The sequence below is a fragment of the Rhizobacter sp. SG703 genome, assembly GCF_012275445.1.
In the GTDB taxonomy this organism is placed as follows: Bacteria; Pseudomonadota; Gammaproteobacteria; order Burkholderiales; family Burkholderiaceae_C; genus Rhizobacter.
This window is the reverse complement of record NZ_JAAZQK010000012.1, coordinates 1-57,357: the sequence shown is the minus strand read 5'-3', so window position 1 is coordinate 57,357 and position 57,357 is coordinate 1. Positions and strand designations below refer to the sequence as shown.

The window sequence follows — 57,357 nt, the reverse complement described above, 5'->3', positions numbered from 1 at the left end:
CATCATCTCGGTGAACTTGTCCATGCGCGTCGCGGTGGTCGGGCCGGCCGGGCCCATCACTTCGTCGCGCACCGGATCGACCGGGCCGACGTAGTAGATGACGCGGTTCGTGAAGTCGACCGGCAGCTTCTCGCCTTTGGCCAGCATGTCCTGGATGCGCTTGTGCGCGGCATCGCGGCCGGTCAGCATCTTGCCGTTCAGCAGCAGCGTCTCGCCCGGCTTCCAGCTCGCCACCTCTTCGCGCGTCAGCGTGTCGAGGTCGACGCGGCGGCTCTTGTTGTAGTCGGGCGCCCATTTCACGTCGGGCCACAGATCGAGGCTGGGCGCCTCGAGGAAGGCCGGGCCCGACCCGTCGAGCACGAAGTGCGCATGGCGGGTGGCGGCGCAGTTCGGGATCATCGCGACCGGCTTGCTGGCAGCATGCGTCGGGTAGGTGGCGATCTTCACGTCGAGCACGGTGGTCAGGCCGCCCAGGCCCTGCGCGCCGATGCCGAGCGCATTGATCTTGTCGCACAGCTCGATGCGCAGTTCCTCGAGCTTGTTCTGCGGGCCGCGCGCCTTCAGCTCGTACATGTCGATGTCCTGCATCAGCGACTCCTTCGCGAGCAGCATCGCCTTCTCGGCCGTGCCGCCGATGCCGATGCCCAGCATGCCCGGCGGGCACCAGCCGGCGCCCATCGTCGGCACCGTCTTCAGCACCCAGTCGACCAGGCTGTCGCTCGGGTTCATCATCACGAACTTGCTCTTGTTCTCGCTGCCGCCGCCCTTGGCCGCGATCTGGATGTCGACGGTGTTGCCTGGCACCAGGCTCATGTGGATGACGGCCGGCGTGTTGTCCTTGGTGTTCCTGCGCTCGAAGTGCGGGTCGGCCACGATGCTCGCGCGCAGCTTGTTCTCGGGGTCGAGGTAGCCGCGGCGCACGCCCTCGTTGACGGCTTCCTCGACGCCCGACGGGAAGCCCTCGAAGCGCACGTCCATGCCGATCTTCATGAAGACGTTGACGATGCCGGTGTCCTGGCAGATCGGGCGGCGGCCTTCGGCGCACATCTTCGAGTTGGTCAGGATCTGCGCGATCGCGTCTTTTGCGGCCGGGCCCTGCTCGGATTCGTACGCCCGCGCGAGGTGCGCGATGTAGTCGGCCGGGTGGTAGTAGCTGATGTATTGCAATGCGGCGGCGACGCTGTCAACCAGGTCGGTGTAGCGGATCGAGGTCATGTGGCTATCCCGGAAAGTGGGCGGAACTACGGAACAATCCCCGGCGGACGGGCTTGGCTTGAAGCCGCGAATTTTACTGACAGGGGAGAACTCATGCTGAACAGCATCCGGCGCTTCATCGCGTCCGAGTCGGCCGGCGGCGTCGTGCTGGCGCTGGCGGCCGCGATCGCGCTGGTCGTCAGCAACTCGCCGTGGCACGACGCCTACCAGCGTTTCGTCGGCCTGCCCGGCGAGGTTCGCATCGGCGGCGACCTGCTGGTGCTGGCCAAGCCGCTGCTGCTGTGGGTCAACGACCTGTGGATGGCGGTGTTCTTCTTCCTGGTCGGGCTCGAGATCAAGCGCGAACTGCTGGCCGGCGAGCTGGCCTCGGCCCGGCAGGCGCTGCTGCCGGCCGGCGCGGCGGTCGGCGGCATGGCGGTGCCGGCGCTGATCTATGCGCTGATCAACCTGCGCGATCCGGTCGCGCTGCACGGCTGGGCGATCCCGGCGGCCACCGACATCGCGTTCGCGCTCGGCATCCTGATGCTGTTGGGCTCGCGGGTGCCGGCGTCGCTGAAGGTGTTCCTGACCGCGGTGGCGATCATCGACGACCTGGGCGCGATCGTCGTCATCGCGTTCTTCTACACCGCCGACGTGTCGCTCGCGATGCTGGGCGCGGCGCTGGCCGGCGGGGTGGTGCTGTTCCTGATGAACCGCAGCCGGGTCATGAGCGTCGGGCCGTACGTCGTGGTGGGGCTGGTGATCTGGGTGTGCGTGCTGAAGTCGGGCGTGCATGCGACGCTGGCCGGCGTCGCGACGGCGCTGGCCATTCCGCTGCGGGCGGGTGATGAGGGCCACTCACCGCTCGAGACCACCGAGCATGCGCTGCACCCGTGGGTCGCGTTCGCGGTGCTGCCGATGTTCGCGTTCGCGAATGCCGGCGTGTCGCTGCAGGGCGTGAGCTTCTCGACGCTTGGGCAGACGGTGCCGCTGGGCATTGCCGCGGGACTGGTGATCGGCAAGGCGATCGGGGTGTTCGGCGCGTCGTGGCTGCTGATCCGGCTGGCCGGTGCCGAGCTGCCGGCCGGCGCGAGCACGCGGCAGTTCTTCGGCGTCTGCGTGCTGTGCGGCGTCGGCTTCACGATGAGCCTGTTCATCGGCGCACTGGCCTTCGAGGGGCGTGGCGGCGACTACGAGACGCAGGTCAAGCTCGGCGTGCTGTGCGGCTCGCTGATTGCCGGCATCGCAGGTACCTTGCTGTTGCTGCGCAAGGGCTCGTAGCCCGGAAGCCATTCCGGGGACGGCCGTCGAATACCCCGGAATGGCTTCCGGGCTACGGCATCAATGGTTCGCGGGGGCGTGGGGCAGCAGCCGGTCGGTCACCGCGATCGCCATCGCCGACAGCAGGAACGCGCAGTGGATCACCGTCTGAGCGACCAGCACCCGGTCGCTCAGCGCATCGGCGTTGATGAAGGTCTTCAGCAGGTGGATCGACGAGATGCCGATGATGGCGGTCGCGAGCTTCACCTTCAGCACCGACGCGTTGACGTGGCTCAACCATTCGGGCTGGTCGGGGTGGCCTTCGAGGTTCATGCGCGACACGAACGTCTCGTAGCCGCCGACGATCACCATGATCAGCAGGTTGGAGATCATCACCACGTCGATCAGGCCGAGCACGACCAGCATGATCGTGGTTTCGGTCAGCTTGGTGCCCTTGGCGGCATCGCCGCTGACGCCGACCGCACTGAACACTGCCTGCAGCGCCGTCTGGCTGCCGAAGGCTGCCTCGACCAGGTGCACCAGCTCGACCCAGAAGTGGAACACGTACACCGCCTGCGCGACGATCAGCCCGAGGTACAGCGGCAGCTGCAGCCAACGGCTCATGAAGATGAGGTTGGGCAAGGGGCGCAGCTTGCTGTGGCTGTGGTCGGGGATCTGGGCCATAGGGTGTGCAGGGATAGTCCGGTTGCCGGAAATTGTAGTGGGCGCACCATCGGTGAAGACCCCGGGCGCCCTCGTCAGTCGTTCGTAAGAGCAGCTGTCTATGGTGCGTGCAGAATTCGCAAACCGCTGAAGGAGACACGCAATGAGTTCGAGCGAACACAAGGTCTACCCGCCGCCCGTCGCACTGGCCAAGGCGGCCCATGTGTCCGGCATGGCCGCCTACGACAAGCTGTGCGCCGAGGCCGAGGCCGACTACGAAGGGTACTGGGCCCGTCTTGCGCGCGAGATGGTGAGCTGGAAGACGCCGTTCACGAAGACGCTCGACAGCAGCCAGGCGCCGTTCTTCAAGTGGTTCGAGGACGGCACGCTGAACGTCTCGTACAACTGCCTGGACAAGCAGGTCGAGGCCGGTCTCGGCGACAAGACCGCGATCATCTTCGAGGCCGATGACGGCCAGGTGACGCGGGTCAGCTACCGCGACCTGCTCGCGAAGACCTGCCGCATGGCCAACGCGCTGAAGTCGCAGGGCGTCAAGAAGGGCGACCGCGTCGTCATCTACATGTCGATGTCGGTCGAGGGCGTGGTCGCGATGCAGGCCTGCGCGCGCATCGGCGCGACCCATTCGGTGGTGTTCGGCGGCTTCTCGGCGCAGAGCTTGCGCGACCGCATCGAAGACGCCGGCGCGGTGATGGTGATCACCGCCGACGAACAGCTGCGCGGCGGCAAGCAGCTGCCGCTGAAGGCGATCGTCGACGACGCGATCGCGCTCGGCGGCTGCGACAGCATCAAGAGCGTGATCGTCTACCAGCGCACCGGCGGCAAGATTGCGTTCGATGCGTCGCGCGACCGCTGGATGCACGAGCTGACGGCTGCGCAGCCGGCCACCTGCGAGCCCGAATGGGTCGGCGCCGAGCACCCGCTGTTCCTGCTGTACACCTCGGGTTCCACCGGCAAGCCGAAGGGCGTGCAGCATTCGACCGGCGGCTACCTGCTGCATGCGGCGCTGACGACGAAGTGGACCTTCGACCTGAAGCCCGACGACATCTTCTGGTGCACCGCCGACATCGGCTGGGTGACCGGCCACACCTACATCGCCTATGGGCCGCTGGCGCTCGGCGGCACCGAGGTCGTGTTCGAGGGCGTGCCGACCTATCCCGATGCCGGCCGCTTCTGGCGGATGATCCAGGACCACAAGGTCTCGATCTTCTACACCGCACCGACCGCGATCCGCTCGCTGATCAAGGCGGCCGAGAGCAATGCCGCGGTGCACCCGCGCAACTACGACCTGGCGTCGCTGCGCATCCTCGGCTCGGTCGGCGAGCCGATCAACCCGGCCGCGTGGGAGTGGTACCACGAGCACATCGGCGGCGGCCGCTGCCCGATCGTCGACACCTTCTGGCAGACCGAGACCGGCGGCCACATGATCACGCCGCTGCCGGGCGCGACGCCGCTGGTGCCGGGATCCTGCACGCTGCCGTTCCCCGGCATCATCGCGGCCGTCGTCGACGAGACCGGCAAGGACGTGCCGAACGGGCAGGGCGGCATCCTGGTCGTCAAGAAGCCGTGGCCGGCGATGATCCGCACCATCTACGGCGACCCGGAGCGCTTCAGGAAGAGCTACTACCCGGCCGATTTCCAGGGCCGCTACTACCTGGCCGGCGACGGCGCGATCCGCGACGAGAAGACCGGCTACTTCACGATCACCGGCCGCATCGACGACGTGCTGAACGTCAGCGGGCACCGGATGGGCACGATGGAGATCGAGTCGGCGCTGGTCGGCTGCACCGACCTGGTCGCCGAAGCCGCGGTGGTCGGCCGCCCGGACGACACGACCGGCGAGGCGATCTGCGCGTTCGTCGTGCTGAAGCGCCCGCGCCCGACCGGCGACGAGGCCAAGGCGATCGCGAAGCAGCTGCGCGACTGGGTCGGCAAGGAGATCGGCCCGATCGCGAAGCCGAAGGACATCCGCTTCGGCGACAACCTTCCGAAGACGCGCTCCGGCAAGATCATGCGCAGGCTGCTGCGCTCGGTGGCCAAGGGCGAGGCGGTGACGCAGGACACCAGCACGCTGGAGAACCCGGCGATCCTGGAGCAGCTGGGGCAGGCCTATTGAAATGACGAAGGCCCGCATGGGGCCTTCTCCATTCAGCGGACGCGCGAAGCGCCTCGGGGGTGGGTCACTTCAAGCCGAGGATCCAGGTCACGAGTTGCTTGGCTTCGGCATCCGACACCTGAGTGTTCGCCGGCATCGGCACCGCGCCCCAGACGCCGGCGCCGCCCTTGACGACCTTTTGCGACAGCTTGTCGACGGCGTCCTTCTGGCCGGCGTACTTCGCGGCGACGTCCTTGTAGGCCGGGCCGACCAGCTTCTTGTCGATGGCGTGGCAGGCCATGCAGTTCTTCTTCTGCGCCAGTTCCGGGTTGGCGAAAGCCGGTGCGGCCGCCAGGGCAGAGAGGGCAACGATCAGCGAAAGCAGCGACTTCATGATTTCCTTCCGAAGGGGTGGGGAGCCATCCATTACATTTCGATCACTGGACAACTCAACGAATTCTACGTGGCGCGGTTGACCGTGCCTTGCCGTAGGACAAGCCGGAAGGCCGAGGGAAGATCATGTATTTCGTCGTATTGGGCGTGTTGCTGCTGGTGATGAAAATGGCCGAGGTCGGGCCGGCCGCCGACTGGGGCTGGCTCTCGATCCTGTGGCCGTTCGCCGCGGCCATCGCCTGGTGGATCTTTGCGGACTCCACCGGCTACACCAAGCGCAAGGAGATCGAGAAGATGGACGAGCGCGTGGCCAAGCGGCGCAAGGAAAGCCTCGAGAAGCTCGGCATGGACCATCGCGGCCGCCGCAAGAAGCGCAAGGTCTGACCGCCGATGCGCCGCTGGCTGCTCCTGTTCTTCGCCGTGCTGCTGCCGCTGCAGCTGGCGTGGGGGGCTGCGTCGGCGTATTGCCAGCATGAAGGCGCCGCGCCTGGTGGCAGCGTCCAGGCCCGCCACATCGGCCACCACCTGCACGAGCATCAAGACGAGCGCGGGCAGGCGTCCGGCGGCTCGCTGGCCGTCGACACCGACTGCGCCACCTGCCATGCTGCCTGCACCCCGGCCCTCGGACCCGGCGCGCTGCACGGCTCGCCAGCCGTCCGATCGTCCGGCGCCGCCGGACTGTCGTCCGACGCGGCGTTCAGTTCCGCGCCCGCCCGGGCGCCCGACCGCCCTCAGTGGCCCCGTCTCGCCGTCCGGCGAGACGCGTGAACTGACGCCATTCCCCCCGCTTCCGGTCGCGGAGGCGCTCGCGTTTCGCCGAATCCTCAGGTCCTTGCCGATGAGATTCGATGCGAAGAATGTTGATGCCGCTGGTGCTCGCGGCGATGTGGTCGAGCCCGCTCGTTGTCCAGGCCCAGCCTGCGACGCCCTTTCTTGAACTCAGCCTCGACGGCGCCGTCGAACGGGCTGTGTCGCGCAGCCCCGTGCTGCTGGCGGCGCAGCGCGACGTCGACGCCGCCGAGGCCGCGCTGCAGCAAGCCGGCGCGCGCGCCAACCCGACGCTGAACGCCACCGTCGAAGACACCCGGCGCGCGTCGCGCAGCACGACGGCCACGCTCGAATGGCCGATCGAGCTCGGCGGCAAGCGCGCGGCACGGGTTGCGGTGGCCGAACGCTCGCGCGAGCTGGCGCAGGCGGCCTGGGCCGACACCCGCTCGCGGCTGCGCGCCGAAGTCGCCCGCGAGTTCTTCGGCGTGCTGGTGGCGCAGGAACGGCTGGCGCTGAGCGCCGATTCGGTCCGGCTCGCTGCCGCGGCCGCCGATGCCGCCGCCCGGCGCGTCGCCGCCGGCAAGGTGGCGCCGATCGATGAAGCCCGCGCGCGTGTCGACGAGGCGAATGCGCAGCTCGAAGCCGCCCAGGCCGACGTCGCGCTGGCCCAGGCGCGCCGGTCGCTGGCCACCTTGTGGGGCGACGCCGAGCCGGACTTCGCCCGCGTGCAGGGCGACACCGACGCGCTGCCCTCGCGCCCGCCGTTCGGCGAGCTGGTGGTCGAGCTGGACGCCTCGCCCGGCCTGCAGGCGCATCGCATCGAGCTCGACCGGCGGCGCGCGCTGGTCGACCTGGCGCGCAGCCGCGCGGTGCCCGACCTGGGCGTCAGCGTCGGCGCCAAGCGCGACAACGAGCTCGGGCGCACGCTGGCCGTCGTCGGCGTCTCGCTGCCCTTGCCGCTGTTCGACCGCCAGCAGGGCGGCGTGCTCGAAGCCGCGCGCCATGTCGACAAGGCCGAGGCCGAGCAGCAGCAGGCCCGCCTGCAGGCGCTGGCCGCGTTGCAGCAGGCCAGCGGGCAGCTGGCGCTGGCGACCACCACGGTGCGCCGGCTGAAGGACACCGTGCTGCCGGCCGCGCGGCAGGCCCATGACGCCGCGACGCGCGGCTTCGAGGCCGGCAAGTTCGGCTTCCTCGACGTGCTCGACGCGCAGCGTTCGCTGCTGCAGGCACGCGAGCGCCATCTGTCGGCGCTGTCCAGCGCCCACCAGGCCGCCGCGGCGATCGATCGCCTGCTCGGCCGCTGACCCCCAACTCTTGAGAAACACCATGGCAATCACACAACGACAAGGCATTGCGATCGCGGTCATCGTGCTGGCCGGGCTGCTGGGCGGCACGGCCGTGCTGCTGACCGAACGGCATCGCGGCGGCGAAGCGGCAGGCGAAGAGGCGCACGCCGACGAACACCGAAGCGAGCGTCCCGATGTGCTCGCCGGCGCCAGCGCCCACGACCAGCGCGAGGTCAGGATCGACGATGCGCAGCTGAAGGCCGCCGGCATCGCGGTGCAGGCCGCGGGCCCGGCCATGCTGCAGGCCGGCACGCCCTTCCTCGGCGAGATCCGCTTCGACGACGACCGCACTGCGCACATCGTGCCTCGGCTCGCCGGCGTCGCGCAGGCCGTGCCGGCGAGCCTCGGGCAGGTGGTGCAGGCCGGGCAGGTGCTGGCGGTGATCGCGAGCACCGTGCTGTCCGAGCAGCGCAGCGAACTGCTGGGCGCCCGCAAGCGGCAGGCCGCTGCGCGCGTGGCGCACGAGCGCGAGAAGACGCTGTGGGAGCAGAAGGTCTCGGCCTTGCACGACCTCCAGCAGGCGCAGGCGGCGCTGCAGGAGGCCGACATCGCGGTGGAGAACGCGCAGGCGAAGCTGGCCGCCGTCGGCGCCCCGGCCACGGCCACCGATCCGCTGAACCGCCTCGACCTGCGGGCGCCGTTCGCCGGCACCGTGGTCGAGAAGCACCTGGCCGCCGGCGAGGCGGTCAAGGAAGACGCCAGCGTCTTCACCGTCTCCGACCTGCGCAGCGTCTGGGCCGAGTTCGCGGTCGCGCCGAAGGACCTCGCGACGCTGCGCGTCGGCCAGAAGGTGGTGGTGTCGTCGACCGCATTCGAGCGCACCGCCGAAGGCCGCATCGCGTACATCGGGGCCTTGCTCGGCGAGCAGACCCGCAGCGCGCGCGCCCGCGTCGTGCTCGCGAACCCCGACGGCACCTGGCGCCCCGGCCTGTTCGTGACCGTCGCGGCGCTGGGCGCCGCGCAGCAGGTGCCGGTGGCCGTGGCGGCCGATGCGCTGCAGGAGATCGACGGGCAGCCGATGCTCTTCGTCGTGGCCCCGGGCGGCTTCGTCGCGCGGCCGGTCAAGACCGGCCGCCGCGACGGCCGCTGGGTGGAGATCGTCGCCGGCCTGCAGCCCGGCGACCGCCATGCCGCGAGCAACACCTTCATCCTGAAATCGGAGCTCGGCAAGGCCGGCGCCGAGCACGCCCACTGAGGCCGGAGCGATCCATGTTCGAACGCATCATTCACTTCTGCATCGCGCAGCGCTGGCTGGTCATGCTGGCCGTCGCGGGGATGGCGGCCCTCGGCGCCTGGAACTTCACGCGGCTGCCGGTCGACGCGGTGGTCGACATCTCCAACGTGCAGGCGGTCATCAACACCGAGGCGCCCGGCTACTCGCCGCTCGAGACCGAGCAGCGCATCACCTACCCGATCGAGCGCGTGATGGCGGGGCTGCCCGGGCTGCAGCAGACGCGGTCGCTGTCGCGCTACGGCCTGTCGCAGGTGACGGTGATCTTCCGCGAAGGCACCGACATCCATTTCGCCCGCCAGCTCGTCAACCAGCGGCTGCAGGAGGCGCGCGACCAGCTGCCGCGCGGCGTCACGCCGAGCATGGGGCCGATCTCGACCGGCCTCGGCGAGATCTACCTGTGGACGGTGGAGGCGCGCCCCGGCGCGAAGAAGCCCGACGGCACGCCGTACACGCCGACCGACCTGCGCGAGATCCAGGACTGGGTCATCAAGCCGCAGCTGCGCAACGTGGCCGGGGTGGCCGAGGTCAACTCGATCGGCGGCTTCGAGCGGCAGTACGTCGTCGCACCCGACCTGGAGCGGCTCGGCGCCCACGGGCTGGGCCTGGCCGACCTGGTGGCGGCGCTGGAGAAGAACAACGGCAACCAGGGCGCCGGCTACATCGAGCGGCGCGGCGAGCAGGTGCTGGTGCGCGCGCCGGGGCAGGTGCGCTCGATCGACGACATCGGCGACATCCTGGTCGGGCCGGGCGTGCGGGTGCGCGACGTCGCGCAGGTGGAAACGGGCCGCGAGCTGCGCACCGGCGCCGCCACCGAGAACGGCCGGGAGGTGGTGCTCGGCACGGTGTTCATGCTGATGGGCGAGAACAGCCGCAGCGTCTCGCGCGCGGTCGACCGGCAGATGGCGGCCATCAACACCACGCTGCCCGATGGCGTGCGGGCGGTCACCGTCTACGACCGCACGACGCTGGTCGACAAGGCCATCGCGACCGTGCGCAACAACCTGCTCGAAGGCGCGGTGCTGGTGGCCGCGATCCTGTTCGCGTTCCTCGGCAACCTGCGCGCGGCGCTGGTGGTGGCGATGGTGATCCCGCTGGCGATGCTGTTCACCTTCAGCGGCATGGTGGGCCGCGGCATCAGCGCCAACCTGATGAGCCTGGGCGCGCTCGACTTCGGCCTGCTGATCGACGGCGCCATCGTCGGTGCCGAAGGCGCGATCCGCCGGCTCGCGCATGCGCAGGCGAAACACGGGCGCTTGCTGACGCGGGCCGAGCGCTTCCACGAGGTGGCGCTGGCGGCGAAGGAGACGCGCCGGCCGCTGTTGTTCGGCCAGCTGATCATCATGGTGGTCTACCTGCCGATCCTCGCGCTCACCGGCGTCGAGGGAAAGATGTTCCACCCGATGGCCTGGACGGTGCTGCTGGCGCTGCTGGGCGCGATGCTGCTGTCGTTCAGCTTCGTGCCGGCCGCGATGGCCTTGTGCATGGGCGGCCGGGTGGCCGAGCAGGAGAACCGCCTGATGGTGCGGGCGCGCCAGTGGTACGAGCCGGCCTTGCGGGCCGCGATGGCGAATGCGCCGGTGGTGCTGGCGTTCGCCGGGGTGGCGGTGCTGTTCTCGCTGGCGGTGGCGAGCCGGCTCGGCAGCGAGTTCGTGCCCCACCTCGACGAAGGCGACCTCGCGATCCAGGCGCTGCGCATCCCGGGCACCAGCCTGACGCAATCGGTCGAGATGCAGAAGCAGCTCGAGGCCCGGCTGGTGGCTGCCTTTCCGAGATCGAACGTGTCTTCGCGCGCACCGGCACCGCCGAGATCGCGGCCGACCCGATGCCACCGAACATCTCCGACGGCTACATCATGCTGAAGCCGGTCGACCAGTGGCCCGAGCCGCGCAAGACCCGCGAGCAGCTGGTGGCGGCGATCCGCGACGAGGCCGCCCGGCAGCCGGGCAGCCAGCACGAGCTGTCGCAGCCGATCCAGCTGCGCTTCAACGAGCTGATCTCGGGGGTGCGCTCCGATGTCGCCGTCAAGGTGTTCGGCGACGACCAGCAGGTGCTCGACGCGACCGCAGCGCGCCTGGCGGCGGTGCTGCAGGCGGTGCCGGGCGCGACCGACGTGAAGGTGGAGCAGACCGGCGGCCTGCCGATGCTGTCGGTGCAGATCGACCGCGGCCGCGCCGCGCGCTACGGGCTGAACCTCGGCGAGGTGCAGGAGACGGTGGCCGCGGCCATCGGCGGGCGCGAGGCGGGCACGTTCTTCCAGGGCGACCGGCGCTTCGACATCCTGGTGCGGCTGCCGGAGGCGGTGCGGCAGGACATCGACGCGCTGCGCCGGCTGCCGATCGCGCTGCCGGCCTCGTCATCGGGGCCGGCCTACGTGCCGCTGGGCGAGATCGCGTCGCTGGACCTCGCACCGGGGCCGAACCAGGTCTCGCGCGAAGACGGCAAGCGCCGCGTCGTCGTCAGCGCCAACGTCGGCGGGCGCGACCTCGGCAGCTTCGTCGCCGAGGCCCAGGCCGCGCTGGCGGCGGTGAAGGTGCCGGCCGGCTACTGGACGGCCTGGGGCGGCACGTTCGAGCAGCTGGCGTCGGCCACGCAGCGGCTGCAGGTGGTGGTGCCGCTGGCACTGCTGCTGGTGTTCGCGCTGCTGTTCGCGATGTTCGGCAGCGTGCGCGACGGGCTGCTGGTGTTCACCGGCATTCCGTTCGCGCTGACCGGCGGCGTGCTGGCGCTGTGGCTGCGCGGCATGCCGCTGTCGATCTCGGCGGCGGTCGGCTTCATCGCGCTGTGCGGCGTTGCGGTGCTGAACGGGCTGGTGATGCTGTCGCACATCCGCAGCCTGCGCGAGAACGGCATGGGGCTGGACGACGCCATCCGCGACGGCGCGCTGGCGCGCCTGCGGCCGGTGCTGATGACGGCGCTGGTGGCCTCGCTCGGCTTCGTGCCGATGGCGCTGGCCACCGGCACCGGCGCCGAGGTGCAGCGGCCGCTGGCGACGGTGGTGATCGGCGGCATCCTGTCGTCGACCGCCCTCACGCTGCTGGTGCTGCCGGTGCTGTACCGGCTCAGTCGATCTTGTCGAGCACCGCGCCCTGGCTGGCGCTGGCTGCGTTCTTGAAGAACTTGGCCATCACGCCGCGGGTGTAGCGCGGCGGCGGCGGCGTCCATGTGGCGCGCCGCTGTGCCAGCACCGCGTCGCTGACGTTCAGCTGCAGCGTCAGCGTGTGGGCGTCGATCGTGATCGAGTCGCCCTCGTGCACCAGCGCGATGGTGCCGCCGGCATACGCCTCGGGCGCGACGTGGCCGACCACCATGCCCCAGGTGCCGCCGGAGAAGCGGCCGTCGGTGACCAGCCCGACCGATTCGCCGAGGCCCTGGCCGATCAGTGCGCCGGTCGGCGCCAGCATCTCCGGCATGCCCGGGCCGCCCTTCGGGCCGAGGTAGCGCAGCACCATCACGTCGCCGGCGACGATCTGGCGTGCCATGATCGCGGCCAGCGCCGACTGCTCGTCGTCGAACACCCGCGCCGGGCCGGTGATCACCGGGTTCTTCAGGCCGGTGATCTTGGCCACGCAGCCTTCGGGCGACAGGTTGCCCTTCAGGATCGCCAGGTGGCCCTCGGCGTACATCGGGTTGTCGATGGTGCGGATCACGTCCTGGTCGGCGCGCGGCACGTCCGGGATCGCGGCCAGGTTCTCGGCCACCGTCTTGCCGGTGATCGTCATGCAGTCGCCGTGCAGCAGGCCGGCCTTCAGCAGCACCTTCATGACCTGCGGGATGCCGCCGGCGCGGTGCAGGTCGACCGCCAGGTACCTGCCCGAGGGCTTCAGGTCGCACAGCACCGGCACCTTGCGGCGCACGCGCTCGAAGTCGTCGATCGTCCACTCGACGCCGGCCGCATGGGCGATGGCCAGGAAGTGCAGCACCGCATTGGTCGAGCCGCCGGTGGCCATGATCACCGCGACCGCGTTCTCGATCGACTTCTTCGTGACGATGTCGCGCGGCTTCAGGTCGGCCTTCACCGCCTCGACGAGCGCGCGCGCCGCCGCCTTCGCGGTGTTGGCGGTCTCGTCGTGCGGGTTGGCCATCGTGCTGCTGAAGGGCAGGGCCATGCCGAGCGCCTCGAACGACGAGCTCATCGTGTTGGCGGTGTACATGCCGCCGCACGAGCCGCTGCCGGGGATGGCGCGGCGCTCGATCTCGCAGAAGTCTTCCTCGCTCATGTTGCCGGCGCTGAACTGGCCGACCGCCTCGAACACGCTGACGATGTTCAGGTCCTGGCCCTTGTAGCGGCCCGGCAGGATGGTGCCGCCGTAGACGTAGATCGCCGGCACGTTGGCGCGCAGCATGCCCATCATGCCGCCGGGCATGTTCTTGTCGCAGCCGCCGACCACCAGCACGCCGTCCATCCACTGGCCGCCGACGCAGGTCTCGATGCAGTCGGCGATCACCTCGCGCGAGACCAGGCTGTACTTCATGCCTTCGGTGCCCATCGCCATGCCGTCGCTGATGGTCGGCGTGCCGAAGATCTGCGCATTGCCGCCGGCTTCCTCGATGCCGGCCACCGCGGCGTCGGCCAGCTTCTGCAGCCCGGAGTTGCACGGCGTGATCGTCGAATGGCCGTTGGCCACGCCGATCATCGGCTTCTTGAAGTCGCCTTCCTGGTAGCCGAGCGCGTAATACATCGAGCGGTTCGGCGCGCGCGCGACGCCTTCGGTGATGTTCCTCGAACGGCGGTTCACGGGGCTGAGGGGGCTGCTCATCGGGGTGTCTCCTGGCGGAAGCTCGGGGGGAGCGTGAGTATCGATCGCGTGCAGAATGTCGTCCAATATATCCAGCGTGGTGGATTGATATGTCCTGTGTATGAGCGATGGCCATGACTGACGAGTTCCGCGTGCCGGCGATCGAGCTGCGGGCCTGGCGGCAGTTCCTGGTGCTGGCCGAGACGCTGCACTTCGGCCGCGCGGCGCAGCAGCTGAACATGACGCAGCCGCCGCTGACGCTCGCGATCCGCCAGATCGAGGCGCGGCTGGGCACCGCGCTGTTCGACCGCACGCGCCGGCGCGTCGCGCTGACGCCGGCCGGCGAGGCGCTGGTGTCGCCGGTGCGCCAGCTGCTGCAGCAGGCCGCGGCGCTGGCGGCGGTGGCCGGTGCGGCCGGCAGCGGCGCGGTCGGGCGGCTGCGGCTCGGCTTCGTCTCGACGGTCGGCTTCGGGCCGCTGCCGGGCTGGCTGCGCGACTTCCGGCTCGCCGAGCCCGGCATCCACGTCGAGCTGCGCGAGGCCACCACCGACGTGCAGCTCGCCGCGCTGTCGCAGCGCGAGGCCGATGCCGGCTTCGTGCTGCACGCCCCGGGCATGCTGCCGGCGCCGGCGCTCGAGCACCTGTCGCTCGGCACCGAACCACTGGTGCTCGCGCTGCCGGCCGCGTCGCCGCTGGCCGCTGCGCGCCGGCTGGCGCTGCCGGCCCTGCTGGCGCAGCCGCTGATCATCTTCCCGCGGGCGATCGCGCCGTCGATCCACGATGCGGTGGTCGCGTTCTACCACCGGCATGGCGCGACGCCGATGATCGGCCAGGAGGCGATCCAGATGCAGACCATCGTCAACCTGGTGTCGGCCGGGTTGGGCCTCGCGTGGGTGCCCGAATCGGTGACCCAGCTGCGGCGCGACGGCGTGCTGTACCGGCGGCTGCCGCCGTCGCTGGCCGCGCCGGCCGGCGCGGCGCCGCAGTCCGAGACCAGCCTGGTGTGGCCGCGCGATGCCGGGCCGGTGGTCGAGCGCTTCGTGCGCTTCGTGCGGGCGTCGCTGGCCGGATGAAAAGCCGGGCCGGGCCGCGGCTGCGGTATCGTTCGCCTGCTTCAGCATTGCCCGGCTCCCCACACCCATGCTCGTTCACCCGAAATTCGATCCCGTCGCGCTGCAGGTCGGCCCGCTGGCCATCCACTGGTACGGCATCACCTACCTGGTCGCCTTCGGGCTCTTCCTGTGGCTCGCGTCGATCCGCGTGCGGCAGACGCAGTTCGCGCAGGCCGGCTGGACCCGCCGCGACGTCGAGGACCTGCTGTTCTACGGCGTGCTCGGCGTCGTGATCGGCGGCCGGCTCGGCTACGTGCTGTTCTACAAGCCGGGCTACTACGCCAGCCATCCGCTCGAGATCTTCTCGGTCTGGAAGGGCGGCATGGCCTTCCACGGCGGGCTGCTCGGCGTGGTCGCCGCGATGGGTGTGTTCGCGTGGATGCGCAAGCGGCCGTTCTGGCAGGTCACCGACCTGATCGCACCGTGCGTGCCGACCGGGCTCGCGTCCGGGCGCATCGGCAACTTCATCAACGGCGAGCTGTGGGGCCGCTTCGCGTCGCCGGACCTGCCGTGGGGCATGGTGTTTCCGGAGTCGGGCAGCACGCAGCCGCGCCATCCGTCGCAGCTCTACCAGTTCGGCATGGAAGGCCTGCTGCTGTTCGCGTTCCTCTGGTGGTTCTCGCGCAAGCCGCGGCCGATGGGCCAGGTGTCGGGCGTGTTCCTGATCGGCTACGGGCTGTGCCGCTTCGCCGCGGAGTTCTTCCGCGAGCCGGATGCCTTCCTCGGCATCCTCGCGCTCGGCATGAGCATGGGCCAGTGGCTGTGCGTGCCGATGATCGCGGCGGGCGTCGTGCTGTGCCTCTGGTCGGCGCGGCGCGGCCTGCCGGCGGGCGAGAAGGTGGCCGCATGAGGCAAGTCTTCTTCGACACCGAAACCACCGGCCTGAGCCCGGAGTCCGGCGACCGCATCATCGAGATCGGCTGCGTCGAGATGGTCAACCGTCGGCTGACCGGCAACACCAAGCACTTCTACGTCAACCCGCAGCGCTCCAGCCATGAAGACGCGGTGAAGATCCACGGGCTGACCGACGAATTCCTGGCCGACAAGCCGCTGTTCGCCGCGATCGCCGACGAGCTGATGGACTTCCTGGCGGGCGCCGAGGTCATCATCCACAACGCCGGCTTCGACGTCGGCTTCATGAATGCCGAGCTGCGCCGGCTCGGCCGGCGGCCGTTCGCGGAGTGCGTCGCTGGCGTCAGCGACAGCCTGCTGATGGCGCGCGAGATGTTCCCCGGCAAGTCGAATTCGCTCGATGCGCTGTGCAAGCGGCTGGAGGTCGACAACTCGAACCGCTCGCTGCACGGCGCGCTGCTCGACGCCGGCTTGCTGGCCGAGGTCTACATCAACATGACGCGCGGGCAGAACTCGCTGGTCATCGATGCGGGCGGCAGCTCGTCGCAGGACATCGTCATCGCGGCGATCGACTTCGGCAGCTTCGACCTGCCGGTCATCGTCGCGAACGACGAGGAGCTGGCCGCCCACGAGAAGCAGCTTGCCGATCTCGACAAGGCTTCTGGCGGCAAGACGGGGTGGCGCCAGCTTGTGGCATAATCCGGGGCTTCGCAGCAAGTTGCGAAGCCGGTGATCGCAAGGCACGAGCCAAGAGACACTCGGGCGGTTAACTCAGCGGTAGAGTGCCACCTTCACACGGTGGAAGTCGCAGGTTCGAACCCTGCACCGCCCACCAGTTCGATCACCAGGAAACAAGCAGCACGCGGTGCTGCTTTTTTTTGCCCGCGTTTTTGCCCGCGTTTCTGTCTTCGTGACATGAACCGGCCCGAGCGCCCCGTCGGCTGCGCCATCGCGCGGTGACCGGAGTCATCATTCGCCGCAGATATAGTTGATCGGCATGCCCAGCATTCAACTCTTCTCGACCCGCGCGCTGGCCGTGCTGTGCGCCGTCGCCGCCTGCGCCACCGCGCACGCCGGCCCGCCGGACGGCGACCTGTTCGGCTACAAGCTCGGCGCACCGTATGTCGTCGGCGAGCTGACGCAGCAGCGCACGCGCGTCTCGCCGATGGTCGAGATGGTGGTCGATAGGCCCGACAAGGCGCCCGAGTTCAAGGCGGTCGAACTGCTCGCGACACCGAAGAGCCTGACGCTGCTCAGTGTGCACGGGGTCGCCGACTTCGCCGATGAAACCCAGGCGCGCGCGTTCGCGGCGCGCCAGTCCGCGCAGATCGCCAACGCGTACGGCGACAAGTGCCCGAAGAGCCCGTCCTTCATGAACGACCTGGTGAAGCTGCTGTGCCCGGGCGGGCTGGAGCTGTCGGTGTCGTACTACCCGCCCGATGCATCGCGGGTGCAGCACAAGGTGCACCTGGGCCTGCGATTGGCGCCCGACAGCGAGGCCGGGCGCCGCCTGAGCCGCCTGGCGGAACAGGAATCGACGGCGCCCGCCGCCGATGTGGATTCGGCGCAACGCGGCGACAAACCAAAAGCCGATACCCCGGCCGCGAAGCAGTCGCCGCAATAGGCGCCCGAACGGGCCCCTTCTTCGAGAACTTGAGCGCTCCGATCGTCAGGATTGGCAGGCTTTCGCCTTGCTGATTCACGAGCGCAATCAAGGACTTATCGACAGCCAGAGGCGGTTTTGTAGCGAAAGCCCACGAGTCTGTAACTGAATCCGAAACATGTTTGGCGTCGGATAAACCCTACATCGCTTCATCGTGATTTCCGATGGATCGACCGATCCCCCTCTGCCACCCCCGTGAACAAGGGGGTGCACTTCGCATTCCACCGCTTGCAAAAACAAAAGCCCGTGATCTGACCTCCCGTAACAGGGCTCACCTCTGGCTGTTCAAAGATTCGTCCCAGCCGTCGAAACAGGGATGCCGCATCGACGGGCGCAGGGATTGGCCCGGCGTTTGGATTGGCTAGAGGAGCTATCGAATGAGTTGGTTTCACAAGGTGTTGGGCGCGTTCTGCGTGACGGCCGTGCTGGCCGGATGCGGCGGGTCCTCGACGGATCAAGGCACGGATGCGGCGGAGGCCGCGGGTGTCACCGAATCGGCCGCGGCCATCGGCACGCGCTACACGCTGACGGTGTCCGGCCAGACCGGCGGCCTGATCGGCTCGCAGCCCGCAGGCATCGTCTGCGGCGAAGGCAACACCCAGTGCTCCGCGAGCTTCGCGGCCGGCACGCAGGTGATGATCGGCACGCGCGCCAGCAGCGGCTACACCTTCAAGGGCTGGAGCGGCGGCTCGTGCACCGGCACGGAGTTCTGCTACGTGACGATGAACCAGAACCGCACGGCGACCGCGAGCTTCGTCTCGACCGCCACGCCCACGCCGACGCCGACCCCCACGCCGACGCCCACCCCGACCCCCACGGTCACCTACCCGCTGCAGCTGACCGTCACCGGCAGCGGCTCGCTGACGTCGAGCCCGGCTGGCGTGTCGTGCAGCGCGTCGTGCACCAGCGTCTTCTACTCGGGCACGCCGGTCACGCTGAACCCGGCACCGGCTGCCGGCTACAGCTTCAGCGGCTGGAGCGGCGCCTGCTCGGGCACCGGCACCTGCACGGTGCAGATGAATGCGGCGGCTGCGGTCGGTGCATCGTTCACCGCCACCTCCACCGGCGGCGGTTCGGGCGCCACCGGCGGTACCGGCACCGCGCCGGGCACCGGTACCGGCAAGGCCTACTTCGTCGCGACCACCGGCAGCGACAGCAACGCCGGCACGCTGGCGGCCCCGTTCAGGACCATCAACAAGGCCGTCGGCCTGGCCAGCGCCGGCGACACCATCGACGTGCGTGCCGGCACCTACACCGAGAGCGTCGTGATCCGCCGCCAGGGCAGCGCCACCAAGTGGATCTCGCTGCGCGGCTACAACGGCGAGCGTCCGGTGATCAAGAGCACCAGCGCCGGCCCGACCGTGTACTTCTACAACTCGGCCTGCGATGAAGACGCGGTCGGCGACGGCAGCGGCAACACCGACTGCTACCCGATGTACTGGGTGGTGCAAGGCCTGGAGATCCAGGGCAGCGCCGCCGGCGGCAGCGACGGCAACGCGATCAAGATCGACACGCCGAAGGTCAAGCTGGTGGGCAACCGCCTGTGCTGCAGCGTCGCCGACATCGTCAAGCTGGTGCGCACCTCCAACGACGTCGAAGTGCTCGACAACGAGATCTGGCAAGACCCGTCCAAGGTCACGCCGGGCAGCAACGCCCAGGGCGTCGACATCGTCGGTGCGGACCGTGTCCGCGTCGCCGGCAACTACATCCACGACGTGCCGGACATCGGCGTCTACGCCAAGGGCAATGCCCGCAACCCGGTCTTCGAGAACAACCGCCTCGTCAACATCGGCAACGCCAACAACGGCCATGCGCTGATGCTGGGCCAGGAGACCGACGACTACCGCCTGGTCGACGGCACGTACGAGACCTATGACGGCATCGTCCGCAACAACGTCGTGATCGGATCCACCTGGGCCTGCCTCGCGACCTCGTCGTCGAGCAATGCCCGCTTCTACAACAACAGCTGCTACGACACCGGCAAGCTGATGCACGGCTCGATCTTCCTGTCGAACGAATCGGAAGTGGGCCAGGCCGGCACCAACGTGTACTTCGGCAACAACATCGTCTACGGCTCGTCGGCCAAGCCGGTGGTGAAGATCGGCTCCAACGCGATGACCGACTACAAGACGCTGGTCTTCGACCACAACGTCTACTACACCAGCACGGGCAACCCGACCTTCTCGTCCGACTCGTTCAGCGGCGTCAATTTCGCGACCTGGCTGACCAAGTACAAGGCGCTGAGCGGCCGCGACGACAGCGGCAGCAAGGTGGCCGATCCGAAGTTCTCGACCACGACGGGCAGCACCCCGCTGACGCTGTCGACCGGCAGCCCGGCGATCGATGCCGGCGCGAGCCAGTCGCTGTCCCCGACCGACATCCGCGGCGTGCAACGCGCCCAGGGTGCGGCGACCGACATCGGTGCCTACGAGTACTGATGCCTGACCAGGCGCCGGCGATCCTGCCGGCGCCTTCCTCGATCAACACATGCGGCCGATGAGGCCGCCAGAGCCCAGCCCGGCGATCCACGCGATCGGGCCTGGACCGGGCTTGTCTGGAGCTAGTCAATGAACAGGGTGAACAAGGTGTTCGGTGCGATGTCGCTGGCGATGATGCTGGCGGCTTGCGGCGGCGGAAGCAACGGCAACACCACGACGGTGGCTGCGTCCGAAGTCGATCCCGAACTGGCGGCCACCGGCGCGACCGAAGGTGCGCAGGCCGTCGACAGCAGCTACTACACCGCGCGTCCGATCACCGTCACGGTGACCGGTCCCGGCATGGTGGGCAACATGGTGGGCGGCGTGCTCGGGCCGATGAACTGCGGCAACGGCGGCACGGTCTGCTCGGTGAAGTACTCGGCCTACACCTCGGTGCTGCTGGGCGCGCTGCCCAACACCGGCATGGTGTTCCTCGGCTGGGGCGGCGCCTGCTCCGGAACGGCCAACACCTGCACGCTGACCAACAGCCAGGCGCGCACCGTCACGGCGAAGTTCGGCTCGGCCGGCACCACGACGCCGCCGACCGCGCCCACGACCTATCGCCTGAACGTCAGCACCAGCGGCGCCGGCACGGTGACCTCGGGCGCCGGCGGCATCAACTGCGGCGCCGACTGCAGCGAAGACGTGACGCCGAACGCGGCCGTCACGCTGACCGCCACGCCCGCCGCCGGCTACCGGCTGAGCGCCTGGGGCGGCGATTGCGCCGGCAGCGCCAGCACCTGCAGCATCACGATGAGCCAGGCACGCGACGTCAGCGCGGCCTTCGTCGTCGCCGACACGACCGCGCCGACGGTGGCGAGCGCCACGCCCGGCGCCGGTGCGACCGACGTCGCGGTGACCGCGCCGGTCAAGGTGACCTTCAGCAAGACGCTGGACTGCTCGACCGTCTCGGGCCAGACCTTCAAGGTCGGCTCGGTCTCGGGCACGATCGCGTGCACCGGCAACACCGCGACCTTCACGCCGGCCGCGGCCCTCGCGACGGCCGCACAGTACCCGGTGGCCCTGACCGCCGGCACGAGCGGCATCAAGGACACCGCCGGCAACGCGCTGGCCGGCACCACCAGCTGGAACTTCACGACGGCTTCGGCGACCACGACCCCGCCGACCACGCCGCCCACCACGCCTCCGGCGAGCGGCGGTGCCTTCAGCTTCCTGGCCTACGGCGACAGCCGCTCGGGCAATGGCTGCGGCGGCAACACCGTGCACATCGGGCTGGTGAACCGGATGGTCAATGAACCGGCCGCCTTCGTGTTCAACCTCGGCGACATGGTCACCGGCTACGACAAGTCCACCAACTGGGTGCAGCGCGGCGATTGCCCGAGCGACGCGTCGAAGGGCAGCTTCAAGGAAATCATCGCGCCGCTGCAGAACAAGACGCCGGCCGCGGGCCTGTCGACGTACTACTTCCCGGTGGTCGGCAACCACGATGACAACTTCGGCGACGGCTGGTACCCGGACAAGTTCGGCAACGGCTTCTGCGACGTGTTCGACCCGAAGAAGGTCGGCATTCCGAACCACACGCAGAACAAGGCGTACTTCAAGGACTGGACCACCTCGAGCGTCAAGCACTACACCGACGACCAGTTCTACCAGCTGGCCTGCGCGAAGACCCGCAGCGGCGTCTATCCGGACTACATGTACTACTCGTTCGACTACAAGGGCACGCACTTCGTGGTGCTGCGCCTGAACTCGGACTACTACGACCTGAACGAGTGCTCGAGCAACTGCACGGCGGCCAACGAAGGCAACTACGACGCGTACTACTACAAGCACCAGCTCGACTGGCTGCGCTACGACCTGGCGCAATCCTCGGCCAACAGCGCGATCCAGAACACCATCGTGCTGATGCATGCGCCGCTGATCTCGTACTCCGACGGCCATGCGCCGAACGCTTCGTGGCCGACGCTGATCAAGGACTTCAGCAAGTACCCGAAGGTGAAGATGGTGATCTCGGGCCACAGCCACGTCTACGAGCGCTCGGTGCCGGTGTATGCCGACGACGCGAACCCGAACGGCGTGCGTGACGATGCCAAGGGCACCGTCTACACGGTGACCGGCGGCGGCGGCTCGGCCCTCGCCGGCTTCAACAAGGTCGGCGCGCTGAACGCGAAGGCCACCGCGGCGTACCACTACATGCGCATCGACGTCGACGGCGGCAAGGTCAGCGTGAAGACGATCGGCCAGGACGGCGCGGTGCTCGACACCTTCTCGACGCGCTGATCGGGTCCATCCGACGAGGCCCGGCGGTGCATTGCACGGCCGGGCCTTTTTCATCCGTGGAGCGCTTTCGGAAGCAATTCTCGAACAGTCGCTTTGGTAACGATTCGGCCCGACAGACCACTCAATGAAGTGGCGGCGGCGCCGAAACAAGTCAGGTCACGCGGACCTTGCGATGGGTGCAAGGCCGGACGTGGTTGGAGCAGGGAATGAAGAGTTTGAGCAAGACGGCCGGCGCATGCCTGCTGATGGCACTGCTGGCTGCATGCGGCGGTGGTGGTGGTGGCAGCGATGCCGCCGAGGCGGTTCGTGCGGCCGATGACGCCGTGACGGTCGGGCAGGCGACATCGCCGGCGACGGCCCCGTCGACGAACCCGGACGATGCGGCGACACCGCCGGTGGTCGCGCAGGACGCGGCACCGACACACGACGCAGCGGGCGGCGCCGAATCGGTCTCCGGGCCGGTCTCCGAGTTCGTCGCGAGCGTCGCGACCGACCCGTGGGTGCAGACCTGGGACGACGCGGAGCTGGATGCCTACTATCCGCTGCGCCCGATCCGCGTGCAGGTGACCGGCCAGGGCACGGTAGGCAACTCGGTGCGCGGCAACGCCGGCACGATGAGCTGCGTGCAGGGCGGCACCAACTGCAACGCGATCTACACGAAGTACAAGACGGTGCTGCTGAGCGCGGTGCCGAAGGCCGGCCAGGTGTTCCGCGGCTGGGGCGGTGCCTGCATCGACTCCGGCACGCGCGACACCTGCGAGATCCGCAACTACATGCTGCACAACGTCACCGCGACCTTCGGTCCGGCCTGAAGCTGGGGGGAGAGCGCCGAAGGGGAGCGGGCCTGCCGGCCTCTAAACTGGCGGCATGGCACCGACCCCTTCCCAGCGCGCCGCCGAGCTGCGCGCCCAGCTGAACCACCACGCGCACCTCTACTACGTGCTCGACGCGCCGGCCCTGCCGGACGCCGAGTACGACAAGCTCTTCCAGGAGCTGCAGGCCCTCGAGGCCGCGCACCCTGAACTGCTGACGCCGGACTCGCCGACGCAGCGCGTCATCGGTGCCGTGCTGCCCTGGCTGACGCCGGTGCACCACGTCGTGCCGATGCTGTCCATCACGACGGAAACCGACACGACCGAGGGAGGCGCGATCGCGTTCGACGCCCGCGTGCGCCGCGAGCTGGGGCTGAAGGAGGGCGACCCGCCCGTCGACTACAACGCCGAGCTGAAGTTCGACGGCCTGGCGATCAACCTGCGCTACGAAGACGGCGTGCTGGTCCAGGCCGCCACGCGCGGCGACGGCGAGACCGGCGAGGACGTCACGCACAACGTGCGCACGATCGGCCAGATTCCGCTGCGCCTGCGCGGGGATGCCCCGCCGGTGCTCGAGGTGCGCGGCGAGGTCTACATGCGCCGCGACGCCTTCGAGGCGCTGAACGAGCGCCAGCGCAGCAAGGGCGACAAGACCTTCGTGAACCCGCGCAACACCGCGGCCGGCGCGATCCGCCAGCTCGATTCGCGCCAGGCGCGCGACAAGCCGCTGAGCTTCTACGCCTACGGGCTGGGCGAGGTGCAGGGCTGGACGCTGCCGGCGACGCAGTCGGGCCTGCTGGATGCGCTGGCGGGCTTCGGCCTGCCGGTCAACGAGCTGCGCACGGTGGCCACCGGCACGGCCGGCCTGGTCGCCTTCCACCAGCGCGTGGCCGAGGCGCGCGACGGCCTGCCCTTCGACATCGACGGCGTCGTCTACAAGGTCGATTCGCGCGAGCTGCAGCAGAAGCTCGGCTTCAAGACCCGCGAGCCGCGCTGGGCGGTGGCCCACAAGTACCCGGCCCAGGAGCAGGTCACGACGCTGCTCGCCATCGATGTGCAAGTGGGCCGCACCGGCAAGCTGACGCCGGTGGCGCGGCTGGACCCGGTCTTCGTCGGCGGCACGACGGTCAGCAACGCGACGCTGCACAACGTGTTCGAGATGCGCCGCAAAGGCGTGCGGGTGGGCGACAAGGTGATCATCCGCCGTGCCGGCGACGTGATTCCCGAGGTCGTCGGGCGGGTGCCGGGCGCGCGCGCGGGCTATGTCCCCAACTTCCACATGCCGAGGGCCTGCCCGATCTGCAAGAGCGAGGCGACCCGCGAGAAGGGCGGCATCGAATACCGCTGCACCGGCGGCGTCTTCTGCCCGGCGCAGCGCAAGCAGGCCCTGCTGCACTTCGCCGGCCGCCGGGCGATGGACATCGAGGGCCTGGGCGACAAGCTGGTCGAGCAGCTCGTCGATGCCGGCATCGTGTCGAGCCTGCCAAGCCTTTACAAGCTCGGCGTCGCGAAGCTGGCGGCGCTGGACCGCATGGCCGACAAGAGCGCGCAGAACATCGTCGACGCGTTGGAGAAGAGCAAGACGCCGACGCTCGCGCGCTTCCTGTTCTCGCTGGGCATCCGCCAGGTCGGCGAGACGACGGCCAAGGACCTGGCGCGCCACTTCGGCACGCTGGACAAGCTGATGGCGGCCAGCGTCGAGCAACTGCTGGAGGTGCCCGATGTGGGCCCGATCGTCGCGGCCAGCGTGCAGACCTTCTTTGCCCAGCCGCACAACCGCGAGGTCATCGAGCAGCTGCTGGCGGCCGGCGTGCAACCCAGGGAGAGCGTGGGCGAGGGCGACGACCGCCCGCGTCCGCTGCTCGGCAAGACGCTGGTGCTGACCGGCACGCTGCCGGTGTGGTCGCGCGACGAGGCGAAGGATGCGATCGAGGCGGCCGGCGGCAAGGTATCGGGCTCGGTCTCGAAGAAGACCCACTATGTCGTCGCCGGCGAAGAGGCCGGAAGCAAGCTGGAGAAGGCGCGCGAGCTGGGGGTCGAGGTGATCGACGAGGCGGCGCTGCGAGCGCTGCTTCAGTAGCCTGGATGCGCGTCCGGGGCGTGTCGGACGCATCTCGGATCGGCGTCCGGGCTACGACACGGCGTGCACCGCCATCGCCAGCAGCGCCAGGCACCACACGATCAACGCGCCCGCCGGCAGGTCGAACGCCGACGACAGCGCGAGCCCGATCGCATAGCCCGCGATGCCGATCCCGTAGGCCAGCGCCAGCCGCCACGACTCGCGGTGCTTGCGCGTCCCGAGGCTCGGCACGATCAGCGTCGCGAACACCAGGTAGACGCCGACCAACTGCACCGACACCGTGACCGCCAGCGCGAACAGCAGGTAGAAGCCGGCCCGCTCGACCAGCGCGCGCGCACCGAACCACAGCCCGAGGATCGCGAGTGTCGCCACCGCCGGGATCGCCAGCTGCGCATAGCCGACCCACAGGATCTGGCCGGCCAGCAGGTCGCGCAGGTGCTCGCCGCCGTGCGGGTTCTTCGCCAGCAGCAGGATGCCCGCGGTGGCCGCCAGCACGAACAGCACGCCGATCTGCGCCTCCTGCACGTCGGGCCACTTCTTCTCGGTCCAGGTCAGCAGCAGCGCACCGGCCAGCGCGGCGAGTGCCGCCGCCACCTGCACCTGCCAGCCGTTCGGGTCGATGTCGAGCAGCCCGGCGACGATCACCCCCAGCGCGGCGATCTGCGCGATCGCCAGGTCGATGAAGACGATGCCCTTGCGCAGCACCTGCGCACCCAGCGGCACATGCGTCGCGACGACCAGCAGCCCGGCGGCGAAGGCCGGCGCGAGGATCGCGAAATCGATAGGGGCCACCGTCATTTGGCCGCCTCCAGCAGCAGCGCGATGCTGCTGTCGAACAGCCCGAACAGGTCGCTCGCCTTGTCGTTGCCGCCGACGGTGAACGGCAGCGCGACGGCCGGGATCTTCGCGTGCTCGGACAGCCACTTCGACGCGCGCGGGTCTTCGTAGGCGGCCCGCACCACCATCTTCGCCGGCTGCTGCGCGAGCAGGGCGCTCAGCTCGGTCAGGTGGCCGGCGCTCGGTTCGACGCCGGGCTTCGGCTCCAGCGTCGCGATCTCGCGCACGCCGAGCCAGTTCCACAGGTAGCCCATGTTCTTGTGGTGCGCGACCACCACCACGCCCTTCAGCGGCCTGGCCTGCGCCTCCCAGCGCTGCAGTGCCGCGGCCCAGCGGGTGTTGAAGTCCTGCAGTCGCTGCTGGTACGTGGCCGCATTGGCGGCATCGAGCTGCGCCAGCCGCGCACCGAGCGCCGCTGCCACCTTCGCGATGTTGCGCGGGTCCTGCTGGATGTGTGGATTGCCCTGCGCATGCACGTCGCCATCGCCGCGGTCCAGGCGCGTGGGCACCTCCAGCGGCGCGACGAAGCGGCCGGCCTCGAACATCGCCGGCGCACCGGGCGACAGCTTCGCATTGCCGGACTGCTGGACGAGCACCGGCAGCCAGCCGATCTCCAGCTCCATGCCGGTGCACACCAGCAGGTCGGCGCCGCGCACGCGGGCGATCAGGCTGGGCCGGGCCTCGATGTGGTGCGGGTCCTGCAGCGCGGTGGTGGCCGACGACACGTTGAGCTTGTCGCCGCCGAGCTCTTTCGCCAGCGCGGCCCATTCGGGTTCGCAGGCGACGACGTTCAATGCGGCCTGCGCCTGCAATGCGCAGCCGGCGAACGCGGCCAGCGCGAGGATCTTCAGCAAGGGAGTCATGCGGTGTCCTAGAACGAGTGGGCACCATGGGCGCCGAGGCTCATGATGTATTGGAGGAAGAGCTGCCGGTCGGTCGCGTCGCCGCGGCTGCGGTCGTTCGCGAGCTGCAGCCGGAAGCGGCTGAACTCCGACAGCGAGTAGTCGACCATCAGCGTGCTGCGCGTCGGCGTGGCGTGCTGCAGCACCGGCAGGTCGGCCGCACCCAGCGTGCCGTCGTCGACGAGGCCGATGCCGAGGCTGCCGGCGTCGAGCCGGTCGTAGCGCGCACCGACCCGCCACTGCGGCATGAACTGGTAGACCGCCTGCAGGTACCAGCCGCTCTGCGTGCTGCGGTAGCCGCCGAGCGCGGCGCCCTGGGCCAGCGTGCCGTCTTCGGTGCGGCGGAAGTACTCGCCCTGCAGCTTCAGGTTCTCGCGCGTCGCGTTGCCGCCGGGTGCCCATTTGTAGATCGCGTCCGCCACCCAGGTGGTGCTGTGGCCGCTGAACGATGCGCCATGGTCGTCACCGTTCGCATCGAGATCCTCGTAGCGCCGGTCCTGCGCGCGTTGCCGCAGCACCGACAGCCCGGCCCGCCAGCTCGCGCTGTCGCCGATGTCGTCGCCGAGGTGGGCGAACAGCGCGGCCGAGCCGATGCCGTTGCGGCCGGTGTCGTTGCCGGGGAAGGTCGCGCCCGACCCGACCTCGGCGCCGAGCTCGACGAAGCGCTCGGTCGGCGCGAGCCAGTGCAGGTGCAGCCCGTCGGTCTTCAGCGGCCCGCCGAAGAAGGCCTGGTAGGCCAGCGGCGCATCGACGAAATCCCAGGCATGCGCATGCTGGCTGTTCAGGTAGCCGATCGACGACAGGAAGCGCCCGCCCTTCAGCGTGGCGCCGTCGAACAGGCCCTGGCGCTCGAACACCGCCTCTTCGACGCTGACGGTGTCGTCGCCGCTGTCGTTGGGGCTCAGCGAGAAGGTCAAGTGGCCGCTGAAGGTCGGGTCGATGGTCGCGGCGAAGCCGAGCTCGGACTCGCCGAGCTGGAAGCTGCGCCGGCCAGGACCGACCTCGCCGCCCGACGGCATGAAGCCCTGCAGCCGGTAGCGCGCCGGGTCCTGCGACAGGTTGGCGTAGGTGCCGTTGAGGATCAGCGAGACCGCCGGGTTGAAGGCCGATGCCGAAGTGGCGGTTGCGGCGGCGGCCGGTGCCGCTGCGGGCGGCGGAGCCTCGGCCGGCGCGGCCTGCTGCAATTGCAGCAGCTTCTGCTCCATCGCCTGCAGCCGGGCCTCGTAGGACTGGCGCAGGTCGGCGATGTCTTTCTTCAGCTGCTCGACATCGGAGGCCGGGTCGGCGAGCGCGTGCTGGGGCCAGGCCAGCGCGGCGGCCAGGCCCAGCGAGGAGCCCAGGCCGGCGGCCCAGGTGCGGTGGAAGTGCATGGGATGCGTCCTGCAGACGGTCTGCGGGTGATCGAGCGCCGGCAGGCGCCGGGGGGCGCGCGTCGGCGGCGGAGACGGATCAGGCGCGCGGCGTCGGCGGCCCGCGCGCGCGGGTGGCGATCGGCGTGGCGCCGTCCCAGGCCCCGGCAGGCAACGGTGCGGCCAGCGGTGCCGCGCCGGCCGGGGCCGTCCAGTCGAAATGCGCCGGCACCGCGGCATCGAGCTGTGCGAACGCGAGACAGGCGTCGCACACCTTGTCGGATTGCGACTGCCGTTCCTTGCCGGCCGGGTCCGCCGGCTGGCCGGGCGTGGCCGGTGCCGCCAGCCCATGCGACAGCGCGTGCGCGAGCCACAGCTGCGGGGTCAGCAGGACCGACCCGACGAGCAGGGCAAGGCGGAGGAAGCGGAGGGCGGCCATCGAAGGTGTGTTGCGCGCAGGCCGCCGAAAATAGCACACGCCGGCAGGGCCGCGTCCGATTCACGACAATGCGCAGTCGATGCGACGACTCTGCAAAGGATGCTGACCGATGACCGTGCGCGAGATCCTCAAGATGGGCGACCCCCGGCTGCTGCGCGTGGCGCCGCCGGTGCCGCGCGAGCAGCTGGGCAGCCGCGATCTGCAGCAGCTGATCGACGACATGTTCGACACGATGCACCACGCCAACGGCGCCGGGCTGGCGGCACCGCAGATCGGCGTCGACCTGCAGCTGGTGATCTTCGGCTTCAAGAACAACACCCGCTATCCCGATGCGCCGGCGGTGCCGGAGACGGTGCTGATCAACCCGACGATCGTGCCGCTGTCCGACGAGCGGGAAGCGGGCTGGGAAGGCTGCCTGTCGGTGCCGGGGCTGCGCGGTGTCGTGCCGCGCTACGCGCGCATCCGCTACACCGGCCTGGATCCGCAAGGCAACCTGATCGACCGCGAAGCCGAGGGTTTCCATGCCCGCGTCGTGCAGCATGAATGCGACCACCTGATCGGCAAGCTCTATCCCACGCGGATCGAGGACTTCAGCAAGTTCGGCTTCACCAGCGTGCTGTTCCCCGAGCTCGACCCCAACGATGACGACTGAGCTTTCTTTGCGAAGAAAGGTTTCTGTCGTCAGCCGCGGAGCCTTCTGACACGTTGTGCGCCAGGAACCTCGTCGGTTCCCGACGGTCCCACCGGACCGTGACCATGCAACGTGAGGAGCTCGCCGTGCCGAACAGCACCCGAAACGCTACATCCGCCCGCATGGGCGCCCGGCCTGCACAGTGGCTGGGCCTGATGGCCGGCTTGATGTTGGCCACGCTGATGGCGGTGTTCGCGCAGTCCGCGCGCGCCGCCGACGAAGACCCGCCGGGCCGGGTCGGCCGGCTCTCCGAAGTCGACGGCGCCGTCTGGGTCTACGCCCCCGAGAGCGCCGAATGGATCGCCGCGGCGCGCAACCGCCCCGTCACCACCGGCGACCGGCTGTCGACCGAGAAGGACGGCCGCGCCGAGATCCGCATCGGTTCGACCACGCTGCGCATCGCCGCCAACACCGAGATCGAGGTGCTGCAGCTCGACGACAACCACCTGAGCCTGCAGCTGCTGAGCGGCAGCCTGTCGGCCCGGCTGCGCACCCGCGAATCGGCGAACGAATTCGGCGTGGCCACCGGCGAGGGGCGCTTCCGCACCGACCGCACCGGCAGCTACCGCTTCGACCGCATCGACGACACCAGCCAGGTCACCGTGGTCAGCGGGCAGGCGCAGTTCGAAGGCGACCGCACCGCGCTGACGGTGATGCCGAACCAGCGCGCCGAGTTCTGGCGCGACAGGCCCGACGCGCCGACACAGTACAGCATCACCGACCCGGTGCGCGACCCGTTCTCGGACTGGGTCGCCTCGCTCGACCAGCGCGAGGAGCGCAGCGTGTCGACCCGCTACGTCTCGCCCGAGATGACCGGTGTCGAAGACCTGGACCGCTACGGCCGCTGGGAACAGAGTCCCGACTACGGCGCGATCTGGATCCCGAGCAATGTCGCGCCGGACTGGGCGCCGTACCGCATGGGCCACTGGGCCTGGGTCAACCCGTGGGGCTGGACCTGGGTCGACGATGCGCCGTGGGGCTTCGCGCCGTTCCACTATGGCCGTTGGATGTGGCACCGCAACGCCTGGTGCTGGACGCCGGGCACCTACATTGCACGGCCGGTGTATGCACCGGCCCTGGTGGCCTGGGTCGGCGGGCCGAACCTGAGCCTGTCGATCTCGGTCGGCAACTCGCCGTCGGTCGGCTGGTTCCCGCTGGCCCCGCGCGAGGTCTACGTGCCGGGGTACCGCGTCAGCCCGCGCTACATCCGCAACGTCAACGTGACCCACGTGACCAACATCACCAACGTCACGAACATCATCAACAGCCCGGGCACGGTGGTGCAGCAGACGCACTACGTCAACCGCGGCATGCCGCATGCGGTGACGGTGGTGCCGGCGGTGGTGATGGAGCGCCGCCAGCCGGTGGCGCCGGCGATGACGCGCGTCAACGACCGCGTGCTGCGCGACATGGGCCGCGAGCGGCCGCGCGTCGACGCGCCGGTTCCGATGCCGATGCCGGCGCGGGGCGAGGGCGGCGGACGGCGCGTCGAAGACCCGCGCACCGGGCGTGTCAGCTTCGCACCGAACCCGCAGCAGCCGGTGCCGCCGCCGCCGGGGCGCCGCGAGAACAACGGTGGCCGGGGCGACAACCTCGGTCGCGTCGACAGCAACGTGCCGGGCAGCAACGGCGGCCGGGGCGACAACAACGGGCGGGGCGAAGGCGGCTGGGGCCGTCCCGAACGGCCCAACGCGCCGGGGCAGCAGCCGCAGGCGCCGGTGGCGGTGCAGCAGCCGCAGCAACCGCAGCAGCCCGGCGTGACGCCGCGTCCGCGGCCGGGCCGCGACGTGCCCGACAACGCCGAGCGGCCCGATGGCAACCGCCCGCCGGTCGCCAATGCAGCCCAGCCGCCGGCACCGACGGTGAACACGCCGGACCGCCGCCATCCGATGCCGGTGAACCAGAACGGCGAGTCGCGCGGCAACCCGCGTGGCGACCGCTTCGAACGACCGGCGCCGGTGGGCGGCCAGCCGCAGCTGCAGCCGCGCCCGGTGCCGCAGCAGCAGCAACCGGCAGCGCCGCAGGTGCAGCGTCCGAGCCCCCCGCAGGTGCAGCAGCCCGCACAGCCGCAGGCCCCGCAGCGTCCTCAACCGCAGCCGCAAGCGCCGCAACTGCAGCCGCAAGCGCCGCAACCGCAGCCGCAGCGCATGCCCGAGGTGCGCCTGCCGCAACAAGTGCAACCGCGCCAGGAGCAACCGCGCGTCGAGCAGCGTCAGGAACGGCAGGAACGGCAGGAACGGCAGGAACGGCAGGAGCGGCCGGAGCGCCGCAACGAGCGCGAGAACAACCGCTGACGAGCGGCGGCAGTCCGCCGCAGTTCAACCGAGCAGCGGCTTGAGGCCCGCCCAGACGTTGTCGAGCATCGTCGGATGGGCCTTCGCGATCGGGTGGATGCGGTCGGGCTGGAACATCGCGTCGGCCTGCGGCGAATCGGCCACGCCCTTCAGCAGGAACGGCACGAGGCCGGTGTCCTCGGTCTTGGCGACCTGCGCGAACAGCGCCGCGAAATCGGCGCCGTACTGCCGGCCATAGTTCGGCGGCACCTGCATGCCGACCACCAGCACCTTGGCGCCGGCCTGCTTGGCCGCGCGCACCATCGCGAGCAGGTTGTCGCGCGTCATCGAGAGCGGCAGGCCGCGCAGCGCATCGTTGCCGCCGAGTTCGATCACGACGACACCCGGCTGGTGCTGCTTCAGCAGTGCCGGCAGGCGCGAGCGGCCGCCGGAGGTGGTGTCGCCGCTGATGCTGGCGTTGATGACGCTGGCGGCGATCTTGTCGCGCGCGAGCCGCTCGCCGAGCAGCGCGACCCAGCCCTCGCCGCGCTGCAGGCCGTATTCGGCCGACAGGCTGTCGCCGAGCACCAGCACGCGGCGCGGTGCGGCCGCACGAGCCCCCGGCAGTGCGCTCGCCGCGGCAAGCAAGGTACAGTGAACCAGCAACGCGCGTCGCGTGAGCCGTCTACCTGCAGAAGCATTCATGTCCGAATCCATCATTTCCGTCGAGCGCGTCACCAAGCAGGTGCAGGACTCGACCGGTGTGCTGACCATTCTCCACGAGATCGACTTCGCGCTTGCCGCGCGCCAGTCGGCGGCCATCGTCGGTGCGTCCGGCTCGGGCAAGAGCACCTTGCTGTCGATCATCGCGGGCTTGGATACGCCGAGCACCGGAACGGTTCGCCTGGCCGGCCACGATCTTTTCGCGCTCGGCGAGGATGCCCGCGCCGCGGTCCGGGCCGCGCAACTCGGCTTCGTGTTCCAGAGCTTCCAACTGCTCGGCAACCTGAACGCGCTCGAGAACGTGATGCTGCCGCTCGAGCTGCAGGGCCGCAACGATGCACGCGCGCTGGCCACCGAGATGCTGCGCCGCGTGGGCCTCGGCGAGCGGCTGTCGCACTACCCGAAGGTGCTGTCGGGCGGCGAGCAGCAGCGCGTCGCGCTGGCGCGTGCCTTCGTCGTGAAGCCGGCGGTGCTGCTGGCCGACGAGCCCACCGGCAGCCTCGATTTCGCGACCGGCGAGAAGGTGATGGAGCTGATGTTCGAGCTGAACCGCGAATCGGGCACGACGCTGGTGCTGGTCACGCACGACCGCGGCATCGCGGCGCGCTGCGATCGGCAGTTGCACATCGAGGCGGGGCGAGTCAGCGTCTAGGCGCAAAAAACAAAGGGCGCCCGAAGGCGCCCCTGTTCATCCGATCCGCCGACTCAGTTCGCGGTCGAGAACTTGTAGTCCGTCTTCGCCTTCGCGCGGATCTCGTCGCGGAACTTGGCGAGCTTCTGCTGGCCCAGGCGCTGCAGGATCTGCGGCTTCACTTCTTCGAGCGGCGGGAACTGCGCGTCGCGCGTGTCTTCCAGCTTGATGATGTGGTAGCCGAACTGCGTCTTCACCGGCTCCTGCGTCATCTCGCCCTTCTTCAGCTTGATCATCGCCTGCGAGAACTCGGGCACGTACGAGCCGGGGTTGGCCCAGTCGAGGTCGCCGCCGTTCTCGCCCGATCCCGGGTCCTTCGAGTTCTTCTTCGCGAGGTCTTCGAACTTCGCGCCGCCCTTGATCTGCGCGATCAGGGCCTTCGCGTCTTCTTCCTTTTCGACCAGGATGTGGCGGGCGTGGTATTCGGTGCCGCTCGCCTGCGCCTTGAACTTCTCGTACTCGGCCTGGACATCGGCATCGAGCACCGGGTTCTTCTTCTGGTAGTCGTTGAACAGCTCGCGGATCAGGATGCTCTGGCGCGCCAGTTCGAGCTGCTGCTTGTAGTCGGCGCTGCCGGTCAGGCCGCGCTTCTCGGCTTCCTGCATGAACATCTCGCGCAGCACGACTTCATCGCGCACCTGCGCTTCGAGTTCGGCAGTGCGCGGCTGGCTGCCTTGCTGGCCGGGGCGCGTCGCCTGCGCGAGCAGCGCTTCGACGCGCGACTTCGGTACGGGCTTGCCGTTGACGATCGCCACGTTCTGGGCCATCGCCGCCGGCACGAACAGGGCAGCACTGATCACCAGCAGCGAAGCGTGGCGGGCAAGGGTCGACTTCTTCATGGGCTTATGGCCTTTCAACGGGGAATCGCATGAATGCGAACGGGGACGAATGGGGAATACCGCGCGGGTTGGGTGGGTGCTGCCGTGGGACCGGGGAAGGTCACCGACGTTGTTGGATCAGCGATGTCTTCGGATCAGCGTTCACCCGGCGCGCGGGCCTCGATGGCCAGGGCGTGGATACCGCGCGGAATCAAGGTGCGAAGGGCATCATATACGAGGCGGTGCCGCTTCAGACGTGACAGATCGTTGAACCGGGCGCTGACCACCTGCACGCTGAAATGCCGGCCTTCGCGCGCGCCGGCATGGCCGGCATGCAGGTGGCTGTCGTCGGTGATCGCGAGGCTGTCGGGTTGCAACGCGTCGCGCAGCGCGGCCTCGATCTCTTGCGAACTGACGGCCATGGTCAGCCCCGCTCCTGCGTCGGCGCCTGGGTCGCCTGCTGGATCGGATCGGCCGGCGGCGCGGGCTTGTCGTCGTCGTCGGGCAGGTGACGGCTCAGGTAGACGCCCTGGCCGAGCACGAAGACCAGCATCAGCCCGGTCGCGCCGAACACCTTGAAGGTGGCCCAGGTCGACTGCGTGAAGCTGTAAGCCACGTAAAGATTCAACAAGCCCATCAGGCCGAAGAATGCGACCCATGCGAAATTCAGGCGTTGCCAGATGGCCGGCGACAGCACCAGCTGCTCGCCCATCAGCTTCTGCGGGATGTTCTTGCCGAGCACGCTCTGGCTGAACCAGAAGGCCAGGCCCATCACCCAGTACAGCACGCTGGGCTTCCACATGATGAAGGTGGCGTTGTGGAACCAGATCGTTGCGCCGCCCAGCACCACCACCAGCGCCAGCGTGACCCACAGCATCGTGTGCACCTTGCGGCGCAGCAGCTTCAGCGTGACCACCTGCAGCAAGGTGGCGGCGATCACCACCAGCGTGGCCAGCAGCACCGCGGCCTCGTTCGGGCCGACGCTGCCGCCCGAGACCAGGAAACCGAAATGCTCGCTCGCGAAGGCTGCGGCGGCGTCCTTGTTGGAATCGGCGAACTTGAAGGTGCCGAAGAACAGCAGCAGCGGGAGGAAATCGAGCAGCAGGGTCATCAGGGGCGCAGTCGGCAGTTGCAACGGTCAGGGGGCCGCGGTCACGGCTTGGGGGCGAAGTCTATCGCTGCCGAGTTGATGCAGAAGCGCTCGCCGGTCGGCTCCGGGCCGTCCTCGAAGACGTGGCCGAGGTGCGAGCCGCACTTGTTGCAGCGCACCTCGACGCGCACCATGCCGTGGCTGCGGTCGACCACGCGCTCGATCACCTCGCTGTTGATCGGCTCCCAGTAGCTCGGCCAGCCGCAGCCGGCGTCGAACTTGGTGTCGGATGCGAACAGCGGCGTGCCGCAGCCGATGCAGTCGTAGCGGCCGGCCTTGAAATGGTCCCAGTACTTGCCGGTGAAGGCGCGCTCGGTGGCCGCATGGCGAGCCACCTCGTATTGCATCGGGCTCAGCTGGGCGCGCCATTCGGCGTCGGTCTTCGTGACGGTGTAGGGCGTGCCGTCGTCCTGGCGGTGGTCGTGGTCGTTCGCACTCATGATGAACAGGACACCTCGATGTGTTGCGCCCAGTCGGGCGGGAAATCGGCATACGCCGCGTGCTCCGGCTGTTCGTCGAAGGGCGCCGACAGAACTTTCAGCAGCCGCTGCACCTCGGTGAAATCGCCACCCCGGGCCGCGCGGATCGCGGTGTCGGCGAGGTGGTTGCGAAGCACGTACTTGGGGTTCACCCGGTTCATCCGCAAGGCGCGTTCGGCATCGACGCTGCCTTCGGAGCGCAGCCGCGCCGCATAGTTCCGCGCCCAGGCGTCGAAGGCCTCGCGGTCGATGAAGAGGTCGCGCAGCGCGCTGTTGGCCACACCACTGGCGGCGCCGTCGCGGCTGTCGAAGCCGGCCAGCCGGCGGAAGGCGATGCTGAAATCGGCGCGGTCGGCCGCCATGCGCTGCAACAGGCCTTCGGCCAGTGCGCGGTCGCCGTCCTGCACCGTCGCCAGCCCCAGCTTCGCGGCCATGCGCGCGTCGAGCGTCGCCGCGAATTCGGTCTTGTAGGGCTCCAGCGCGTCGAGCGCGGCTTCCTGGTCGTCGATCAGCGGCAGCAGCGCCTGCGCCAGCGCATGCAGGTTCCAGAACGCGACGTTCGGCTGGCGCGCATAGGCGTAGCGGCCCTGGTGGTCGGAGTGGTTGCAGACGTGGCCGGGGTCGAAGGCGTCGAGGAAGCCGTACGGGCCGTAGTCGATCGTCAGCCCGAGGATCGACATGTTGTCGGTGTTCATCACGCCGTGGCAGAAGCCGACGGCCTGCCAGTCGGCCATCAGCCGCGCGGTGCGCCGCGCCACCGCATCGAGCAGCGCGACGGCCGGCCGCGCCGCACCGCGGCATTCGGGGTAGCCGACGTCGATCGTGAAATCGACCAGCCGGCGCAGCGCGTCGGTGTTCGGCTCGGTGTGCGCGAAATGCTCGAAGTGGCCGAAGCGGATGAACGACGGCGCGACGCGCGTGACGACCGCAGCGGTCTCGACCTCTTCGCGCCGCACCGGCAACGCCGAGCCGGTGATGCTCAGCGCGCGCGTCGTCGGCACGCCGAGCGCGTGCATCGCCTCGGAGGCCAGGAACTCGCGGATCGACGAACGCAGCACCGCGCGGCCGTCGCCCATGCGGGAATAGGGCGTCAGGCCGGCGCCCTTCAGCTGGATCTCCATCGGGCCGCCCGGTGTCTGCAGTTCGCCCAGCCACAGCGCGCGGCCGTCGCCGAGCTGGCCGGCCCAGACCCCGAACTGGTGGCCGCTGTAGACGCTTGCCAGCGGCCGCAACGGCGCTTCGCTCAGGTTGCCGCTCAGGGCGGCCAGCCAGCGCGGGTCGGACGGCTGCTCGGCCGGCAGGCCGAGCAGCTGCGCGCAGTCGGCGCTCCAGGCCACCCAGTGCGGGTCAGGCACGCCCTGCGGCGGCAGTTCAGTGAAGAACTCGCTGCCCAGCGTGGCGAAGCGGTGGGTCCAGTCGTTGCCGAACAGCGGCGGCATCGAGGCGGGGATCGGAAGGGCGCTCATGGGCCGGAAAGTGTAACGAGCGCGACGAACCGACCTGCCGGGGTGGGTATGCGGCGGCCAGGTGCCGCCCGTTTCAGTTTCGTTGTCTCCCGCTCAAGGACCGGGGCGCATCAGCGCACCCTGCACCTTGCCGTCGGGCGACAGCGCGATCCGGAAGGTGGTGCGCCCGTGCTCGTGCCGCAGGTCGTAGGTGTCCATGCCGGCAGGGTCGACGCCGCGGAACTCCACCGACTGGATCGCGCCAAGCTGGCGCGCGCCGGCCAGCAGCTGCGGCAGCTGGTCGCGCGTCGCCTGCGCGAGGTCGGGGCTCATCTCGTCGTAGTGAGGCTGGCCGCTCAGCAGGCTGCCGTACAGGCGGCGCACCGCGGCTTCGCTGCCGGGGAAGGGCGCCTGGCTCTGGACGTGCACCGACACCGCGTCCTCGATGCGCTGCGCGGCCTGCTCGTCGATGCGCGGCGCCTGGATGTGCTTGCCGTTCTGGTGCAGCGTCAGCGCCTTCGCGCGGCCCTGCGCGTCGGTCTCGAAGCTGATCTGCGCGTCGACCACCTTCACGAAGAACTCGGTGCGGCTGCTCGGGTAGATCTCGACCGCGCCCTGGCCGGTCAGCTGGGCCGTCATGCGCTGGCCGTCGCGGGCGATCGTGAAGATGGTCTGCCCCGGGAACCGGTAGCGCCCGACATAGCCGTCGAACACCGCCGGGTCGAGCGCGACCGCCTCGCGGGCCGTGCCGCCGAGGCCGGAGCCGGTTCCGGTGTTCGGCGGCGCGACCTGGACGGCCACCGCCATCAGGCACACCGAGGCGCCGCCGAGCAGCGTCGCCGAGAGCTTCCACCATTTGCCAGGTTGCTTGAGCATGATCATCAGCCTTTCTTCGAGGAATGAACGGGACTCGGACATCGCGGCGACGGTGCCGAGGAAAGCCGACTGGCGCTGGCCGACCTCGATCAGCGCCTCGCCGTAGCGCCGCACGTCGTGGCCGGCACCGAGCACGCGCGCATCGCAATCGACCTCGATCGCGCGGCGCAGCCGTCGCACCTGCCACCACAGCGGCAGGTTCCACGGCATGAAGACCAGCAGCCCGACGCCGACCGTCAGCAGCAGCGGGTCGCGCGCTGCCAGGTGCGACTGCTCGTGCGCGATGACGAGCGCCTGCGCCGGCGGCGCCGACGCGACGACCCACGGCGGCACGACGATGCGCGGGCGCAGCAGGCCGACGACGGCCGGACCGACTCCTGGCGCGACCGACACCGGCACGCCGGCCAGCGTCGCGCGGGCCCAGCGGCGTTCGCGCCAGAACAGCTGCGCGGCACTGGCCGCGAGCAGCAGCAGCAGCGTCGCGGAGACGAGCAGCCAGCCGCGCCGGACCAGCGTGTCGAGCGCCGGGCCGGCGGCCGGCGCGGCGTCGGCGGCGCGCGACAGCGCAGGCAGCGGCAGCGTGGTCAGGTCGCGCAGCACGATGGCCTTGCGCGGCGCGTGCGGTGCGCCGATGTCCGGGATCTGGATCGACACCGACGCGATCAGCGTCGGCAGCAGCAGCGACGCCAGCATCGCGCCGACCCAGACCCAGCGCGTCGCGCGGCGCCGCAGCCGCAGCGCCCGTTCGGCGCTGAGCGCTGCGCCGCTGAGCACCAGCGTGACGACTAGCACGTAGGCCATCCACGGGATCATTGCGGCTTCTCCCCGTCGTCCGCCTTCTCGGCGAGCAGCGCGCGCATGCGGCGGATCTGGTCGGCGGTCAGCTTCTGGTCCGACACCAGGTGCGTGAACAGGATCTCCGCGGAGCCCTGGAACAGCTTCTCGGTGAGGTGCTTCAGCGCGCTCTTGCGGGCCGCCTGCTGCTTGACCTTCGCGGCGTAGCGGTGGCCGCGGCCTTCTTCGGTGTGGCGCACGTAGCCCTTGGCCTCGAGCGTGCGCAGCAGCGTCAGCACGGTGGTGTAGGCGAGCTCGTCGCGCAGGTGGCCGCGCACCTCGGCGACGATGCAGGGGCCGTGGTCCCACAGCACCTGCATGATGTCGGCTTCGCGGTTGGTGAGCGAGATGTCCATGCGTTGACCTACTAGAGTTGTAGTAGATCTTAGGCCGTCGCGGCACGTTGTCAACTAGAGTTCTAGTAGATGACTGTCGGCGCGGGCAGGGACGCCGGACGGTGGCAGGCGCGGCGGAGGTCGCCGCCTAGGGTAAACAGCCACCGGGCCGGCAGGTCGCTTTCCTATCATTTCGACACCTGACCACGTTTTCACCGGGAGAAGTCGATGTCACGCCTGATGGGCCAGATGATGCAGATGCCGTTGCTGATCTCTTCGCTGATCGTGCATGCCGCGCGGCATGCGGCGGACACCGAGATCGTCTCGAAGCGCTGCGAGGGCGACATCCACCGCACCACCTGGCAGGCGCTGGAGCGGCGCTCGCGCCAGCTGGCCCAGGCGCTGGCGCGGCTCGGCTGCGAGCGCGGCGACCGCGTCGCGACGCTGGCCTGGAACGGCTACCGCCACCTGGAGATCTACTACGGCAGCTCGGGTTCGGAGCTGGTCTGCCACACGATCAACCCGCGGCTGTTCCCGGAGCAGATCGCATGGATCGCCAACGACGCGCAGGACCGGGTGCTGTGCTTCGACCTGAACTTCCTGCCGCTGGTCGAGAAGCTCGCGCCGCAGCTGCCGCAGGTGAAGCACTTCGTGCTGATGACCGACCGCGCGCACATGCCGGCGGCCAGCCCCGTACCGAACCTGGCCTGCTACGACGAGCTGGTCGAGGCTGAAGACGGCGCTTTTGCCTGGCCGCAGTTCGACGAGAACACCGCGTCCAGCATCTGCTACACCTCCGGCACCACCGGCGACCCGAAGGGGGCGGTCTACAGCCACCGCTCGACGCTGCTGCACGCGATGGGGGCGGCGCTGCCGGATGCGATGGGATGCTCGTCCGCCGACGTGATCCTGCCGGTGGTGCCGATGTTCCACGTCAACGCCTGGGGGCTGCCGTATGCCGGCGCGCTGGTCGGCGCGAAGCTGGTGCTGCCGGGGCCGCACCTGGACGGCAAGTCGCTGTACGAGCTGTTCGAGGCCGAGCAGGTCACCTTCAGCGCCGGCGTGCCGACCGTCTGGCTCGGGCTGCTGAACCACGTCCGGCAGAACGGCCTGAAGTTCAGCAGCTTCCGTCGCACGGTGATCGGCGGCTCGGCCTGTCCGCCGTCGATGATGCGGACGCTGGAGGACGAGCACGGGGTCGAGGTGATCCACGCCTGGGGCATGACCGAGATGTCGCCGCTCGGCACGCTGGCGAAGCTGAAGGCCAAGCATGCGGGGCTGGACGACGCGCAGCGCCACAAGCTGCTTGAAACCCAGGGCCGCGTGATCTATGGCGTCGACATGCAGATCCTCGGCGACGACGAGCGCCCGCTGCCGTGGGACGGCGTCTCGTCCGGCAACCTGGTGGTGCGCGGGCCGTGGGTCATCGACAGCTATTTCGGACGCAGCGGGTCGCCGCTGGTCGAGGTCGATGGCGTGTCTTGGTTCCCGACCGGCGACGTCGCGACGATCAACCCTGACGGCTTCATGCAGATCACCGACCGCAGCAAGGACGTCATCAAGTCCGGCGGCGAATGGATCAGCTCGATCGAGCTGGAGAACATCGCGATGGGCCACCCCGGTGTGCACGAGGCGGCCGTCATCGCCTGTGCGCACCCGAAATGGGACGAGCGGCCGCTGCTGGTGGTGGTGCGCAAGCCGGGCGCGGCGCTGGAGCCGAAGGAGATGCTCGGCTGGTTCGAGGGCCGCATCGCGAAATGGCAGATCCCGGACGACGTGGCCTTCGTCGACGAGATCCCGCACACGGCGACCGGCAAGATGCTGAAGCTGAAGCTGCGGGAGCGGTTCAAGGATCACAAGCTGCCGAGCGCGTGAGGCCGCACCCGGACGCCCATCCGGGTTCTGTCCCACGCGCGACAGCGCTTGTCGGGTAGTCCCTCAAACAGTCGCCTACCCGCTTCCATTACCGTTCGCCGTTGTCGCAATCAACTCGCGAGGTTCCCATGGAATTCACCCGGAAGCTGTTCGGTCTGTCAGTGGCTGCCGCCTTCTCGCTGCATGCCGGAATCGCCTTCGCGCAAGCCGGCGAGACGGTGAAGATCGCGTGGATCGACCCGCTGTCCGGCCCGTTCGCGAGCCTGGGGGCGAACCAGCTGAAGAGCTTCCAGTTCATGGCCGAGCGCATCAGCGGCAAGAAGAACCCGGCCGGCGTCACCTACGAGGTGGTCGGCTTCGACAACAAGGCCTCGCCGCAGGAGAGCCTGAACGTGCTGAAGGCGGCGATCGACCAGGGCTTCCGCTACGTGACGCAGGGCAACGGCTCGGGCGCGGCGGCGGCCATCATCGATGCGGTGTCCAAGCACAACGAGCGCAACCCGGGCAAGGAGATCGTGTTCCTGAACCACTCCGCGGTCGACCCGGACCTGACCAACAGCAAGTGCAACTACTGGCACTTCCGCTTCGACGCCGACACCTCGATGAAGATGGAGGCGATGACGACCTACATGAAGGACCAGCCGTCCATCAAGAAGGTCTACCTGATCAACCAGAACTACTCGCACGGCCAGCAGGTCTCGAAGTTCGCGAAGGAGACGCTGGCCCGCAAGCGCCCCGACATCCAGATCGTCGGCGACGACCTGACGCCGCTCGGCCAGGTGAAGGACTTCTCGCCCTACGTCGCGAAGATCAAGCAGAGCGGCGCCGACACGGTGATCACCGGCAACTGGAGCCAGGACCTGACGCTGCTGATCAAGGCCGCGAAGGACGCCGGGCTGGACGTCACCTTCTACACCTACTACGCCGCCGTGATCGGCACGCCGACCGCGATCGGCGCGGCCGGCGAGGGCAAGGTCAAGATGATCGCGTACTCCCACCACAACATTCCGGGCGACATCGCCAACGTCGGCGACGAGTTCAACAAGAAGTTCAAGGAAGACTTCTTCACCACCGACATCTACAACATCTTCACGATGCTGCCGGCCGCGATGGCCAAGGCCAGGAGCACCGACCCGGTGAAGGTGGCGGCTGCGATGGAAGGCCTGACGGTGAAGGGCTTCAGCGGCGACATCACGATGCGCGCGTCCGACCACCAGATGCAGCAGGGCCTGTACCTGAGCACCTGGCGCAAGGTCGACGCGAAGAACAAGTACAACGTCGAGGGCACCGGCTACACCTTCGCGCCGGACAAGTTCTACGAGCCCTACGTGTCGAGCACGCCGACGTCGTGCCAGATGAAGCGTCCCGGAGCATGACAGCCCCAACGTCGCTGCGCTCCTGCCCCCCGAGGGCGCGCTCAGCCGCCTTGAGGCGGCTCGGCGCCGGCTGAGCTCTCTCCGCTGACAATCCCGCGACAGCCCATCAGGGTCACGCGGGATTTTCATTGACGCATCCATGGAGTTCTTCACCACCTCGCTGCTGAACGGCATCAGCTACGGCCTGCTGCTGTTCATGCTGAGTTCCGGCCTCACGCTGATCTTCAGCATGATGGGCGTGCTCAATTTCGCCCATGCGAGCTTCTACATGCTGGGCGCCTATTTCGCGTACACGACGACGTTGTTCGTCGGCTTCTGGCCGTCGCTGGTGGTCGCACCGCTGCTGACTGGCGTGGTCGGCGCGCTGTTCGAGCGCTTCTGCCTGCGCCGGGTGCACCGCTTCGGCCACGTGGCCGAGCTGCTGATCACCTTCGGGCTGTCGTTCGTGATCCTCGAACTGGTGCAGCTCACCTGGGGCCGCTCGGCGGTCGACTACCGGGTACCGGCGATCCTCGACGGCCCGCTGTTCACGCTGTACGGCACGCAGTTCCCGATGTACCGCGCGTTCATGATGCTCGTCGCGCTGCTGATGCTGGTGTCGGTGTGGCTGCTGCTGTCGCGCACCCGCATCGGGCTGGTGATCCAGGGCGCGCTGACCCATCCGGAGATGGTCGAATCGCTCGGCCACAACGTGCCGCTGGTGTTCATGGGGGTGTTCGGCGGCGGCGCGGCGCTGGCCGGCCTGGCCGGCGTGATCGGCGGCAACGCCTACGTCACCGAGCCGACGATGGCGGGCGCGGTCGGGCCGATCATCTTCGTCGTCGTGGTGGTCGGCGGCATGGGCTCGCTGGCCGGCGCGTTCGTCGCATCGCTGCTGATCGGGCTGATCCAGACCTTCGCGGTGGCGCTCGACCAGTCGGCGCTCGGCGCGCTGCAATGGGCCGGCGTCGCGATCACGCCCGAGAGCTTCGGCTACCCGCTGCTGAAGCTGAAGATCTCGCAGGTGGCGCCGATCCTGCCGTACCTGCTGCTGGTGCTGATGCTGATCTTCCGCCCGAAGGGCCTGATGGGGACGCGCGAAGGATGAGTGCCGTGCTGAAATCCGCCGTGCAAGCCCCCGTTCCAGCACCGTCTTCCGGTCGGGCAGCGGGCGGCCAGCGCCTCCATTTCCGGCCGCTGAACGTCGGCCGCTGGGTGATCTGGGGCGTGTTCGCGCTGCTGCTGGTCGCCGCGCCGATGCTGTTCACCAGCGGCCTCGCGATGACGATGCTGTCGCAGATGGGCTACATGATCATCATCTGCCTCAGCTACAACCTGCTGCTCGGCCAGGGCGGCATGCTGAGCTTCGGGCATGCGGTATACGTCGGGCTGGGCGCGTTCTTCGCGATCCATGCGATGAACCTGATCGGGGCCGGGCGGCTGCCGCTGCCGATGAGCCTGGTGCCGCTGGTCGGCGGGGCCGCCGGCGCGGGCGTCGCGGCGCTGCTCGGCTGGGTCACGACGAAGAAATCGGCCAACACCTTCGCGATGATCACGCTCGGCGTCGGCGAGCTGGTCGCGGCGATGGCGCTGATGTTCCCCGAGTTCTTCGGCGGCGAAGGCGGCGTCAGCTCGAACCGCGTGGCCGGCAAGGCGGTGCTGGGCATCAGCTTCGGGCCGCAGGTGCAGGTCTACTACCTGATCGCGGTCTACTGCTTCGTCTGCACCGCGGCGCTGTACGCGCTGACGCGCACGCCGTTCGGCCGCATGCTGAACGCGGTGCGCGACAACCCGGAGCGCGTCGAGTTCGTCGGCTACAACACGCAGGTGGTGCGCTACCTGGCGTTCATCATCGCCGGCTTCTTCGCCGGCATCGGCGGCGGGCTGACCGCGTTGAACTTCGAGATCGTCACCGCCGATTCGGTCGGCGGTTTCCGCTCCGGCAGCTACCTGCTGTTCACCTTCCTCGGCGGCGCGTTCTTCTTCTTCGGGCCGATCATCGGCGCGGTGCTGCTGGTGCTCGCGTTCGTGATGTTCTCCGAGATCACGAAGGCCTGGCAGATCTACCTCGGGCTGGTGTTCATGTTCATGGTGATGTTCGCGCCCGGCGGCATCTCGAGCCTGATCATGATGAACCTGCGCGTGGCCGGCTTCGGCAAGCTGCGCCGGCTCGCGTCGTCGTACCTGGCGCTGGGCGGCACCGGCGCGGTGGCGCTGGCCGGCGCGGCGGCGATCGTCGAGATGATCTACCACCTGCAGCTCAATTCGGCGCTCGGCCCGACGGTGAAGTTCATGGGCGGCACGCTGAACGTGCAGGGCCTGGACAGCTGGTTCGGCGCGCTGTTCGTGATGGCGATCGGCATCGCGATGTTCGAGGTCGCGCGGCGCGAGTTCAAGCGGCAGTGGGACGAGACGCAGCAGGAGATCGAGAAAGAGATCAGGCGGAGGGAAGCCCTGTGAGCGCGAGCCCCTACGCACTGGAACTCAACGACGTCCGCAAGAGCTTCGGCAAGACCGAGATCATCCGCGGCGCGTCGCTGCAAGCGAAGCCGGGCGAGCGCATCGCGATCATCGGCCCGAACGGTGCCGGCAAGTCGACGCTGTTCAACCTGATCAGCGGGCGCTTCGGCGTCAGCACCGGCGACATCCGGCTGAACGGCGCGTCGATCGCCGGCCGCAAGCCCTACGAGATCAACCGGATGGGCCTGGCGCGCAGCTTCCAGGTGTCGAACCTGTTCGTGCGGCTGTCGGTGTTCGAGAACATCCGCTGCGCGGTGCTATGGTCCATGGGCTATCGCTACGCCTTCTGGAAGTTCCTGGCCGACCTGCGCGACGCGAACGACCGGGCCGACGAGGTGCTGCGCATGATCAAGCTCGACCGGAAGCGCGACGTGCTGGCGATGAACCTGACCTATGCCGAGCAGCGCGCGCTGGAGATCGGCATCACGATCGCCGGCGGCGCCAGCGTGGTGCTGCTCGACGAGCCGACCGCCGGCATGAGCAAGAGCGAGACGACCCGCTTCATCCAGCTGATCCGCGAGGTGACGGTGGGCAAGACGCTGCTGACGGTGGAGCACGACATGGGCGTGGTGTTCGGCCTGGCCGACAAGATCGCGGTGCTGGTGTATGGCGAGGTGATCGCGTTCGACGTGCCGGAGGCGGTGCGCGCGAATGCGAAGGTGCAGGAGGCGTACCTGGGCTCGGTCCTGGCGTCACACGACAAGGCGCACGGAGCCTGACGCGATGCTGAAGCTCGACAACCTGCATGCGTTCTACGGCAAGAGCCATGTGCTTCACGGCGTGACGCTGGACGTGAAGCCGGGCGAGATCGTCAGCCTGCTCGGGCGCAACGGCTCGGGGCGCTCGACCACGGTGAAGGCGATCATGGGCCTGGTCGACGGCAAGGGCTCGGTGCGCTTTCGCGAGCGCGAGCTGCTCGGGCTGAAGGCCTTCGAGATCGCGCACCAGGGCATCGGCTACGTGCCGGAGAACCGCGACATCTTCCCGAAGCTGACGGTGCACCAGAACCTGCTGCTCGGCGAGAAGCGCGGCCGGCCGACGCCGCGCTGGTCCTTCGACGACATGTACGCGATGTTCCCGCGGCTGAAGGAGCGGCAGCACACCGAGGCCGGCGTGCTGTCGGGCGGCGAGCAGCAGATGCTGACGCTGTGCCGCACACTGATGGGCGACCCGGACCTGATCATGATCGACGAGCCGACCGAAGGCCTGGCGCCGAAGATCGTCGAGCAGGTCGCGCAGTACCTGAACGAGCTGAAGCGGCGCGGCGTGTCGGTGCTGCTGGTCGAGCAGAAGCTGACCATCGCGCTGGATATTTCGCAGCGATGCTATGTGATGGGCCATGGCCGCATCGTGTTCGAGGGCACGCCGACCGACCTGCGAGGCAACGCCTATATTCGCAAGGAGTGGCTGGAGGTGTGATTGGCCCCCCAGTCGCTTCGCTCCTGCCCCGAAGGGGCGCCTCCCAGCGGCCCGGCAAAGCCGGTTCCGCGGGAGTTGCTTGATGGACGCTTTGCTTCGCAGGCGATTCGTCGGATGTCACTGACGAGACACGACGATTCGCCAAACCATTCCTAGAATCGAACGATCGTTCTATTCCACCCGGAGAACACCGCATGAGCGCCACCTACGAACTTCGCGGCCCGGTTGCCGTGATCACGCTGGACAACCCGCCGGTCAACGGCCTCGGCTACGACACCCGCAAGGGCATCACCGACGGGCTCGACCGGGCCCAGGCCGACGCCCAGGTCAGGGCGATCGTGATCACCGGCGCCGGCAAGGCCTTCTCGGGCGGCGCGGACATCCGCGAGTTCGGCTCGCCGAAGGCGCTGCAGGAGCCGAACCTGCTCAGCGTGATCCTGGCGGTCGAGGCCTGCAGCAAGCCGGTCGTCGCGGCGATCCACACGGTGTGCATGGGCGGCGGTCTCGAGCTGTCGCTGGGTTGTCACTACCGCGTCGCGGCACCGGGCACGCAGGTCGCGCTGCCCGAGGTGAAGCTGGGCCTGGTGCCCGGCGCCGGCGGCACGCAGCGGCTGTCGCGCGTGATCGGCGTCGAGAACGCGTTGAACATGATCGTCAGCGGCGAGCCGGTCAAGAGCGAGCTGCTCGCGATGGCGCCCGGCCAGAAGCTGTTCGACAAGATGATCGATGGCGACCTGCTGGCCGGTGCCTGCGCGTTCGCGACCGAGGTTGCCGACAAGCGACCCTTGCCGCTGGTGCGCCACCTGAAGGCCGAGCACGCGAACCCCGACGCCTTCTTCCAGTTCGCCCGCAACACGGTGGGCGCGATGTCGAAGAATTTCCCGGCGCCGCTGCAATGCGTCGAGACGGTCGCGGCCTCGGTCTACAAGAAGTTCGACGACGGCATGAAGCAGGAGCGCGAGGCCTTCATCGCGCTGATGATGACGCCCGAAAGCCGCGCGCTGCGCCATGCCTTCGTCGCCGAGCGCGCCACCAGCAAGATCCCCGACGTGCCAGCCGACACGCCGGTGCGCGACGTGAAGAAGCTCGCGGTGATCGGCGCCGGCACGATGGGCGGCGGCATCGCGATGAACTTCCTGAACGCCGGCATCCCGGTGGTCATCCTCGAGATGAAGCAGGAAGCGCTGGACAAGGGCGTCGCGATCATCCGCAAGAACTACGACGCGCAGGTCAAGAAGGGCAAGCTGAAGCAGGACAAGCTCGATGCGCGGATGGCCTTGCTGAGCACCACGCTGAACTATGCCGACCTGAAGGACGCCGACATGGTGATCGAGGCGGTGTTCGAGGACATCGGCGTGAAGGAGCAGGTCTTCAAGACGCTCGACGAGGTGATGAAGCCCGGCGCGATCCTCGCGAGCAACACCTCGACGCTCGACGTGAACAGGATCGCGGCCTTCACGAAGCGCCCGCAGGACGTGATCGGCACGCACTTCTTCAGCCCGGCCAACGTGATGAAGCTGCTCGAGGTGGTGCGCGGCGAGAAGACCGCGAAGGATGTGCTGGCCACCGTGATGGCGCTCGGCAAGAAGATCAGGAAGACCTGCGTGGTGTCGGGCGTGTGCGACGGCTTCATCGGCAACCGCATGATCGAGCAGTACTCGCGCCAGGCCGGCTTCCTGCTGGAAGAAGGCTGCACGCCGCAGCAGGTCGACAAGGCGGTCGAGAAGTTCGGCTTCGCGATGGGCCCGTTCCGCATGGGCGACCTGGCCGGCAACGATGTGGGTTGGTACATCCGCAAGCGCCGCTACCTGGAGAAGCCGGACCTGCGCTACAGCAAGACGGCCGACCTGCTGTGCGAGATGGGCCGCTTCGGCCAGAAGACCGGCGCCGGCTGGTACGACTACCTGCCGGGCAAGCGCGACGCGATCCCGAGCGCGCTGGTCGACGGCATGATCGAGAAGCACCGTGCCGAGCTGGGCATCGTGCCGCGCAAGATCGGCGACGACGAGATCGTGCACCGGCTGGTCTACGCGCTGGTCAACGAGGGGGCGAAGATCGTCGAAGAGGGCATTGCGCTGCGCGCGAGCGACATCGACATGGTGTACCTGACCGGCTACGGCTTCCCGCTGCACCGCGGCGGGCCGATGTGCTATGCCGACACCGTGGGCCTGTTCAACGTGGTCGCGGCGATGAACCGCTTCGCGAAGAACCCGCACGACGACGCCGCGTTCTGGCAACCGGCGCCGCTGCTGGCACGCCTGGCCGCCGAAGGCAGGACTTTCTCCTGAAGACGAAACGGGACACACCATCATGACCACTGCAGTGATCGTTTCCACCGCCCGCACGCCGCTGGCCAAGAGCTGGAAGGGCGCCTTCAACATGACGCACGGCGCGACGCTGGGCGGGCACGCGGTGAAGGCCGCGGTCGAGCGCGCCGGCATCGATGCCGCCGAGGTCGACGACGTGATCATGGGCTGCGCGACGCCCGAAGGCGCGACCGGCAGCAACATCGCGCGCCAGGTCGCGCTGCGCGCCGGCCTGCCGGTGACGACGAGCGGCGTGACCGTGAACCGCTTCTGCTCGAGCGGGCTGCAGACGATCGCGATGGCCGCGCAGCGCATCGTGGCCGGCGAGGGCGACGTGTACGTGGCCGGCGGCGTCGAGAGCATCTCGTGCGTGCAGAACGAGGCCAACAAGCACATGATCGTCGATCCCTGGCTGCGCGAGCACAAGCCGGAGATCTACTGGAGCATGCTGCAGACGGCCGAGCAGGTGGCCAAGCGCTACAAGATCGGCCGCGACCGCATGGACGCCTACGGCGCGGCGAGCCAGCAGAAGGCCTGTGCGGCGCAGGATGCCGGCAGGTTCAAGGACGAGATCGTGCCGATGACGGTGATCGCCGGTGTGGCCGATCCGGTGATGGGGCTGCGCAGCAAGGAGGTCACGATCAGCGTCGACGAAGGCCTGCGCTACGGCACGACGGTCGAAGGCATCTCGGGCATCAAGCCGGCGCTGCCGGGCGGGCTGATCGCCGCGGGCAATGCGAGCCAGTTCAGCGATGGCGCGGGCGCCTGCGTCGTGATGAGCGAGGCGCTGGCGCAGCAGCGCGGGCTGAAGCCGCTGGGCCGCTTCCTGGGCTTCGCGGTGGCGGGCTGCGAGCCCGACGAGATGGGCATCGGCCCGGTGTTCGCGGTGCCGAAGGTGCTGAAGCGGCTCGGGCTCACGGTGCAGGACATCGACCTGTGGGAACTGAACGAGGCGTTCGCGGTGCAGGTGCTGTACTGCGCCGACACGCTGGGGATTCCGATGGACCGGTTGAACGTCAACGGCGGGGCGATTGCGGTCGGGCATCCGTATGGGGTCAGTGGCCAGCGCTTGACCGGACATGCGCTGATCGAAGGCAAGCGGCGTGGGGCGAAACGGGTGTGCGTGACGATGTGCATCGGCGGTGGGATGGGCGCTGCCGGCGTCTTCGAGGTGTTGTGACGTCGTCGCCCGGATGCCCGTCCGGCGCGGCCCCACCCCGGATGGGCATCCGGGCTACGAGAGACAACGCATGCGCCCCACGCTCGACTTCTTCCTCCACGACTGGCTCCAGGTCGACACGCTGAAGCACCGCAGCCGCTTCGCCGACCACTCGCGCGACACCTTCGATGCGGTGCTGGACACCTGCGAACGCATCGCCCGCGAGAAGTTCGCGCCGTTCAACCGGATCACCGACACCGAAGAGCCGCGCTTCGATGGCGAGCGGGTGATCCAGCCGCAGGCCACGCACGAGGCTTCGCGCGCCTACGTCGAGTCGGGCATGCTCGCCGCCGCGCAGGACTACGAGATCGGCGGTATGCAGCTGCCCTGCGTGATCGAGATGGCCGCCAACGCCTTCTTCGCGAAGGGCGGCATCGGCATGGGCGGCGGCGGCATGCTGACCAGCGGCAATGCGAACCTGCTGATGGCGCACGGCACGCCGCTGCAGAAAGAGGTGTTCGCGAAGAACGAATTCTCCGGGCGCTTCTTCGGCACCATGTGCCTCAGCGAACCGCAGGCCGGGTCGAGCCTGTCGGACATCGTCACCCGCGCCACGCCCGACGGTCCCGACGCTGCCAGCGACCCGCTCGGTCCCCGCTACCGGCTGCGCGGCAACAAGATGTGGATCTCGAACGGCGAGCACGAGCTGGCCGAGAACATCGTGCACCTGGTGCTCGCGAAGATCCCCGGGCCCGACGGCGCGCTGGTGCCCGGCACGCGCGGCATCTCGCTGTTCGTCGTGCCGAAGAAGATGGTCGATGCCGACGGGCGCCTGACCGGCGAACGCAACGATGTCGCGCTCGCCGGGCTCAACCACAAGCTCGGCTACCGCGGCATCCCGAACACGCTGCTGAACTTCGGCGAAGGCCGGTTCCCGGTGCGCGGCGGCAGCGGTGCCATCGGCTACCTCGTCGGGCGGCCCGGCGAGGGGCTGCGCTGCATGTTCCACATGATGAACGAGGCGCGCATCGGCGTCGGGCTCGGCGCGACGATGCTCGGCTATGCCGGCTACGAGACGAGCCTGGACTACGCGCGCGGTCGCCCCCAGGGCCGGCCGATCGGGCCGGGCGGCAAGGATGCGACCCGGCCGCAGGTGCCCATCATCCAGCACGCCGATGTGAAACGCATGCTGCTGGCGCAGAAGAGCTACTGCGAAGGCGCGCTCGCGCTGGAGCTGTACTGCGCCCGCCTCGTCGACGAACAGCACACCGCGCCGCCCGAGGCCGCGGCCGAAGCCGCGCTGCTGCTGGAGATGCTGACGCCCATTGCAAAGAGCTGGCCGAGCGAATGGTGCCTGGAGGCCAACAGCCTCGCGATCCAGGTGCTCGGCGGCTACGGCTACACCCGCGACTACCCGGTCGAGCAGTACTGGCGCGACAACCGCCTGAACATGATCCACGAAGGCACGCATGGCATCCAGGCGCTGGACCTGCTCGGCCGCAAGGTCGTGATGGACGGCGGCAAGGGCCTGATGCTGCTGGCCACCAAGGTCAATGCGACGCTGCAGCGCGCGTTGATGCTGCCCGCGCTGGCCGGGCACGCCAATGCACTCGCCGGCGCGCTGAAGGCGCTGGGCAATGCCACCAAGGCGGCCTGGGCCACCGGCGTGCCGGAAGAGGCGCTCGCGAATGCGACGCCCTACCTGCAGGCCTTCGGGCACACCGTGCTGGCGTGGGTGTGGCTCGACGTGGCGATCTGCGCGCAGCAGCGGCTGGAACAGCCCGGGCGGGAGCAGGGCGGGGACGCGCTGCTGCACGGCAAGCTCGCCGCCGCCCGCTTCTTCTTCCGCTACGAACTGCCCAAGGTGCCCGCCTGGTTGAACGTGGTCGAGTCGCGCGACGATACTTGCCGTTCCATGAACGACGCCTGGTTCTGACACCGGGCCAGATTCCGATGAAGACTTCGACGATCGAAACCCTCGTCTGGGTGCTGATCTACGGCGGCCTGCTGGGCGTCGCGCTGGGGCTCGCGGTGCAACGCTACCTGGAGCCGCTGGGCTGGGGCATCTCGCTGGCCGGCGGCCTCGTCGCCGCCTGCGGCGTCGTGCTGATCTACGTGCGCTCGCGCATGAAGGGTTCGCCATGATCCGGCCGCTGCTTGCCCTCGCCCTCGCGCTGTCGGCCGGCGTCGCCAGCGCCCAGCCGGCCACGCCGTCGTACGTGTTCCCGAACTACCGCAACGCGGCGCAGGCCGATGCCGCCTGCAAGGCGCTGATCGCCGGCGCCCGTGCCGACGAGAAGCGGCTGCAGGCCCTGCCGGCGAGCACCGGCACCGGGCTGCTGGTCGAGCTCGACGGCATGAACCGGCGCTATGAAGACGTGGTCGGGCCGCTGTCGCTGCTGAACGCGGTGCATCCCGACAAGGCGGTGCGCGACGCGGCCGATGCCTGCGACCTCGCTTACCAGGACTTCCGCAACGGCTTCCTGCAGAACCCGAAGCTCTATGCGCTGCTGAAGCAGGTGACGCCGGCCGACGACATCGACGCCCGGCTGCTGCGCGACACGCTCGATGCGTTCGAGGACGCCGGCGTCGCGCTGACGCCCGCCAGGCAGGCGCAGGCCAAGAAGCTCAGCACCGAGATCACCCGGCTCGGCCAGCGCTTCGACCGCCGCATCCGCGACGACAGGACGCGCGTCGCGTTCGCGGCCGACGAACTCGACGGCGTGCCGCCCGAGGCGCTGAAAGACCGCCAGCGCGATGCCCAGGGCCGCTACCTGTTCGGGCTCGACTACCCCAGCTACGACGCGATCATCGAGAACGCCCGGCGTGGCGAGACCCGCGAGCGCATGTGGCGTGCCTTCCAGAACCTCGGCGGCGCGGCCAACCTGAAGACGCTGCAGCAGCTCGGCCAGTTGCGCCGCGCGTATGCGCAGCTGTTCGGCCTGCCGTCGTATGCCGATTTCGCGATGCGCCGACGCATGGCCGGCAACGCCGCGGCGGTGCAGGCCTTCCTCGGCACCGTGAAGGACGCCGTCTCGCAGCGCGAGGTGGCCGACCTCGGCCTGCTGCGCGAGGCCAAGGCGCGCGACCTGCAGCAGCCGGTAGCCACCACCGCCGTGAACCGCTGGGACCTCACCTACTACACGCTGAGCGAGCGCCGCAACCGCTTCCAGCTCGACACCGAGGAGTTCCGCACCTACTTCCCGCCGCAGGCCAGCCTCGACTTCGTGTTCCGCGTCGCCGGCCAGTTGTTCGGCGTGCAGTTCGAGCCGCTGCAGCAGGCGCTGTGGCACCCGGACGCGCAGTCGTTCGAGGTGCGCGACGTCGCCAGCAAGAAAGTGCTCGGCACGTTCTTCGTCGACCTGTACCCGCGCGAAGGCAAGTACAACCATGCGGCGGTCTGGAGCTTCCGCAACCCGTCGACGCTCGCCCACCGCACGCCGGCCGCCGGCCTGGTCGTCAACTTCAACCGCAAGGGCCTGAACATCGACGAGCTGGAGACGCTGCTGCACGAGTTCGGCCATGCGATGCACGGGCTGCTGTCGAACACCCGCTACGCGACGCAGGGCGGCACCAACGTGCAGCTCGATTTCGTCGAGGCGCCGTCGCAGATGCTGGAAGACTGGGTCTACGACGCGCGCGTGCTGGCGCTGTTCAAGGAGGTCTGCCCGGGCTGCAAGCCGATCCCGGACGACTTGGTGGCGCGGGCCTCGAAGGCGCGCGATTTCGCGAAGGGCATCGCGGTGGCGCGCCAGCACCTGTACGCGAGCTACGACCTGGCGCTGTACGCGAAGGATGCGCCCGAGCCGCTGGCCACCTGGCAGCGCATGGAAGGCGCGACGCCGCTCGGCCATGTGAAGGGCAGCCTGTTCCCCGCCGGCTTCTCGCACATCGCGACCGGCTATGCCTCGGGCTACTACGGCTACCTGTGGAGCCTGGTGCTGGCCGAGGACCTGCGCACCGCGTTCGCCGCCGACAAGCTCAGCAGCGAGGTCGGCATGCGCTACCGCGAGCAGGTGCTGTCGCAGGGCGCGCAGGTGGCGCCGGCGCAGCTGATGCGCAACTTCCTCGGGCGCGAGACGAACAGCGACGCGTTCTTCAGGTCCCTCAACCGGCACAACGACTAGGAGATCGAACCCATGAGCACACCGATCCAGACCCTCCTGAGCCTCGAAGGCAAGACCGCGCTGGTGACCGGCGGCTCGCGCGGGCTCGGGCTGCAGATCGCCGAATCGCTGGGCGAGGCCGGTGCGAAGATCCTGCTGACCTCGCGCAAGGCCGCCGACCTGGAAGAGGCCGCCGCCCACCTGCAGGCGCGCGGCATCGACACCCGCTGGGTGGCGGCCGATGCGAGCCAGCCGGACGAGATCCAGCGCGTGGCCGACGAGGCGATGCAGCGGCTCGGGCGCGTCGACATCCTCGTCAACAACGCCGGTGCGACCTGGGGCGCGCCGGCCGAGGATTACCCGCTGGAGGCCTGGGACAAGGTGATGAACCTGAACATCCGCAGCATCTTCCTGATGAGCCAGGCGGTCGGCCGGCTGAGCATGATCCCGCGCCGGTCGGGGCGCATCATCAACGTCGCGTCGATCGCCGGGTTGTCGGGCTCGCCGTCGACGATGAAGTACATCGCGTACGGCACCAGCAAGGGCGCGGTCGTCAACTTCACCCGCACGCTGGCGGCCGAATGGGGCCGCCACGGCATCACGGTGAACGCGTTGGCCCCCGGCATGTTCCCGAGCAAGATGACGGCCGGCACGATCGCGAAGGTGGGTGCCGACGCGCTGGCCAGCGGCGCGCCGCTCGGCCGCATCGGCGACGACGACGACCTGAAGGGTGCCGCGCTGCTGTTCGCGTCGGCCGCCGGCAAGCACATCACCGGCCAGATCCTCGCGGTGGATGGCGGCGTCAGCGCGGTCCATGGTCATTGAGACGCGGGCACTGAACACGATGGAATTTCCGGTCCACATTCCCTTCGTCGACCAACTGGGTTTCGAGCTGCTGAAGTTCGAGAACGGCGAGGCCGAGATCGGCCTGACGCTGCGCGACGAGCTGTGCAATTCGTGGAGCGTCGCGCACGGCGGTGTCACGATGACGCTGCTCGACGTCGCGATGGCGCATGCCGCGCGCAGCAGCTCGATCAAGCCGGGTGGGCAGCCGGGCGGCACCGGCGTCGTGACGATCGAGATGAAGACCAGCTTCATGCGTCCCGGCCTCGGCCGCATCGTCGCGCGCGGCAGGCTGCTGCACGCGACCGCATCGCTCGCGTTCTGCGAAGGCACGGTGGTCGATGCGAACGGCGAACTGCTCGCGAGCGCGAGCGGCACCTTCAAGTACCTGCAAGGGCTTCCGGCAGGGGGACGCAAGATCCTCCGCTCGAACGCCTCCGACTGACCCCTCGTTCAGGAGACACACCATGACCGCCAGCAACCAGCAGATCGTTCTTGCGTCGCGCCCCGACGGGGAGGCCACGGCCGCCAACTTCCGTCTCGAATCGAAGCCGGTGCCGGCGCTCGCCGACAACCAGGTGCTGGTGCGCCACCACTACCTGTCGCTCGACCCGTACATGCGTGGCCGGATGAACGCCGGCAAGAGCTATGCGCAGCCGCAGCCGATCGACCAGGTGATGATCGGCGGCACCGCCGGCGAGGTGGTCGAGTCTCGCCACCCGGGCTTCAAGGCCGGCGACAAGGTGGTCGGCATGGGCGGCTGGCAGCAGTACGCGGTGGTCGATGCGAGCCAGGCCGGCCTGCTGCGCAAGGTCGACACCGCGCACATCCCGCTCGCGGCCTACCTCGGCGCGGTCGGCATGCCGGGCGTCACCGCGTGGTACGGGCTGGTGAAGATCTGTACGCCGAAAGCAGGCGAGACCATCGTCGTCAGCGCCGCCAGCGGCGCGGTCGGCAGCGCGGTGGGGCAGCTTGCCAAGGTGCGCGGCTGCCGCGCGGTCGGCATTGCCGGCGGGCCCGACAAGTGCCGCTACGTGATCGACGAACTCGGCTTCGACGCCTGCGTCGACTACAAGGCGCACCGCGACCCGAAGGCCTTGTACGCCGCGCTGAAGGAGGCCGCGCCGGATGGTGTCGACGGCTACTTCGAGAACGTCGGCGGGCTGATGCTCGACACCGTGCTCGCGCGCATGAACGCCTTCGGCCGCATCGCGCTGTGCGGGATGATCTCCGGCTACGACGGCCAGCCGATCCCGCTGACGCACCCGCAGCTGATCCTGCAGTCGCGGCTCAAGCTCGAAGGCTTCATCGTCAGCGAGCACATGGACGTCTGGCCCGAGGCGCTGAAGGAGCTGGGCACGCTGGTGGCCACCGGCAAGCTGAAGTACCGCGAGACGGTGGCGCAGGGCATCGAGTCGGCGCCCGAGGCCTTCCTGGGGCTGTTGAAAGGCCGCAACTTCGGCAAGCAGCTGGTGAAACTCGTCTGAACCCGACGCGCTGTCGGCGGTCGAACCCCGACAGCGATTGGAGGACCCGGCGATGAAGACCTCATCCACCCCTGGCGCGGGCGAAGAGTTCCGCGAAGACCTGCGGCCGATCGAGCCGCCCCGCACCGCGGTGGCGCGCGTCGCCGGCGCGGCGGGCTCGGGCAATGCGGCCGCGCGCCGCATCCTGAACGCCGACGAGATCGCGTCGCTGACGCGGCTGAACGACTGGCGCTCGCTCGGCGCGGTGCTGACCACCTTCGGCAGCATCGGGCTGGCCGTCGCCGCGGCGCTGGTCACCTGGGGCGGGCCGTGGGGCTGGGCGGTCGCGCTGCTGGCGGTGCTGGTGATCGGCGTGCACCAGCACGGCCTGTTCATCCTGGCGCACGAATCGGCGCACTACCGGCTGTTCAGCCACCGCGGCGTCAACGATGCGGTCGGCCGGCTGATCGGCATGGCCGGCGGCATCTCGATGTGCACCTACCGCGTGATCCACCGGCTGCACCACAACAACCTGTACACCGCCGAAGACCCGGACACCGCGATCCACGGCGGCTACCCGCGCGGCGTCGGCTACCTGTGGAAGAAGCTGGGCCAGGACCTCGTCGGATGGAACGCCTGGAAGACCTTCGCGTACTTCTTCGGCGCGCCGGCCTTGAACGACGTGACGCAGAAGGCGGCCCGACCGCTGGACGACACCTCGCCGCAACTGCGCGCCAGCGCCCGCCGCGACCGCTGGGCCGTGGTGGCGTTCCAGGTGGCTGCTCCGCTGCTGTGCTGGGCACTCGGGGGCGGCCGCGGCCTGCTGCAGTACGCCGTGCTGTGGATGCTGCCGCTGCTGACGGTGCTGCAGCCGATCCTGCGGCTGCGCGCGATCATGGAGCACGGCGGCGTGACCGACCTGTCGTCGCCGCTGACGGCGGCACGCAGCAACCGCACCGGCGGCGGTGTCGCCAATGTGATGGGCCGCGCGCTGCTGTTCCCGCACCATGTGAACTACCACCTGGAGCACCACCTGTACCCCGCCGTGCCGCACTACCACCTGCCGCGATTGCATCGTCTGCTGATGGAGAAGGGCGCGTTGCAGAACGCCGAAGTGCGCGACCTGCGCGGCACCTGGCGGATCATCTTTGCGCCGCGGGCGCCGAGGGGTTGACATGCTGTCCCACCTCACTCCGTTCGCCCTGAGCCTGTCGAAGGGCCTGCGCGCATTGAACCAGGGCTTCGACAGGCTCAGCCCGAACGGCAGTGCCCCGTTCGCCCTGAGCTTGTCGAAGGGCCTGCGCGCATTGAACCAGGGCTTCGACAAGCTCAGCCCGAACGGCAGAGCCCCGTTCGCCCTGAGCTTGCCGAAGGGCCTGCGCGCATTGAACCAGGGCTTCGACAAGCTCAGTCCGAACGGTAGTGCCCCGTTCGCCCTGAGCCTGTCGAAGGGCCTGCGCGCATTGAACCAGGGCTTCGACAGGCTCAGCCCGAACGGCAGTGCCCCGTTCGCCCTGAGCTT

Annotated in this window: 49 protein-coding genes, 1 tRNA gene and 1 pseudogene (1 of these 51 only partly in view); 35 read left to right on the top strand and 16 right to left on the bottom strand. The window is 69.1% G+C overall.

The genetic code is table 11. The features are described 5' to 3' along the window. Positions 1–1,215: the 5' portion of a fumarate hydratase gene (locus FHT26_RS23530; protein ID WP_168562529.1), read on the bottom strand. Its footprint begins 309 nt before the window's first position; the window shows 1,215 of its 1,524 coding nt (coding positions 1–1,215); the start codon lies at positions 1,213–1,215; the stop codon falls past the left edge of the window. 93 nt (positions 1,216–1,308) lie between these two features. On the opposite strand from FHT26_RS23530, the gene nhaA reads away from it, so the two are divergent. Next, on the top strand, positions 1,309–2,475 hold the full coding sequence (nhaA, locus tag FHT26_RS23525; protein ID WP_168562528.1) for a Na+/H+ antiporter NhaA: 1,167 nt from the start codon (positions 1,309–1,311) through the stop codon (positions 2,473–2,475). Between the two features lie 60 nt (positions 2,476–2,535). Here the strand turns inward: nhaA and FHT26_RS23520 are convergent, their stop codons facing one another. Continuing rightward, positions 2,536–3,138 carry a YqhA family protein gene (locus tag FHT26_RS23520; RefSeq protein WP_168562527.1) on the bottom strand — a complete coding sequence of 201 codons (603 nt, stop codon included), beginning with the start codon at positions 3,136–3,138 and terminating at the stop codon, positions 2,536–2,538. Between the two features lie 142 nt (positions 3,139–3,280). Between FHT26_RS23520 and acs the strand changes: the two genes are divergently transcribed. Continuing rightward, positions 3,281–5,251, top strand: a complete 1,971-nt coding sequence (gene acs / locus FHT26_RS23515; protein WP_168562526.1) for an acetate--CoA ligase — start codon at positions 3,281–3,283, stop codon at positions 5,249–5,251. A 64-nt stretch (positions 5,252–5,315) separates the two neighbouring features. Here acs and FHT26_RS23510 read toward each other — a convergent pair whose 3' ends face one another. Further along, positions 5,316–5,624 carry a c-type cytochrome gene (locus FHT26_RS23510; protein WP_210427558.1) on the bottom strand — a complete coding sequence of 103 codons (309 nt, stop codon included), beginning with the start codon at positions 5,622–5,624 and terminating at the stop codon, positions 5,316–5,318. 125 nt (positions 5,625–5,749) lie between these two features. Here FHT26_RS23510 and FHT26_RS23505 point away from each other — a divergent pair, with 125 nt between their 5' ends. The 5 genes and pseudogenes from FHT26_RS23505 (at position 5,750) to FHT26_RS23485 (ending at position 12,083) form a co-directional block, all read left to right on the top strand. Next, positions 5,750–6,007 carry a TIGR04438 family Trp-rich protein gene (locus FHT26_RS23505; protein WP_168562525.1) on the top strand — a complete coding sequence of 86 codons (258 nt, stop codon included), beginning with the start codon at positions 5,750–5,752 and terminating at the stop codon, positions 6,005–6,007. Between the two features lie 6 nt (positions 6,008–6,013). After that, a complete protein-coding gene (gene czcI, locus FHT26_RS23500) occupies positions 6,014–6,391 on the top strand; it encodes a cation efflux protein, CzcI family (RefSeq protein ID WP_168562524.1) in 378 nt (125 codons plus the stop codon). A gap of 80 nt (positions 6,392–6,471) precedes the next feature. Further along, a complete protein-coding gene (locus tag FHT26_RS23495; protein WP_168562523.1) occupies positions 6,472–7,695 on the top strand; it encodes a TolC family protein in 1,224 nt (407 codons plus the stop codon). Between the two features lie 22 nt (positions 7,696–7,717). After that, entirely contained in the window at positions 7,718–8,932 is a 1,215-nt protein-coding gene (locus FHT26_RS23490; protein WP_168562522.1) for an efflux RND transporter periplasmic adaptor subunit, read from the top strand. 14 nt (positions 8,933–8,946) lie between these two features. Then, positions 8,947–12,083 (top strand): annotated as a pseudogene (locus tag FHT26_RS23485) (CusA/CzcA family heavy metal efflux RND transporter). Here the strand turns inward: FHT26_RS23485 and ilvD are convergent. After that, complete coding sequence (gene ilvD, locus FHT26_RS23480) at positions 12,031–13,728, bottom strand: dihydroxy-acid dehydratase (RefSeq protein ID WP_168562521.1); 1,698 nt, start codon at positions 13,726–13,728, stop codon at positions 12,031–12,033. The pseudogene FHT26_RS23485 and the gene ilvD overlap by 53 nt on opposite strands. Before the next feature lie 113 nt (positions 13,729–13,841). Between ilvD and FHT26_RS23475 the strand changes: the two genes are divergently transcribed. The 9 genes from FHT26_RS23475 to ligA all read left to right on the top strand — a co-directional run bounded on the left by FHT26_RS23475 (position 13,842) and on the right by ligA (position 24,944). Next, positions 13,842–14,780, top strand: a complete 939-nt coding sequence (locus tag FHT26_RS23475) for a LysR family transcriptional regulator (protein ID WP_168562520.1) — start codon at positions 13,842–13,844, stop codon at positions 14,778–14,780. A 67-nt stretch (positions 14,781–14,847) separates the two neighbouring features. Next, on the top strand, positions 14,848–15,669 hold the full coding sequence (lgt, locus tag FHT26_RS23470) for a prolipoprotein diacylglyceryl transferase (RefSeq protein ID WP_168562519.1): 822 nt from the start codon (positions 14,848–14,850) through the stop codon (positions 15,667–15,669). Then, complete coding sequence (gene dnaQ / locus FHT26_RS23465; RefSeq protein WP_168562518.1) at positions 15,666–16,370, top strand: DNA polymerase III subunit epsilon; 705 nt, start codon at positions 15,666–15,668, stop codon at positions 16,368–16,370. Before lgt ends, dnaQ begins: the two co-directional genes overlap by 4 nt. Positions 16,371–16,431: 61 nt before the next feature. Then, positions 16,432–16,506 (top strand) — tRNA-Val (locus tag FHT26_RS23460). Positions 16,507–16,668: 162 nt separating this feature from the next. Further along, entirely contained in the window at positions 16,669–17,295 is a 627-nt protein-coding gene (locus tag FHT26_RS23455; protein ID WP_168562517.1) for a hypothetical protein, read from the top strand. A 416-nt stretch (positions 17,296–17,711) separates the two neighbouring features. Beyond that, entirely contained in the window at positions 17,712–19,772 is a 2,061-nt protein-coding gene (locus FHT26_RS23450) for a right-handed parallel beta-helix repeat-containing protein (protein WP_168562516.1), read from the top strand. 129 nt (positions 19,773–19,901) lie between these two features. Beyond that, on the top strand, positions 19,902–22,052 hold the full coding sequence (locus tag FHT26_RS23445) for an Ig-like domain-containing protein (RefSeq protein WP_168562515.1): 2,151 nt from the start codon (positions 19,902–19,904) through the stop codon (positions 22,050–22,052). A gap of 206 nt (positions 22,053–22,258) precedes the next feature. Next, positions 22,259–22,864: a hypothetical protein gene (locus tag FHT26_RS23440; RefSeq protein WP_168562514.1), complete on the top strand. Its 606-nt coding sequence runs from the start codon at positions 22,259–22,261 to the stop codon at positions 22,862–22,864. A gap of 55 nt (positions 22,865–22,919) precedes the next feature. After that, positions 22,920–24,944, top strand: coding sequence for an NAD-dependent DNA ligase LigA (gene ligA, locus FHT26_RS23435; protein ID WP_168562513.1), 2,025 nt, complete (start codon positions 22,920–22,922; stop codon positions 24,942–24,944). A 51-nt stretch (positions 24,945–24,995) separates the two neighbouring features. Here the strand turns inward: ligA and FHT26_RS23430 are convergent, their stop codons facing one another. From FHT26_RS23430 to FHT26_RS23415, 4 genes are all read right to left on the bottom strand, one after another. Further along, the gene (locus FHT26_RS23430) at positions 24,996–25,742 is read right to left on the bottom strand and encodes a metal ABC transporter permease (protein ID WP_168562512.1); all 747 of its coding nucleotides are present in this window, start codon (positions 25,740–25,742) and stop codon (positions 24,996–24,998) included. Continuing rightward, positions 25,739–26,644 carry a metal ABC transporter substrate-binding protein gene (locus FHT26_RS23425; RefSeq protein ID WP_168562511.1) on the bottom strand — a complete coding sequence of 302 codons (906 nt, stop codon included), beginning with the start codon at positions 26,642–26,644 and terminating at the stop codon, positions 25,739–25,741. Before FHT26_RS23425 ends, FHT26_RS23430 begins: the two co-directional genes overlap by 4 nt. Positions 26,645–26,652: 8 nt before the next feature. Continuing rightward, on the bottom strand, positions 26,653–28,053 hold the full coding sequence (locus FHT26_RS23420) for a hypothetical protein (RefSeq protein WP_168562510.1): 1,401 nt from the start codon (positions 28,051–28,053) through the stop codon (positions 26,653–26,655). A gap of 79 nt (positions 28,054–28,132) precedes the next feature. Then, positions 28,133–28,471 (bottom strand): hypothetical protein, encoded by a 339-nt coding sequence (locus FHT26_RS23415; protein WP_168562509.1) that lies wholly within the window; start codon positions 28,469–28,471, stop codon positions 28,133–28,135. Between the two features lie 109 nt (positions 28,472–28,580). Between FHT26_RS23415 and def the strand changes: the two genes are divergently transcribed. Both def and FHT26_RS30415 read left to right on the top strand, forming a co-directional pair. Further along, positions 28,581–29,123, top strand: coding sequence for a peptide deformylase (gene def, locus FHT26_RS23410; RefSeq protein WP_168562508.1), 543 nt, complete (start codon positions 28,581–28,583; stop codon positions 29,121–29,123). Between the two features lie 104 nt (positions 29,124–29,227). Then, positions 29,228–31,456 (top strand): DUF6600 domain-containing protein, encoded by a 2,229-nt coding sequence (locus tag FHT26_RS30415; RefSeq protein WP_168562507.1) that lies wholly within the window; start codon positions 29,228–29,230, stop codon positions 31,454–31,456. Between the two features lie 24 nt (positions 31,457–31,480). Here FHT26_RS30415 and FHT26_RS23400 read toward each other — a convergent pair whose 3' ends face one another. Further along, positions 31,481–32,140, bottom strand: coding sequence for an arylesterase (locus FHT26_RS23400; RefSeq protein WP_246868080.1), 660 nt, complete (start codon positions 32,138–32,140; stop codon positions 31,481–31,483). On the opposite strand from FHT26_RS23400, the gene FHT26_RS23395 reads away from it, so the two are divergent. Further along, on the top strand, positions 32,139–32,810 hold the full coding sequence (locus tag FHT26_RS23395; protein ID WP_168562505.1) for an ABC transporter ATP-binding protein: 672 nt from the start codon (positions 32,139–32,141) through the stop codon (positions 32,808–32,810). The genes FHT26_RS23400 and FHT26_RS23395 overlap by 2 nt on opposite strands. A 53-nt stretch (positions 32,811–32,863) precedes the next feature. On the opposite strand, the gene FHT26_RS23390 is transcribed toward FHT26_RS23395, so the two are convergent. The 7 genes from FHT26_RS23390 to FHT26_RS23360 form a co-directional block, all read right to left on the bottom strand. Further along, on the bottom strand, positions 32,864–33,688 hold the full coding sequence (locus tag FHT26_RS23390) for a peptidylprolyl isomerase (RefSeq protein ID WP_168562504.1): 825 nt from the start codon (positions 33,686–33,688) through the stop codon (positions 32,864–32,866). Between the two features lie 134 nt (positions 33,689–33,822). Next, on the bottom strand, positions 33,823–34,089 hold the full coding sequence (locus tag FHT26_RS23385; protein ID WP_168562503.1) for a BolA family protein: 267 nt from the start codon (positions 34,087–34,089) through the stop codon (positions 33,823–33,825). Between the two features lie 2 nt (positions 34,090–34,091). Further along, positions 34,092–34,778 (bottom strand): septation protein A, encoded by a 687-nt coding sequence (locus FHT26_RS23380; protein ID WP_168562502.1) that lies wholly within the window; start codon positions 34,776–34,778, stop codon positions 34,092–34,094. 41 nt (positions 34,779–34,819) lie between these two features. After that, positions 34,820–35,257 (bottom strand): peptide-methionine (R)-S-oxide reductase MsrB, encoded by a 438-nt coding sequence (msrB, locus tag FHT26_RS23375; RefSeq protein ID WP_168562501.1) that lies wholly within the window; start codon positions 35,255–35,257, stop codon positions 34,820–34,822. Next, entirely contained in the window at positions 35,254–36,762 is a 1,509-nt protein-coding gene (locus tag FHT26_RS23370) for a protein adenylyltransferase SelO (protein ID WP_168562500.1), read from the bottom strand. The genes msrB and FHT26_RS23370 overlap by 4 nt, the downstream gene beginning before the upstream one ends. Before the next feature lie 93 nt (positions 36,763–36,855). Then, positions 36,856–38,418 carry a M56 family metallopeptidase gene (locus FHT26_RS23365; protein ID WP_168562499.1) on the bottom strand — a complete coding sequence of 521 codons (1,563 nt, stop codon included), beginning with the start codon at positions 38,416–38,418 and terminating at the stop codon, positions 36,856–36,858. 8 nt (positions 38,419–38,426) lie between these two features. Continuing rightward, positions 38,427–38,807, bottom strand: coding sequence for a BlaI/MecI/CopY family transcriptional regulator (locus FHT26_RS23360; RefSeq protein WP_168562498.1), 381 nt, complete (start codon positions 38,805–38,807; stop codon positions 38,427–38,429). 207 nt (positions 38,808–39,014) lie between these two features. Here FHT26_RS23360 and FHT26_RS23355 point away from each other — a divergent pair, with 207 nt between their 5' ends. The 16 genes from FHT26_RS23355 to FHT26_RS23280 form a co-directional block, all read left to right on the top strand. Beyond that, positions 39,015–40,661 (top strand): 3-(methylthio)propionyl-CoA ligase, encoded by a 1,647-nt coding sequence (locus FHT26_RS23355; protein WP_168562497.1) that lies wholly within the window; start codon positions 39,015–39,017, stop codon positions 40,659–40,661. Positions 40,662–40,789: 128 nt separating this feature from the next. Next, positions 40,790–42,037, top strand: coding sequence for a branched-chain amino acid ABC transporter substrate-binding protein (locus FHT26_RS23350; protein ID WP_168562496.1), 1,248 nt, complete (start codon positions 40,790–40,792; stop codon positions 42,035–42,037). A 139-nt stretch (positions 42,038–42,176) separates the two neighbouring features. Then, positions 42,177–43,124, top strand: a complete 948-nt coding sequence (locus FHT26_RS23345) for a branched-chain amino acid ABC transporter permease (protein ID WP_168562495.1) — start codon at positions 42,177–42,179, stop codon at positions 43,122–43,124. Then, entirely contained in the window at positions 43,121–44,476 is a 1,356-nt protein-coding gene (locus FHT26_RS23340) for a branched-chain amino acid ABC transporter permease (RefSeq protein ID WP_168562494.1), read from the top strand. Before FHT26_RS23345 ends, FHT26_RS23340 begins: the two co-directional genes overlap by 4 nt. Next, positions 44,473–45,255, top strand: a complete 783-nt coding sequence (locus tag FHT26_RS23335; protein ID WP_168562493.1) for an ATP-binding cassette domain-containing protein — start codon at positions 44,473–44,475, stop codon at positions 45,253–45,255. The genes FHT26_RS23340 and FHT26_RS23335 overlap by 4 nt, the downstream gene beginning before the upstream one ends. 4 nt (positions 45,256–45,259) lie before the next feature. Then, on the top strand, positions 45,260–45,955 hold the full coding sequence (locus FHT26_RS23330; protein ID WP_168562492.1) for an ABC transporter ATP-binding protein: 696 nt from the start codon (positions 45,260–45,262) through the stop codon (positions 45,953–45,955). Positions 45,956–46,149: 194 nt separating this feature from the next. Further along, positions 46,150–48,243: a 3-hydroxyacyl-CoA dehydrogenase NAD-binding domain-containing protein gene (locus tag FHT26_RS23325; protein WP_168562491.1), complete on the top strand. Its 2,094-nt coding sequence runs from the start codon at positions 46,150–46,152 to the stop codon at positions 48,241–48,243. 22 nt (positions 48,244–48,265) lie between these two features. Beyond that, positions 48,266–49,441, top strand: coding sequence for an acetyl-CoA C-acyltransferase (locus tag FHT26_RS23320; protein ID WP_168562490.1), 1,176 nt, complete (start codon positions 48,266–48,268; stop codon positions 49,439–49,441). Positions 49,442–49,511: 70 nt separating this feature from the next. Continuing rightward, positions 49,512–51,356: an acyl-CoA dehydrogenase family protein gene (locus tag FHT26_RS23315; protein WP_168562489.1), complete on the top strand. Its 1,845-nt coding sequence runs from the start codon at positions 49,512–49,514 to the stop codon at positions 51,354–51,356. A 17-nt stretch (positions 51,357–51,373) separates the two neighbouring features. After that, entirely contained in the window at positions 51,374–51,565 is a 192-nt protein-coding gene (locus FHT26_RS23310) for a hypothetical protein (protein WP_168562488.1), read from the top strand. Then, complete coding sequence (locus FHT26_RS23305) at positions 51,562–53,547, top strand: M3 family metallopeptidase (RefSeq protein ID WP_210427557.1); 1,986 nt, start codon at positions 51,562–51,564, stop codon at positions 53,545–53,547. Before FHT26_RS23310 ends, FHT26_RS23305 begins: the two co-directional genes overlap by 4 nt. Positions 53,548–53,559: 12 nt before the next feature. Next, on the top strand, positions 53,560–54,351 hold the full coding sequence (locus tag FHT26_RS23300) for an SDR family oxidoreductase (protein ID WP_168562487.1): 792 nt from the start codon (positions 53,560–53,562) through the stop codon (positions 54,349–54,351). 19 nt (positions 54,352–54,370) lie between these two features. Further along, positions 54,371–54,814, top strand: coding sequence for a PaaI family thioesterase (locus FHT26_RS23295; protein ID WP_168562486.1), 444 nt, complete (start codon positions 54,371–54,373; stop codon positions 54,812–54,814). Between the two features lie 22 nt (positions 54,815–54,836). Beyond that, positions 54,837–55,856, top strand: coding sequence for an NADP-dependent oxidoreductase (locus tag FHT26_RS23290; RefSeq protein ID WP_168562485.1), 1,020 nt, complete (start codon positions 54,837–54,839; stop codon positions 55,854–55,856). 52 nt (positions 55,857–55,908) lie between these two features. Continuing rightward, on the top strand, positions 55,909–57,009 hold the full coding sequence (locus tag FHT26_RS23285; protein ID WP_168562484.1) for a fatty acid desaturase family protein: 1,101 nt from the start codon (positions 55,909–55,911) through the stop codon (positions 57,007–57,009). A gap of 1 nt (position 57,010) precedes the next feature. Beyond that, positions 57,011–57,357 (top strand): hypothetical protein (locus FHT26_RS23280; protein ID WP_168562483.1); only part of this gene is annotated, 347 nt, incomplete at its 3' end.

Bases quoted from the DNA above. Each gene is read 5' to 3' on its own strand.
- nhaA (WP_168562528.1), top strand. From the start codon at position 1,309: ATGCTGAACAGCATCCGGCGCTTCATCGCGTCCGAGTCGGCCGGCGGC.
- FHT26_RS23520 (WP_168562527.1), bottom strand. From the start codon at position 3,138: ATGGCCCAGATCCCCGACCACAGCCACAGCAAGCTGCGCCCCTTGCCC.
- acs (WP_168562526.1), top strand. From the start codon at position 3,281: ATGAGTTCGAGCGAACACAAGGTCTACCCGCCGCCCGTCGCACTGGCC.
- FHT26_RS23510 (WP_210427558.1), bottom strand. From the start codon at position 5,624: ATGAAGTCGCTGCTTTCGCTGATCGTTGCCCTCTCTGCCCTGGCGGCC.
- FHT26_RS23505 (WP_168562525.1), top strand. From the start codon at position 5,750: ATGTATTTCGTCGTATTGGGCGTGTTGCTGCTGGTGATGAAAATGGCC.
- czcI (WP_168562524.1), top strand. From the start codon at position 6,014: ATGCGCCGCTGGCTGCTCCTGTTCTTCGCCGTGCTGCTGCCGCTGCAG.
- FHT26_RS23495 (WP_168562523.1), top strand. From the start codon at position 6,472: ATGCGAAGAATGTTGATGCCGCTGGTGCTCGCGGCGATGTGGTCGAGC.
- FHT26_RS23490 (WP_168562522.1), top strand. From the start codon at position 7,718: ATGGCAATCACACAACGACAAGGCATTGCGATCGCGGTCATCGTGCTG.
- ilvD (WP_168562521.1), bottom strand. From the start codon at position 13,728: ATGAGCAGCCCCCTCAGCCCCGTGAACCGCCGTTCGAGGAACATCACC.
- FHT26_RS23475 (WP_168562520.1), top strand. From the start codon at position 13,842: ATGACTGACGAGTTCCGCGTGCCGGCGATCGAGCTGCGGGCCTGGCGG.
- lgt (WP_168562519.1), top strand. From the start codon at position 14,848: ATGCTCGTTCACCCGAAATTCGATCCCGTCGCGCTGCAGGTCGGCCCG.
- dnaQ (WP_168562518.1), top strand. From the start codon at position 15,666: ATGAGGCAAGTCTTCTTCGACACCGAAACCACCGGCCTGAGCCCGGAG.
- FHT26_RS23455 (WP_168562517.1), top strand. From the start codon at position 16,669: ATGCCCAGCATTCAACTCTTCTCGACCCGCGCGCTGGCCGTGCTGTGC.
- FHT26_RS23450 (WP_168562516.1), top strand. From the start codon at position 17,712: ATGAGTTGGTTTCACAAGGTGTTGGGCGCGTTCTGCGTGACGGCCGTG.
- FHT26_RS23445 (WP_168562515.1), top strand. From the start codon at position 19,902: ATGAACAGGGTGAACAAGGTGTTCGGTGCGATGTCGCTGGCGATGATG.
- FHT26_RS23440 (WP_168562514.1), top strand. From the start codon at position 22,259: ATGAAGAGTTTGAGCAAGACGGCCGGCGCATGCCTGCTGATGGCACTG.
- ligA (WP_168562513.1), top strand. From the start codon at position 22,920: ATGGCACCGACCCCTTCCCAGCGCGCCGCCGAGCTGCGCGCCCAGCTG.
- FHT26_RS23430 (WP_168562512.1), bottom strand. From the start codon at position 25,742: ATGACGGTGGCCCCTATCGATTTCGCGATCCTCGCGCCGGCCTTCGCC.
- FHT26_RS23425 (WP_168562511.1), bottom strand. From the start codon at position 26,644: ATGACTCCCTTGCTGAAGATCCTCGCGCTGGCCGCGTTCGCCGGCTGC.
- FHT26_RS23420 (WP_168562510.1), bottom strand. From the start codon at position 28,053: ATGCACTTCCACCGCACCTGGGCCGCCGGCCTGGGCTCCTCGCTGGGC.
- FHT26_RS23415 (WP_168562509.1), bottom strand. From the start codon at position 28,471: ATGGCCGCCCTCCGCTTCCTCCGCCTTGCCCTGCTCGTCGGGTCGGTC.
- def (WP_168562508.1), top strand. From the start codon at position 28,581: ATGACCGTGCGCGAGATCCTCAAGATGGGCGACCCCCGGCTGCTGCGC.
- FHT26_RS30415 (WP_168562507.1), top strand. From the start codon at position 29,228: ATGCAACGTGAGGAGCTCGCCGTGCCGAACAGCACCCGAAACGCTACA.
- FHT26_RS23395 (WP_168562505.1), top strand. From the start codon at position 32,139: ATGTCCGAATCCATCATTTCCGTCGAGCGCGTCACCAAGCAGGTGCAG.
- FHT26_RS23400 (WP_246868080.1), bottom strand. From the start codon at position 32,140: ATGAATGCTTCTGCAGGTAGACGGCTCACGCGACGCGCGTTGCTGGTT.
- FHT26_RS23390 (WP_168562504.1), bottom strand. From the start codon at position 33,688: ATGAAGAAGTCGACCCTTGCCCGCCACGCTTCGCTGCTGGTGATCAGT.
- FHT26_RS23385 (WP_168562503.1), bottom strand. From the start codon at position 34,089: ATGGCCGTCAGTTCGCAAGAGATCGAGGCCGCGCTGCGCGACGCGTTG.
- FHT26_RS23380 (WP_168562502.1), bottom strand. From the start codon at position 34,778: ATGACCCTGCTGCTCGATTTCCTCCCGCTGCTGCTGTTCTTCGGCACC.
- msrB (WP_168562501.1), bottom strand. From the start codon at position 35,257: ATGAGTGCGAACGACCACGACCACCGCCAGGACGACGGCACGCCCTAC.
- FHT26_RS23370 (WP_168562500.1), bottom strand. From the start codon at position 36,762: ATGAGCGCCCTTCCGATCCCCGCCTCGATGCCGCCGCTGTTCGGCAAC.
- FHT26_RS23365 (WP_168562499.1), bottom strand. From the start codon at position 38,418: ATGGCCTACGTGCTAGTCGTCACGCTGGTGCTCAGCGGCGCAGCGCTC.
- FHT26_RS23360 (WP_168562498.1), bottom strand. From the start codon at position 38,807: ATGGACATCTCGCTCACCAACCGCGAAGCCGACATCATGCAGGTGCTG.
- FHT26_RS23355 (WP_168562497.1), top strand. From the start codon at position 39,015: ATGTCACGCCTGATGGGCCAGATGATGCAGATGCCGTTGCTGATCTCT.
- FHT26_RS23350 (WP_168562496.1), top strand. From the start codon at position 40,790: ATGGAATTCACCCGGAAGCTGTTCGGTCTGTCAGTGGCTGCCGCCTTC.
- FHT26_RS23345 (WP_168562495.1), top strand. From the start codon at position 42,177: ATGGAGTTCTTCACCACCTCGCTGCTGAACGGCATCAGCTACGGCCTG.
- FHT26_RS23340 (WP_168562494.1), top strand. From the start codon at position 43,121: ATGAGTGCCGTGCTGAAATCCGCCGTGCAAGCCCCCGTTCCAGCACCG.
- FHT26_RS23330 (WP_168562492.1), top strand. From the start codon at position 45,260: ATGCTGAAGCTCGACAACCTGCATGCGTTCTACGGCAAGAGCCATGTG.
- FHT26_RS23325 (WP_168562491.1), top strand. From the start codon at position 46,150: ATGAGCGCCACCTACGAACTTCGCGGCCCGGTTGCCGTGATCACGCTG.
- FHT26_RS23320 (WP_168562490.1), top strand. From the start codon at position 48,266: ATGACCACTGCAGTGATCGTTTCCACCGCCCGCACGCCGCTGGCCAAG.
- FHT26_RS23315 (WP_168562489.1), top strand. From the start codon at position 49,512: ATGCGCCCCACGCTCGACTTCTTCCTCCACGACTGGCTCCAGGTCGAC.
- FHT26_RS23310 (WP_168562488.1), top strand. From the start codon at position 51,374: ATGAAGACTTCGACGATCGAAACCCTCGTCTGGGTGCTGATCTACGGC.
- FHT26_RS23305 (WP_210427557.1), top strand. From the start codon at position 51,562: ATGATCCGGCCGCTGCTTGCCCTCGCCCTCGCGCTGTCGGCCGGCGTC.
- FHT26_RS23300 (WP_168562487.1), top strand. From the start codon at position 53,560: ATGAGCACACCGATCCAGACCCTCCTGAGCCTCGAAGGCAAGACCGCG.
- FHT26_RS23295 (WP_168562486.1), top strand. From the start codon at position 54,371: ATGGAATTTCCGGTCCACATTCCCTTCGTCGACCAACTGGGTTTCGAG.
- FHT26_RS23290 (WP_168562485.1), top strand. From the start codon at position 54,837: ATGACCGCCAGCAACCAGCAGATCGTTCTTGCGTCGCGCCCCGACGGG.
- FHT26_RS23285 (WP_168562484.1), top strand. From the start codon at position 55,909: ATGAAGACCTCATCCACCCCTGGCGCGGGCGAAGAGTTCCGCGAAGAC.